This is a genomic window from Taibaiella koreensis (genome assembly GCF_003545715.1).
GTDB classification, from domain to species: domain Bacteria; phylum Bacteroidota; class Bacteroidia; order Chitinophagales; family Chitinophagaceae; genus Taibaiella; species Taibaiella koreensis.
The window spans coordinates 1,037,479-1,095,149 of record NZ_QVNU01000001.1 but is presented as its reverse complement, the minus strand read 5'-3'; the positions used below and the strand labels follow the sequence as shown (position 1 = coordinate 1,095,149).

The 57,671-nt window shown below is 50.6% G+C and carries 53 protein-coding genes (2 of these 53 only partly in view); 27 read left to right on the top strand and 26 right to left on the bottom strand.

Features of this window, described 5'->3' with window-relative positions:
• From DZK30_RS04850 to DZK30_RS04840, 3 genes are all read left to right on the top strand, one after another.
• Positions 1 to 989 carry the 3' portion of an oxidoreductase gene (locus tag DZK30_RS04850; protein ID WP_118972938.1) on the top strand. 73 nt of this gene lie to the left of the window's left edge, so only the last 989 of its 1,062 coding nucleotides appear in the window; its start codon lies beyond the left edge, outside the window; its stop codon occupies positions 987 to 989.
• Between the two features lie 308 nt (positions 990 to 1,297).
• Positions 1,298 to 2,116 carry an SDR family NAD(P)-dependent oxidoreductase gene (locus DZK30_RS04845; protein WP_118972937.1) on the top strand — a complete coding sequence of 273 codons (819 nt, stop codon included), beginning with the start codon at positions 1,298 to 1,300 and terminating at the stop codon, positions 2,114 to 2,116.
• Positions 2,117 to 2,337: 221 nt separating this feature from the next.
• Positions 2,338 to 3,144, top strand: a complete 807-nt coding sequence (locus tag DZK30_RS04840; RefSeq protein WP_118972936.1) for an isocitrate lyase/PEP mutase family protein — start codon at positions 2,338 to 2,340, stop codon at positions 3,142 to 3,144.
• Positions 3,145 to 3,276: 132 nt separating this feature from the next.
• Here the strand turns inward: DZK30_RS04840 and DZK30_RS04835 are convergent, their stop codons facing one another.
• From DZK30_RS04835 to DZK30_RS04815, 5 genes are read right to left on the bottom strand one after another with little or no spacing between them, the layout of a single operon-like run.
• Complete coding sequence (locus tag DZK30_RS04835) at positions 3,277 to 3,858, bottom strand: Crp/Fnr family transcriptional regulator (protein ID WP_118972935.1); 582 nt, start codon at positions 3,856 to 3,858, stop codon at positions 3,277 to 3,279.
• A 24-nt stretch (positions 3,859 to 3,882) separates the two neighbouring features.
• Entirely contained in the window at positions 3,883 to 4,548 is a 666-nt protein-coding gene (locus tag DZK30_RS04830) for a DNA-3-methyladenine glycosylase family protein (RefSeq protein ID WP_240432876.1), read from the bottom strand.
• Positions 4,549 to 4,570: 22 nt separating this feature from the next.
• Complete coding sequence (locus DZK30_RS04825) at positions 4,571 to 5,083, bottom strand: methylated-DNA--[protein]-cysteine S-methyltransferase (RefSeq protein WP_118972934.1); 513 nt, start codon at positions 5,081 to 5,083, stop codon at positions 4,571 to 4,573.
• A 50-nt stretch (positions 5,084 to 5,133) separates the two neighbouring features.
• Complete coding sequence (locus DZK30_RS04820; RefSeq protein ID WP_118972933.1) at positions 5,134 to 6,603, bottom strand: MFS transporter; 1,470 nt, start codon at positions 6,601 to 6,603, stop codon at positions 5,134 to 5,136.
• 1 nt (position 6,604) lies between these two features.
• Positions 6,605 to 7,171 (bottom strand): TetR/AcrR family transcriptional regulator, encoded by a 567-nt coding sequence (locus tag DZK30_RS04815; RefSeq protein WP_118972932.1) that lies wholly within the window; start codon positions 7,169 to 7,171, stop codon positions 6,605 to 6,607.
• A gap of 150 nt (positions 7,172 to 7,321) precedes the next feature.
• On the opposite strand from DZK30_RS04815, the gene DZK30_RS25650 reads away from it, so the two are divergent.
• Both DZK30_RS25650 and DZK30_RS04810 read left to right on the top strand, forming a co-directional pair.
• Entirely contained in the window at positions 7,322 to 7,657 is a 336-nt protein-coding gene (locus DZK30_RS25650; RefSeq protein WP_162902839.1) for a DUF6660 family protein, read from the top strand.
• Between the two features lie 215 nt (positions 7,658 to 7,872).
• Complete coding sequence (locus DZK30_RS04810) at positions 7,873 to 10,287, top strand: heavy metal translocating P-type ATPase (protein WP_240432857.1); 2,415 nt, start codon at positions 7,873 to 7,875, stop codon at positions 10,285 to 10,287.
• Positions 10,288 to 10,524: 237 nt separating this feature from the next.
• Here the strand turns inward: DZK30_RS04810 and DZK30_RS04805 are convergent, their stop codons facing one another.
• Entirely contained in the window at positions 10,525 to 11,163 is a 639-nt protein-coding gene (locus DZK30_RS04805; protein WP_118972931.1) for a MarR family winged helix-turn-helix transcriptional regulator, read from the bottom strand.
• Between the two features lie 120 nt (positions 11,164 to 11,283).
• Here DZK30_RS04805 and DZK30_RS04800 point away from each other — a divergent pair, with 120 nt between their 5' ends.
• The 6 genes from DZK30_RS04800 to DZK30_RS04775 all read left to right on the top strand — a co-directional run bounded on the left by DZK30_RS04800 (position 11,284) and on the right by DZK30_RS04775 (position 16,713).
• Positions 11,284 to 11,676: a DoxX family protein gene (locus DZK30_RS04800; RefSeq protein ID WP_118972930.1), complete on the top strand. Its 393-nt coding sequence runs from the start codon at positions 11,284 to 11,286 to the stop codon at positions 11,674 to 11,676.
• Positions 11,673 to 12,152, top strand: coding sequence for a DUF2214 family protein (locus DZK30_RS04795; protein ID WP_118972929.1), 480 nt, complete (start codon positions 11,673 to 11,675; stop codon positions 12,150 to 12,152). Before DZK30_RS04800 ends, DZK30_RS04795 begins: the two co-directional genes overlap by 4 nt.
• 9 nt (positions 12,153 to 12,161) lie before the next feature.
• The gene (locus DZK30_RS04790; RefSeq protein ID WP_118972928.1) at positions 12,162 to 12,512 is read left to right on the top strand and encodes a c-type cytochrome; all 351 of its coding nucleotides are present in this window, start codon (positions 12,162 to 12,164) and stop codon (positions 12,510 to 12,512) included.
• 190 nt (positions 12,513 to 12,702) lie between these two features.
• Positions 12,703 to 14,724: a PAS domain-containing sensor histidine kinase gene (locus tag DZK30_RS04785; protein WP_118972927.1), complete on the top strand. Its 2,022-nt coding sequence runs from the start codon at positions 12,703 to 12,705 to the stop codon at positions 14,722 to 14,724.
• Positions 14,725 to 14,823: 99 nt separating this feature from the next.
• The gene (locus DZK30_RS04780; RefSeq protein WP_118972926.1) at positions 14,824 to 15,726 is read left to right on the top strand and encodes a helix-turn-helix domain-containing protein; all 903 of its coding nucleotides are present in this window, start codon (positions 14,824 to 14,826) and stop codon (positions 15,724 to 15,726) included.
• A 42-nt stretch (positions 15,727 to 15,768) separates the two neighbouring features.
• Complete coding sequence (locus tag DZK30_RS04775) at positions 15,769 to 16,713, top strand: oxidoreductase (RefSeq protein WP_317125481.1); 945 nt, start codon at positions 15,769 to 15,771, stop codon at positions 16,711 to 16,713.
• A gap of 217 nt (positions 16,714 to 16,930) precedes the next feature.
• Here the strand turns inward: DZK30_RS04775 and DZK30_RS04770 are convergent, their stop codons facing one another.
• Positions 16,931 to 17,350, bottom strand: coding sequence for a hypothetical protein (locus DZK30_RS04770; RefSeq protein ID WP_118972924.1), 420 nt, complete (start codon positions 17,348 to 17,350; stop codon positions 16,931 to 16,933).
• Between the two features lie 230 nt (positions 17,351 to 17,580).
• On the opposite strand from DZK30_RS04770, the gene DZK30_RS04765 reads away from it, so the two are divergent.
• The 3 genes from DZK30_RS04765 (at position 17,581) to DZK30_RS04755 (ending at position 19,928) form a co-directional block, all read left to right on the top strand.
• A complete protein-coding gene (locus DZK30_RS04765) occupies positions 17,581 to 18,441 on the top strand; it encodes a helix-turn-helix domain-containing protein (protein ID WP_118972923.1) in 861 nt (286 codons plus the stop codon).
• Positions 18,442 to 18,643: 202 nt separating this feature from the next.
• Entirely contained in the window at positions 18,644 to 19,183 is a 540-nt protein-coding gene (locus DZK30_RS04760) for a carboxymuconolactone decarboxylase family protein (protein ID WP_118972922.1), read from the top strand.
• A 322-nt stretch (positions 19,184 to 19,505) separates the two neighbouring features.
• Positions 19,506 to 19,928: a nuclear transport factor 2 family protein gene (locus DZK30_RS04755; RefSeq protein ID WP_205529358.1), complete on the top strand. Its 423-nt coding sequence runs from the start codon at positions 19,506 to 19,508 to the stop codon at positions 19,926 to 19,928.
• 176 nt (positions 19,929 to 20,104) lie between these two features.
• Here DZK30_RS04755 and DZK30_RS04750 read toward each other — a convergent pair whose 3' ends face one another.
• The 8 genes from DZK30_RS04750 to DZK30_RS04715 form a co-directional block, all read right to left on the bottom strand.
• Entirely contained in the window at positions 20,105 to 21,232 is a 1,128-nt protein-coding gene (locus DZK30_RS04750; RefSeq protein WP_118972921.1) for a serine hydrolase domain-containing protein, read from the bottom strand.
• 233 nt (positions 21,233 to 21,465) lie between these two features.
• Positions 21,466 to 22,026, bottom strand: a complete 561-nt coding sequence (locus DZK30_RS04745) for a cysteine hydrolase family protein (RefSeq protein ID WP_240432855.1) — start codon at positions 22,024 to 22,026, stop codon at positions 21,466 to 21,468.
• 36 nt (positions 22,027 to 22,062) lie between these two features.
• Positions 22,063 to 23,349 carry an MFS transporter gene (locus tag DZK30_RS04740; RefSeq protein ID WP_118972920.1) on the bottom strand — a complete coding sequence of 429 codons (1,287 nt, stop codon included), beginning with the start codon at positions 23,347 to 23,349 and terminating at the stop codon, positions 22,063 to 22,065.
• Positions 23,350 to 23,431: 82 nt separating this feature from the next.
• The gene (locus DZK30_RS04735) at positions 23,432 to 24,049 is read right to left on the bottom strand and encodes a TetR/AcrR family transcriptional regulator (protein ID WP_118972919.1); all 618 of its coding nucleotides are present in this window, start codon (positions 24,047 to 24,049) and stop codon (positions 23,432 to 23,434) included.
• 216 nt (positions 24,050 to 24,265) lie between these two features.
• Positions 24,266 to 25,066: a siderophore-interacting protein gene (locus DZK30_RS04730; protein WP_118972918.1), complete on the bottom strand. Its 801-nt coding sequence runs from the start codon at positions 25,064 to 25,066 to the stop codon at positions 24,266 to 24,268.
• Positions 25,066 to 26,247, bottom strand: coding sequence for an MFS transporter (locus DZK30_RS04725; RefSeq protein ID WP_118972917.1), 1,182 nt, complete (start codon positions 26,245 to 26,247; stop codon positions 25,066 to 25,068). Before DZK30_RS04725 ends, DZK30_RS04730 begins: the two co-directional genes overlap by 1 nt.
• Before the next feature lie 189 nt (positions 26,248 to 26,436).
• On the bottom strand, positions 26,437 to 27,309 hold the full coding sequence (locus DZK30_RS04720; protein ID WP_118972916.1) for a helix-turn-helix domain-containing protein: 873 nt from the start codon (positions 27,307 to 27,309) through the stop codon (positions 26,437 to 26,439).
• A gap of 109 nt (positions 27,310 to 27,418) precedes the next feature.
• Positions 27,419 to 28,300: a class I SAM-dependent methyltransferase gene (locus DZK30_RS04715; protein ID WP_240432854.1), complete on the bottom strand. Its 882-nt coding sequence runs from the start codon at positions 28,298 to 28,300 to the stop codon at positions 27,419 to 27,421.
• A gap of 115 nt (positions 28,301 to 28,415) precedes the next feature.
• Here DZK30_RS04715 and DZK30_RS04710 point away from each other — a divergent pair, with 115 nt between their 5' ends.
• A complete protein-coding gene (locus DZK30_RS04710) occupies positions 28,416 to 28,757 on the top strand; it encodes a winged helix-turn-helix transcriptional regulator (protein WP_118973395.1) in 342 nt (113 codons plus the stop codon).
• Between the two features lie 46 nt (positions 28,758 to 28,803).
• On the opposite strand, the gene DZK30_RS04705 is transcribed toward DZK30_RS04710, so the two are convergent.
• The 4 genes from DZK30_RS04705 to DZK30_RS04690 form a co-directional block, all read right to left on the bottom strand.
• Positions 28,804 to 29,445, bottom strand: a complete 642-nt coding sequence (locus DZK30_RS04705) for a hypothetical protein (protein ID WP_118972915.1) — start codon at positions 29,443 to 29,445, stop codon at positions 28,804 to 28,806.
• A gap of 27 nt (positions 29,446 to 29,472) precedes the next feature.
• Positions 29,473 to 30,267: a serine hydrolase domain-containing protein gene (locus DZK30_RS04700; protein ID WP_118972914.1), complete on the bottom strand. Its 795-nt coding sequence runs from the start codon at positions 30,265 to 30,267 to the stop codon at positions 29,473 to 29,475.
• Between the two features lie 87 nt (positions 30,268 to 30,354).
• A complete protein-coding gene (locus DZK30_RS04695) occupies positions 30,355 to 31,005 on the bottom strand; it encodes a response regulator (protein WP_118972913.1) in 651 nt (216 codons plus the stop codon).
• A 295-nt stretch (positions 31,006 to 31,300) separates the two neighbouring features.
• Entirely contained in the window at positions 31,301 to 32,377 is a 1,077-nt protein-coding gene (locus tag DZK30_RS04690) for an Omp28-related outer membrane protein (RefSeq protein ID WP_118972912.1), read from the bottom strand.
• 981 nt (positions 32,378 to 33,358) lie between these two features.
• Here DZK30_RS04690 and DZK30_RS04680 point away from each other — a divergent pair.
• Complete coding sequence (locus DZK30_RS04680) at positions 33,359 to 34,945, top strand: Na+/H+ antiporter (RefSeq protein WP_118972910.1); 1,587 nt, start codon at positions 33,359 to 33,361, stop codon at positions 34,943 to 34,945.
• 161 nt (positions 34,946 to 35,106) lie between these two features.
• Here DZK30_RS04680 and DZK30_RS04675 read toward each other — a convergent pair whose 3' ends face one another.
• A complete protein-coding gene (locus DZK30_RS04675; protein WP_118972909.1) occupies positions 35,107 to 36,942 on the bottom strand; it encodes a T9SS type A sorting domain-containing protein in 1,836 nt (611 codons plus the stop codon).
• Positions 36,943 to 37,108: 166 nt separating this feature from the next.
• Between DZK30_RS04675 and DZK30_RS04670 the strand changes: the two genes are divergently transcribed.
• The 7 genes from DZK30_RS04670 (at position 37,109) to DZK30_RS04640 (ending at position 43,822) form a co-directional block, all read left to right on the top strand.
• Positions 37,109 to 37,702 (top strand): TetR/AcrR family transcriptional regulator, encoded by a 594-nt coding sequence (locus tag DZK30_RS04670; protein WP_118972908.1) that lies wholly within the window; start codon positions 37,109 to 37,111, stop codon positions 37,700 to 37,702.
• Positions 37,703 to 37,769: 67 nt separating this feature from the next.
• Entirely contained in the window at positions 37,770 to 39,038 is a 1,269-nt protein-coding gene (locus DZK30_RS04665; protein ID WP_118972907.1) for a TolC family protein, read from the top strand.
• A gap of 12 nt (positions 39,039 to 39,050) precedes the next feature.
• Positions 39,051 to 39,944: an HlyD family secretion protein gene (locus DZK30_RS04660; protein ID WP_118972906.1), complete on the top strand. Its 894-nt coding sequence runs from the start codon at positions 39,051 to 39,053 to the stop codon at positions 39,942 to 39,944.
• Between the two features lie 3 nt (positions 39,945 to 39,947).
• Entirely contained in the window at positions 39,948 to 40,862 is a 915-nt protein-coding gene (locus tag DZK30_RS04655) for an ABC transporter ATP-binding protein (RefSeq protein ID WP_118972905.1), read from the top strand.
• Positions 40,859 to 41,599, top strand: a complete 741-nt coding sequence (locus tag DZK30_RS04650; RefSeq protein WP_118972904.1) for an ABC transporter ATP-binding protein — start codon at positions 40,859 to 40,861, stop codon at positions 41,597 to 41,599. Before DZK30_RS04655 ends, DZK30_RS04650 begins: the two co-directional genes overlap by 4 nt.
• 1 nt (position 41,600) lies before the next feature.
• On the top strand, positions 41,601 to 42,710 hold the full coding sequence (locus tag DZK30_RS04645; protein WP_118972903.1) for an ABC transporter permease: 1,110 nt from the start codon (positions 41,601 to 41,603) through the stop codon (positions 42,708 to 42,710).
• Positions 42,707 to 43,822 (top strand): ABC transporter permease, encoded by a 1,116-nt coding sequence (locus DZK30_RS04640; RefSeq protein WP_118972902.1) that lies wholly within the window; start codon positions 42,707 to 42,709, stop codon positions 43,820 to 43,822. The genes DZK30_RS04645 and DZK30_RS04640 overlap by 4 nt, the downstream gene beginning before the upstream one ends.
• A gap of 58 nt (positions 43,823 to 43,880) precedes the next feature.
• Here DZK30_RS04640 and DZK30_RS04635 read toward each other — a convergent pair whose 3' ends face one another.
• The 4 genes from DZK30_RS04635 to DZK30_RS04620 all read right to left on the bottom strand — a co-directional run bounded on the left by DZK30_RS04635 (position 43,881) and on the right by DZK30_RS04620 (position 48,469).
• Positions 43,881 to 44,702 carry a helix-turn-helix domain-containing protein gene (locus DZK30_RS04635; RefSeq protein WP_118972901.1) on the bottom strand — a complete coding sequence of 274 codons (822 nt, stop codon included), beginning with the start codon at positions 44,700 to 44,702 and terminating at the stop codon, positions 43,881 to 43,883.
• 66 nt (positions 44,703 to 44,768) lie between these two features.
• Positions 44,769 to 45,662 (bottom strand): oxidoreductase, encoded by an 894-nt coding sequence (locus DZK30_RS04630; protein ID WP_118972900.1) that lies wholly within the window; start codon positions 45,660 to 45,662, stop codon positions 44,769 to 44,771.
• A gap of 213 nt (positions 45,663 to 45,875) precedes the next feature.
• Positions 45,876 to 46,526 carry a response regulator gene (locus DZK30_RS04625; protein WP_118972899.1) on the bottom strand — a complete coding sequence of 217 codons (651 nt, stop codon included), beginning with the start codon at positions 46,524 to 46,526 and terminating at the stop codon, positions 45,876 to 45,878.
• Between the two features lie 2 nt (positions 46,527 to 46,528).
• Positions 46,529 to 48,469 carry an ATP-binding protein gene (locus DZK30_RS04620; protein ID WP_118972898.1) on the bottom strand — a complete coding sequence of 647 codons (1,941 nt, stop codon included), beginning with the start codon at positions 48,467 to 48,469 and terminating at the stop codon, positions 46,529 to 46,531.
• 302 nt (positions 48,470 to 48,771) lie between these two features.
• On the opposite strand from DZK30_RS04620, the gene DZK30_RS04615 reads away from it, so the two are divergent.
• Both DZK30_RS04615 and DZK30_RS04610 read left to right on the top strand, forming a co-directional pair.
• Complete coding sequence (locus DZK30_RS04615) at positions 48,772 to 51,009, top strand: T9SS type B sorting domain-containing protein (RefSeq protein ID WP_118972897.1); 2,238 nt, start codon at positions 48,772 to 48,774, stop codon at positions 51,007 to 51,009.
• Positions 51,010 to 51,218: 209 nt separating this feature from the next.
• On the top strand, positions 51,219 to 53,837 hold the full coding sequence (locus tag DZK30_RS04610) for a PKD domain-containing protein (protein WP_118972896.1): 2,619 nt from the start codon (positions 51,219 to 51,221) through the stop codon (positions 53,835 to 53,837).
• Between the two features lie 22 nt (positions 53,838 to 53,859).
• On the opposite strand, the gene DZK30_RS04605 is transcribed toward DZK30_RS04610, so the two are convergent.
• Positions 53,860 to 55,272 (bottom strand): aminotransferase-like domain-containing protein, encoded by a 1,413-nt coding sequence (locus tag DZK30_RS04605; protein WP_118972895.1) that lies wholly within the window; start codon positions 55,270 to 55,272, stop codon positions 53,860 to 53,862.
• Between the two features lie 93 nt (positions 55,273 to 55,365).
• On the opposite strand from DZK30_RS04605, the gene DZK30_RS04600 reads away from it, so the two are divergent.
• A complete protein-coding gene (locus DZK30_RS04600) occupies positions 55,366 to 56,250 on the top strand; it encodes a DMT family transporter (protein ID WP_118972894.1) in 885 nt (294 codons plus the stop codon).
• Between the two features lie 35 nt (positions 56,251 to 56,285).
• On the opposite strand, the gene DZK30_RS04595 is transcribed toward DZK30_RS04600, so the two are convergent.
• Entirely contained in the window at positions 56,286 to 57,293 is a 1,008-nt protein-coding gene (locus DZK30_RS04595; RefSeq protein WP_118972893.1) for a PDDEXK nuclease domain-containing protein, read from the bottom strand.
• 258 nt (positions 57,294 to 57,551) lie between these two features.
• On the opposite strand from DZK30_RS04595, the gene DZK30_RS04590 reads away from it, so the two are divergent.
• A protein-coding gene (locus DZK30_RS04590) for a DUF5686 and carboxypeptidase-like regulatory domain-containing protein (RefSeq protein WP_118972892.1) crosses the window boundary here: on the top strand, positions 57,552 to 57,671 show its 5' end (the start). Its footprint extends 2,316 nt past the window's final position; 120 of the gene's 2,436 nt are visible here — the first part of the coding sequence; it begins with the start codon at positions 57,552 to 57,554; its stop codon lies beyond the right edge, outside the window.

Genomic DNA, 57,671 nt, shown 5'->3' with positions numbered 1-57,671 from the left:
CCATGACCCGGGCGAAGGCGCCTGACGGCGTACCTGGCGAAGCCAATGCTGCCTACTATGCCCGCAGAGCGGCAGCCGAAGTAGGCCTTATCTTAACAGAAGGCACTGTGATCGACCGGCCGGCTTCGAAAAACCTTAAGGATATCCCCAACTTTTACGGCGACGCGGCCCTGGCCGGATGGCAGCAGGTAGCCGACCGCGTGCATGCCCATGGCGGCCTCATCGCGCCGCAGCTATGGCATGTGGGCAATTCGCCCTCGGGCTGGGAACCGCCTGTTCCTTTCGAAAGTCCGGATAGCATGTCGACGGAAGACATTGAGCGGACCATTGCCGCTTTTGCCAGCGCCGCCGGCTCGGCAAAGGCGCTGGGCTTTGATGCTATTGAGCTGCATGGCGCGCATGGTTATCTTATCGATCAGTTCTTCTGGCAGGTCACCAATGGAAGGCACGACGGCTTTGGTGGCAAAACCATCGGGGAGCGAACAAAGTTTGCGGTGGAAGTATTAAAGGCCGTCCGTGCCGCTGTAGGACCCGACATGGTCGTGATCCTGCGTCTGTCGCAATGGAAAGGCGCCGACTTCAATGCCAAAACCGTTCATACGCCGGCAGAGCTGGAAGAATGGATCTTACCGTTGGTAGATGCAGGCGCCGATATCTTTCATGCCTCTCAACGCCGCTACTGGGAAAATGAATTTGAAGGCTCCGATCTCAACTTTGCCGGCTGGATCAAAAAGATAAGCGGGCAACCTACTATTACCGTAGGTTCCGTTGGCCTGAACACCGATTTCACAGCGCTGTTCAGAGAAGGCGCCGGAGCCGACAAGGCCGATATGGACGAACTGCTGCGCCGTTTTGAGCGGGGCGATTTTGACCTAGTGGCTGTAGGCCGACAGCTGCTGCAGGATCCCGAGTTTGTGCTGAAGATAAAGGACGATCGTCTTAGCGAGATCCGGTCTTTTGAATCGGCCAGCGCAGGGGTGCTTCATTAAGTATAACAACACTGCTGCCGTTACACAAGGCGCCTCCAGATTAAAGGAGGCGCCTTGTCTATTGTTTTAAACTGACCTGTAGCACACCCCAATCCGGAGCTATAAACAGTGATCAAGATGCAGGTAACTACTGCCGGAAATGTGACGCAGGTCACATAATTGAGGCTCCGCTCCGAATGTGACATAGGTCACACAATCACCTCGTGTTCCCGCATCATCTTTGTGTCGCAATAGCAACAAGGGCAAGTGAAAGAACCCCAAGACATTTCATTTTCCCGCTTATTCTTCAACGATAAAATCTAAAAACGATGTCAAAGACAATCTTCATTACCGGCGCTTCAAAAGGATTTGGTAAGATCTGGGCCGAGGCTTTTTTACAACGTGGCGATAACGTGATCGCTACCGCACGCAATCCCGAAAGCCTGAACGATCTGGTCAGTACCTATGGCGCCAATGTGCTCCCGCTTAAGCTTGATGTGACCGATCGCGATGCGGTGTTCGCGGCCGTAAAGGAAGGCAGGGATCATTTCGGAAGGATCGATGTACTGCTCAACAATGCCGGCTTCGGCTTGTTTGGCGCGGTTGAAGAAACGACGGAACAACAGGCCCGCGATCAGTTTGAAACAAACTTCTTTGGTTTGCTATGGGTAACACAGGCGATTATACCCGTTATGCGCGAGCAGCAAAGCGGGCACATCATTCAATTGTCTAGTGTGCTGGGCGTCGTAACTTTTCCCACGCTTGGCATCTATAATGCTTCAAAATTTGCAGTAGAGGGTCTTACCGAATCCCTGGTAGAGGAAGTGGCGCCTTTTGGCATCAAAGTATCCCTGCTGGAACCCAATGCTTTCTCAACCGACTGGGGCGGCGCTTCTGCCGTGCATACAGAACCCAGCCCGCTGTACGAAAAAGTAAAAGCGGATCTGTTCGCCAGCTTCGCACCTGATTTCTTTGGTGATCCAAAAGCGACAACCGATGCCGTGCTGCAGCTGGTCGATAGCGCACAGCCGCCTTTAAGGCTGTTCCTGGGTAAGATGAGCTATCCCTTTGTAAAACAGGTTTATGATTCCAGGTGGACGGAATGGGATGCCTGGAAGCAGGTTTCAGCAGCGGCACACGGTCTTTAATCCCACCCGGACAATGAGGGCGGGCGGCCCAGGTTAATGGACCAGACCGTCCGCCCCTTATTATTGAATTCTAAAAAAAAAGACTACGAGGATATAGGAAACAGGATGCAATTTGCTGCCGGCTAGCGGTTGCTGAGCTCGTCGAAGCACCCTCTTTGTCCTTTCGACAAGCTCAAGGACTGGCCTTATTTCCTATATCCGGATAGTCATAAAAAAATATCATGAACACGGAAGAACAATTCATCAGCCTGCACAAGCAGGCCAAACCCCTGATATTACCCAACGCATGGGATGCCGCAAGCGCAAAAATTATCGAAGACCTGGGCGCGCAGGCTATCGCCACAACAAGCGCAGGTGTGGCCTGGTCCCTGGGCTATCCCGACGGGCACAAGATGACGGCAGCTTTAAACACGCAGGTGGCACTGCATATCCTGCGCGTGATCAAGATCCCGCTCTCTGTTGACTTTGAGCATGGCTACAGTGACGAGCCGGCGGTGGTAGCCGAAAATATCAAGCCGCTGCTCGATGCCGGCATTGCCGGTATTAATATCGAAGATGGTACCGGCAGCCCTGATCTGCTGGCTAAAAAGATAGCGGCGATACGACAGGAAGCGGAGCGGCATGGTTCCAAATTGTTTATCAACGCAAGAACCGATGTGTATTTAGCAGCACTCGTAGCGTCCGCCGACCGTGTGGGAGAAACCATTAAACGTGCCAGACAATATGCCGCAGCCGGGGCCAGTGGTTTATTCGTTCCGGTTATCGTAAATGGTGAGGAGATCGCCCGTATCGCAGAAAATACCATCTTGCCTTTAAACGTGATGGCTATGCCTGGCCTGCCGAAAGCAGACAGGCTGGCGGACCTGGGGGTAAAAAGACTGAGCGCCGGCACCGGCGTATCTCAGATGGTATGGCACACTGCGGCAAGGGTAGCCGGGGCATTTCTGGCAGGAGGCGACTCCGCTGTTTTTGAGAGCGATGCTATGCCTATCGATAAGCTCCAGGGTTTATTTTCGACTAGCGTCTGATTCTTACACCCGAGTCAGGCCATTCTAAAAGGTTTCAAGTCTGTTGCATCGAGCGGTTCAAAATGCAATAGGCTTGAAACATAGTTTTTGTCGTCGCCTCATTCATCACAACTATTTTCAGTACAGTAAGTGTCAGGCATTTTTACGGTAGCTCAGCCGGCTTAGCGTTTCCCGCGACACACCCAGGTAAGCAGCGATCAGCTGTTTGGGTACTATATTATACAGTTCCGGATAAAGCTTCAGCAAGTCCTCATACCTGCCCTTCGCATCATTATTCATCATGGAGAGCAGCCGCTTGTGCGCGGCCACATAGCCTTTATTCGTTCGCAACCGGAAAAAACGTTCGATGGAATGCAGCTCATCGCAAAGTTTTTCCCGGTCGTCGCTGCTCAGGCTGAGCACCTCCGCATCCGTAATACAATCGACAGTAACCGTAGCCTTCACCTGGTAAATTAATGCATGATAATCGGATGCCCACCAGGTGGGCATAGCAAACTGAAGAATAAACATCTTCAGGTCGTCATTTGTATAGAATGACTTTAAGCATCCCTTAATGACAAAATACTCCGCATCAACCTTATCTCCCGGGGAAATGATCGCGTCCCCTTTCTTAAAAGAAAGGGGCTTAAAATGCGAGAAAACATAAGCAAATTGTTCATCGGTAAGCGCTATCGTTTTGCTCAGGTGCTGCTTCAATATTTCTTCCGCTTGCATAATTGGTGTTTTGGGTACAATTGGCTACGCTACAGGTGCTGTTTTCTTTCCCGCACAAGATAGATAATAATGCCAGAGCATCATACAGGCTACCGACCGGTAGGGCTTCCAGGCTTCGCTGATGCCCAGGATCTCCTCCCTGGTTGTGGCAACCGGCAATCCTTTCAACCGCTTTAGCGCATTTACAGCCGCCAGGTCGCCTACCGGGAAAATATCGGCCCGTTGCAGTACAAACATCAAGTATACATCAATAGTCCAGTTACCAATACCCTTCAAACCGATCAGTATTTTACGGATCGCCTCATCGGGCGTTTTTGCAAAAGCCTCAAGATTGATTTCCTCACTTTGTATCGCCTGCGCCAGTCCTCTGATATAGCCCATTTTTTGCCGGCTCACAAAACAATCCCGCATCTCCCCATCGCTGAGGAGCAGCACCGCTTCCGGACTAAGCCGTTTGGTTTTTTCCCTCAGCTTATTCAGGGCAGCCAGGGCCGAAGCCAGTGACACCTGCTGCTCCAGGATGATGTGTACCAGGGTTTCAAAGGTATTTTCCCTGGTCCACATCGGGGGATAACCATAAGTATCCAGGATCACTTTCAGATGATGATCGTATTTGGCCAGGCGATCGCATAGCTCATGATAGCTTTCACGATCAAAGGTTTCCGGTGCTATGACAGCAATTGCAGACACTATTTTCAAGATGGAATGTTTATTAAAAAAGCGTTGGCGCCCGATGTCCCGTCTCCAGCTCAAGCAAAATGGATTTGTTTTCCAGTCCTCCGGCGAAGCCGGTCAGCTTTCCCGAAGCGCCTACTACCCTATGACAGGGAACAATAATAGATATCGGATTTTTGTTGAGTGCTCCCCCAACCGCCCGCACAGCTTTTATGTCGCCGAGCAGACGTGCCAATGCACCATAGGTTTTTGTGGCGCCATAAGGTATACCGAGCAAGGCCTCCCAAACCCTGACCTGGAATGCCGTCCCTTCCCAATCCAGGGGAATATCGAAGACCGTTCTCTGTTTGCCAAAATATTCTTTCAGCTGCTGCTCTGTTTGCAGCAGCACAGGATCCTCGTCATTTCGTTCCGGGGCCGCCAGCTTTGTTCTGCTATAGTCTTCCCCTTCCCATAGCACCGCTACGAGGCCATCGGGAGAAGCGATAAGCCGGATAAGGCCTACCGGTGATGACATATCTTTATATACGAGCGATTGTTGCGCTTTCATTTATCCGCATTTTACTGCATACAGAAATAAAAAAACAAAGATACCTTAGATCAATCGGCAGGCATCAGCTCGTCCGCAGCTTTGACAGCCGGCGCCGGCTGATCGCCAGAAACCTTTGCATCCTGCGCTGGCAATGTATGTTGTGCCTTCCTGCCGGGAAGCAGGTACAACATGATCGCCACCAGCGCGGCACAAACCAGGAGGCCCATCACACCGGCATGATAGGCAGCCTGCCAGCCCTGCGCAGAGCGATAGAAGAATATACCGCCGATGATGCTGATACCTAAAGCGGAGGCCGTTTGCTGAAAAGTTGTATACACCCCGGCAGCTGCACCGGCATATTGAGCCGGTACATTTTTAAGCGCAATATTCAGCAGGGAAGGCAGCACCAGCCCGTTCCCAAGGCCCCATAGGCCCATCAGCCCGATAATTAAGCCTGCACCGACACCGGGTCTCCAAAGTACCACTTGCAGGTAAAATGCTGCCGCCAGGACTACGATACCCACCTGCAGCACCCGCTTCCCAAACCGCACGATCGTTCTGGAAGCCACCAGGGAGGATACCACAAATAAAATACCAGGCACCATGAAATACAAGCCGCAATCCAAAGCGGAAACGCCGAGACCGTTTTGAAGATAAACCGCGCTCAGCAACAGGTAAGCTGTGTGCAGCATGAAATGGAACAATACCGCCACCAGGCCGATATTGAAGTCTTTGATCTTAAATAGCCTTACATCTATTAATGGATTGCCACCGCTCGCAAGCTTCTTTTTCTGATTAAAGATGAAAAGGGAGAAAATACCGAATGACAGCGCGATCAGACCAATACTCCATAAGGGCCAGCCGGCCTCACGGCCTTCGATCAAAGGATAAATAAGGCAGAACAAGCCCAGGGTCAGGATCATTACTCCGGTATAATCAAACTTCGTGTTTTGATGCCTCGGCGTTTCTGTAACATACCTATGTGTCGCCCAAAGCGTGAGGATACCGATAGGCAGGTTGATAAAGAATATCAGCCGCCAGCCCTCGATAGCCCAATGCGTATCGGCCAGGTAACCGCCTAATACCTGACCGATCACCGCGGCCGACCCAAGCGTGATGCCATAAAGGCCAAATGCCTTCGCCCGCTCCTTCGTGTCGGTAAAAAGCACCTGTATAAAGGCTATAGTCTGTGGCATCATAAAGGATGCGCTCAGGCCCTGGAAAAACCGGGTTATGTTTAGCTGGAACGCGGACTGGGACAAGCCACACAGGCATGAAGCGATCGTAAAGGCCAGCATTCCCAGGAAAAATACCTTTTTCCGGCCAAAATGGTCACCGGCCCTGCCACCGGTTATGAGGAAAGCGGCATATCCCAGAAGATAGCCTGCAATCACCAGCTGGATCTCAGCATCGCTTGCCTGCACACCTTTTTTAATAGCCGGTATCGCCACGTTAATAATGAACACATCAATTACGGAAAGTAACGGTGCGGATAGCACGATCACCAGCTCCAGCCATTTGTTCCTGACTTCTTTCATTTTATATCAGCTTTTGAATGATTTTTTTTGCGGTTTGTATTTCAGCCGGACCTTTAAATACGGAAGCGGCAGCTATCGCACCTTCCAATGCGATGAATATCATTTCCGCCAATTCCCGGTCCGTTAATATCCTTTTATGGCCCGATGCAGCCACCAGTTTCTTTATAAGATCTTTGCTATGCCGCTTAGCCTGCTGTATCGCTGCCAGTACGCGGGAATCGCTCATACCCGCTTCATCGTTTGCCTTAATAAAGGGACAGCCGCCATATTGCCGGATCTCCTGGCGCTCAATATGATGGTCGAAAAGCGCCAATAATTTATCCTTCGGATCAGCTACCTTGTTCAAGGTAGCTTCCAGCCTGCTGAACCAGCGCTCATGGGTACGTTGCACATAGGCGACCAGTAGGTCAGCCTTGGTCTCAAAATGTTTGTAGAGAGACGCCTTCGCTATATCTGCTTCCTCTATTACCTGGTTAATGCCCGTATTACTATAACCCTGCAGGTAAAAAAGCCGTTCTGCCGTATCGAGTATTTTATCGACAACCACCTGCCCTCTTTGTTTCATCATGCAAAGATAGACAATAAATAGACAGATTTGTCTATTTATTGTCTATCTTTTTTTTGCAGCCCGCGCTTTCCCTATTCATGAAATCCTGTTAAGAACATTTTCAGACAGCATGCCAGTATTGTATCATTTTTAACCTATACATTTGTCAGCGTGAAACTCCTCTGTTCCATACTCGCGATATTGCTATTGGCATCTGGCTGCATTCCCTGCAGCGATGCCCGAAGGAGCTCGTTTCCTACCAGCGAGACTACTATTCTGACCACTGTTGAAAATACACGACCGGCTTCACGGGAACAGGGGCATGAAGATATGTGCGCCCCTTTTTGCCAGTGCTCCTGCTGCGCTACAGCCTGTGCACTACCCGGCCTTGCCTTGCCGCAGATGGTCACCGTTACAGAAATAGCCGATAGATTATTTGCTCCTTATTTGCAGCAAAAACCTGTAGGTATCGCCCTACCCATTTGGCAACCGCCACAGCTGGCATAATTATTTTTCTTCCTGGACCCATTACGTAGCGGCAAAGACGGGCTGGCGATATAAGAACAAACCTGTTACCGGGGCTTTACAATTTTGCTGAATACCCAATTTCTCGACGCGTTGCCAGCTTACCCGGTAAGCCAGGGTCGTAATTATACATTTTCTCCTGTATGTAAGATACAGGAGCACATGACAATCATTTAATCATGCTTAAGAAAGATCAGATGCAAAAACTAAAAATCAATCTCAACATATTGTTGCCGGAGATACCGGATGAGCGGGACGCCTGCGTTGCCCGGATCATCGCTACACTGAAAGGATACAAAGGCATCGACGAAGTACACCTGTCCCCCGCAACAGACAAGCAGGAAGCACAATTGTGCTTCCACTTCGACCCAGACGTCATTTCTCTGAAGCAGGTTGGAGAGATCGCAGTTAAAGAAGGAGCTGTTATCACCCACCGTTATAGCCACCTGCTGATGGAAGTAAACGGGATCAGGGAGATGAACCAGGCAGCTGTGCTGGAAAACGAGCTACGGGCGCTAAAGGGTGTCATGGATGTATCCGTATCCGCAGCGGGCAATATAAGAGTAGAGTTGAACACGGAGCAAACCAGCCAAACGGCAATCGAAAAGATTATTTCCGGATATGGATTAAAGACTCTTAGCTCCGGAGATAAAAACATCGCGGCACCCAAAAGCGATGGACATAACCATAAGCATGACGAAGCAGAAACGGACGCTGAACATGAGGGCCATACCCACGGAGCCGACGGAGCACGCGGGTTCCGGAAGTACGCACCGGTCGCCATCAGCCTGGTGATGCTGTTGGCAGGAATTGCCACAGACAATCTTCTCAAACCCGCATTTTTCACCGGCTGGGTAAGGCTGCTTTGGTATGCTGTCGCTTATCTGCCGGTGGGCCTTCCCGTTGCCTTGCAAGGTATAAAGCTATTTGTCAGGGGCGATGTATTCACCGAATTTGTGCTCATGACTATTGCGACCCTGGGTGCATTTTTTATCGGCGAGTATCCCGAAGGTGTAGCGGTAATGGTATTTTATACCGTAGGAGAGCTCTTCCAGGACGCTGCGGTCAACAAAGCGAAACGCAGCATTAAGGCGCTGCTTGATATCCGGCCGGCTATAGCCTTTGTCCGGAAAGGCGACCGGTTTGCAGAAGCGGATCCGAAAGAAGTAGCGATCGGCGATGTTATCCGGATAAAAGCAGGGGAAAAGGTACCCCTGGATGGCGAGATGCTCAGCGAAGGAAGCGCGTTCAATACGGCGGCCCTTACCGGCGAAAGCAGGCCATCGGAGATAAAGAAAGGCGAAGTAGTGCTTGCCGGCATGATCAACCAGGATAAGGCTGTGGAATTGAAAGTTACCAAATTGTATAACGACAGCTCCCTTGCCCGTATCCTCACGATGGTACAGGAAGCCACAACACGTAAGGCGACAACAGAACAGTTTATCCGCAAGTTCTCGCGTGTTTACACCCCGATCGTCGTGGTGTTGGCCGTCTGCATAGCACTACTGCCCTATTTCTTCGTCGATGACTATATTTTTAAGCAGTGGCTTTATCGTGCCCTGATATTCCTCGTCATATCCTGCCCCTGTGCTCTGGTTATTTCTATCCCGCTTGGTTATTTCGGTGGTATCGGAGCAGCCTCCAGGAACGGCATTCTATTTAAAGGATCAAATTTCCTCGACCTGATGACCAAAGTAAACACCGTGATCATGGATAAGACCGGTACGTTGACCGAGGGCGTATTTAAAGTCCGGGAAGTAAAAAGCTATACGCTGGGCGAAGCAGTGTGGCTGCCAATGGCTGCGGCGCTGGAAGCGGCATCCACCCATCCGGTAGCCCGGGCGGTGGTAAGCTATGCCGGAGAGACAGCAGGAGGCATCAAAGTAGCGGACCTGGAGGAGATCAGCGGTCACGGGATCAGGGGAACGATCGACGGCAAAACGGTCCTGGCCGGCAACCTGAAGCTGATGGATAAAATGAAGATCCCTGTTGATGATTCGATCCGCTCTATCGGGGATACCATTGTAGTTGTTGCCGTAGACCATAAGCTGGCCGGCTATGTAACGATCGCCGACCAGATAAAAGAGGACAGCAAAGAGGCCATCGATGCACTGCATGGCCGTAATATAAAAACAGTGATGCTATCCGGCGACAAACAAGCAGTCGTCGACAAGGTAGCCAGTGCGCTGGGTATCGACAATGCCTTTGGGGACCTGCTTCCGGAGGGAAAGGTAAAAAAGGTCGAAGAGATAAAAGCGGATACATCAAGGGTTATTGCCTTCGTGGGAGACGGCGTCAATGATGCGCCGGTGCTTGCATTGAGTGATGTGGGCATGGCAATGGGCGGTTTGGGTAGTGATGCTGCTATAGAAACAGCCGACGTTATTATTCAAACTGACCAGCCTTCCAAAATTACCAAGGCTATTCTGATTGGGGTAGCTACCAACCGGGTTGTGTGGCAGAATATCGTTTTTGCCTTTGTGGTAAAAGGCATAGTCCTGGTACTTGGGGCCGGTGGTCTGGCCACCATGTGGGAGGCGGTTTTTGCCGATGTCGGTGTGGCCTTGTTAGCTATTTTTAATGCCATGCGGATCCAGAAAATGAAATTCTGATGTGCGCCAGGCCTTACTTACTGTAGGAATGAAGCACCCTCTGATTCGCGCTACCGGTTTATCCGCTATAGATGAGCCGGTAGTATCATTTCAGACAAAGCCAGTTGCGGGGAGATCTTCCGGAGACAGTCATCTTTGATTTATTAAGTGATCCGGAATACAACAAAATGATGGTTCAAACGGGTTACCCTTTTTCGGATAGATGACGAGGTATGAAGCTTCATGCCTCATCATCTGTCATGTGCACGCCATTAGCTCCTTATAGATAGCATCGAAGTCCTGTCCTTTGTGTCGTTGCCATTGTTCCGACAGCTTTATTTCCACACCCTTTAGCAGCTGGATACAAAGCGCTTTATCTTCATCTGCGAGTGAATTCATCAGCATGGCAGCATTTTTTTCAATGCGCTCCTTGCTTTGTTTGGCAACCTTTTCGCCTTTGGCGGTGAGTTCGATCCTTTTGGAGCGTTTGTCTTCGCTATCGGCGTATTCCCTTATCAGTCCCCGCTTTTGCATGCGATTCAGCATGTCTGTCCCGCTGGACAATTCAAACAGGTTAGCATAGATCACTTCTGTTTTCCGGGGCGCCTTTTCCTGTTTAATCGTTTGCAGCATACCGAACTCTTCGATCTGGTTCAGGCCTGTCCCCTTCAGCGCAATATTTGCATACAGCATATTCAGCTTGCTTATTCTGCCTATGATCTTTAGCAAAAGTCCTTCTTTGATAAAAGGAACCACACCCCCGACTAATGTTCCTTCATGATGCTGCTCCTTATCCTGGTGCGCTAAAAAATACCGGCAGAAATCGGCCACGTTTCCCTTTGGGTATTTCTTCTCGAAATCGGCCCAATGATTCACCAGCAAGACAGTTTTATTCATACATTAAAATACTTCGGTTTCGTAGCAAATCTAGAAAATAAATTCCGGAAATATTGTTTTATTACCAAAACGTAGTACATTTGATAAATAAATTACGCTTTCGAAATAAATTTAACCACAATGGAACAAGCAATAAAGAAAAGGCCCGCCTACCTGGTCGCGAAGGGCTTCATCATCTTCTTCATGTTATTCAGCGCCTGGTTTTCCTACACGCATGCCGCTGACCTGAGAAAGCTCGGGTTTCCTGATTATTTCAGGATAGAGCTCGTCATTGCCAAAGTCATAGGCGCCATAGCCTTACTCCTCCCCATGACCCCGCTACGGGTAAAAGAATGGATATATGCCGGCTTTCTGATTGCTATGATCTCCGCATTAACCGCACATATCTGCAGCGGTGATCCCCTGTCCAAAATCCTCTTCGTTTCGGTTGACCTCGCATTAATACTACTATCCATGTGGTATGTTTCCAAAACAGATCTTTCCCAAAATAAATTATCAAACCAGAAGTTATGAGCACAGCATTTTATCATGCGGCATTGGTACTGCATATTATCGGAATTACCTTAATGGCCGGCGCATCATTTGTCGACTATATTACGTTCAACATGTTTTACAAAGCATATGCCACCGACAAGAATAAAGGCCTTGTACTGGGCGACTATCTTTATAAGCTTCAGCGGTTCCTGGGGATCGGAATGTTGCTGATCCTTGTGTCCGGCATTCTCATGATGATAAAGCTTCACGAAGTATGGGGAGCACAACTATGGTTTCGTATCAAAATGGGGCTGCTGCTGATTATTATTCTCAATGGCCTGGGCTTACGGCGCATGCTGGGAACAAGGCTGAGAAAAATGCTGGGAGATAATGCTACGGTAAATATACCTGCTACCAAATGGCAGGACATCAGGAAACGCTTCACAATAGTCCAGCTCATTCAGCTCTTACTATTTATACTCATTTTTACACTGAGTGTTTTTAAATTCAATTAATTTACCGGTATGAAAACGAATATCCTTATTTATGCCCTGTCAGCTATCGTGCTTTCCTCCTCATGCGGCAATAACGATCCTGATGCGGACAAGGAGGCTTCCGCTTCCTATCCGGCGCAGACCAATACAACAGGAAACAAAGGGAAAACTGGATTTAAACATAATTGTGCCACCTGCCACGGCAGTGATGGCACTGCCGGGATCGGCAATGCAGCCAACCTGAAAGTAAGCAGGATCGATAGCGTAAGCATCGTGTCGATCATCAGCAAGGGAAAAAATGCCATGCCGGCGTTCGGTTCCCAATTGACACAAGAGGAGGTTGCTGCCATTACAAGCTACATTATAACGCTACGGGAGTAAGCCGGACCAGTAGCTGCACCGGGAAGCAATAGCCTGTTTACAATCAGCAAGTTCCCCAAAAAAGCTCATGATGTGCCATCCCGGCTGATGCGGCGAACAGTCGCGCAGGCCCTCTCTACCACATCATCTTGTTGACACAAACACTCAGCTTATGCCTACTATTCGATAGCTTTACACTTTAACCAGTTTCATGCTTTCGGATCAGACCCTCTTACACATACTTACCCTGTCGCAGGATGCCACAGCCGTCTACGATAGTCCTGATCTGCATATCTGTTTTGTGAATCAGGCGATGCAGGCATTCTGGGGTAAGACGGGTGATATTACCGGCAAACCCCTGGTGATAGCCGTACCGGAGTTGGACGGCCAGCCGTTTATAGGCTTATTGGAGCGTGTTTGGACAACCGGCGAAACATACCGGGCTACAGACACACCGGCAATGTTGGTAATAGATGGTTTTCCGAAGGTATCGTATTTTGATTTTGAATACCGGGCAATACAAGATGATAGCGGACAAGTGATCGCTATCCTCCATACAGCAACTGACGTTAGCACCCGGTTAGCAGCATTGCAGCAGGTTGCTGAAAAGAAGCGACGCGAAGAGGGGCTCATAAGCGAATTGAAAAGGAGCAGTGAAGATATCCGGGAGACCAACGACTACCTGTCTGCAGTCAACCGGGAGCTCATTGCCTCCAATGCCCGTATTTCGCTATTGAATGAGCGATTGCAGGAATCCGACACGAATTTTAAGCGGCTCATCGCGCAGGCGCCTGTAGCTGCTATGGTGCTCCTGGGCGAAGACCTGGCAATCGAGCTGGCCAACCAACCGATGCTGGATATTTTAAACCGGGATGAAACAGCCATTGGCCGGCCTATCCTGGAAAGTATGCCGGAACTAAAAGGGGAACCGGCAGTAGAACTTATTTTTGAAACATTCCGGACCGGGAAAGCTTTCGATGGCAACGAAGTGCCTGTCCGTATGAAGCGCAACGGTCTCCTTGAGACACGCTACTTCAATTTCAGCTACCGGCCATTGCGCGATAGCGGCCGTATTATCGGCGTTATGGATCTGGCTATAGAAGTAACCGGCCAGGTACGCGCACGCAAACACCTGGAGGCGATCATTTCCGAAAAAACCACGCTAGAGCAGAACTTACGCGCCAATGAGCAGCGCTTGCAGCGAATACTGGATACCATGGCAGAGGGCGTCATTATTACCGATGCACAGGGCGGGCTCACCTACGTCAACCCCATGGCCCAAAAGATCATGGGCGTCGACGAAACAGAGCTGCTACAGCGGAAGTACGATGATAACAGGTGGCAAAATGAACGTACAGACGGCACGCCACTAGCCATGGAGGACCACCCGGTATACATCGCACTCCGTACACGACTGTCATTATACGACCAGGAGATCGCCATTGTCCGGCAAGGGTGGGAGAAGCTGTATATCTCGGTCAATGCAGCGCCACTCGAAGACAACCACCAACAGGTAACCGGCTGCATCGTTACCTTTACAGATGTCACCAACCGGATCAAGTTGCTACAGCAGAAAGACGACTTTATCAGCATAGCAAGCCATGAGCTCAAAACCCCGGTGACGACCCTGAAAGTGTCGCTACAGTTGCTGGCCCGTATGACGTCGGGAGACCCTGATAACGCTACGACGAAACTGATTGGCCAGGCCAATCGCAGTGCGGAAAAATTAAGCGCCCTGGTAAGCGGGCTGCTGAACAGCAACCGCCTCAGCCAGGGCCGGTTCCCGCTAAACAAGACGCATTTCAACATTACAGACCTGATCAACGAATGTTGCCAGCACGTACGCATAACGACAGGTCGCGTGATTGACCTAAAGGAGACAGCTCCGGCCGAAGTGTATGCCGATGAGCAATTGATCGAGCAGGTAATTGTAAACCTCATCAACAATGCTGTTAAATATGCGCCCGAGGCCGGGCAGATATCCGTCAGCGTTTGCCCGGAAAATGATAGTGTCCGCGTTTCGGTAACCGATTTTGGCCCCGGCATCCCCGCTGAAAAGTTGCCGTATATTTTCGAACGCTATTACCGCGCCGGCCAAAACAATGGTCTCATCCCAGGGTTGGGGCTGGGATTGTATATCTGCGAAGAGATCATTCATAAGCACGGCGGCCACATTGGTGTCGAGAGCGAATGGGGCAAAGGCGCAACTTTTTGGTTCAGCCTACCCTCTTAAACATTCTACCGGTAGTGCTTCCGAGCGAGCCGGACGTACTACCCTTTCTCTATACCGGGCGGCACTTATCATTATTTGATTTTTGTATCTTTGAAAAAGATGAAAGTTATCGCGCTGAACGCTTTTTACAAGACCCTGAACCAGGATCCGGCGCCCGCCTCTTATGAAGCCGGCCATTTTAATCTTTTCAGGATCGAAGACATGGACCTGCCTGAGCACAAAAAGGTCACTTACAGCCGTCGCGACTTCTTTAAAATAAGCCTCGTTAGGGGACACAGCAAAATTCATTATGCAGACCAGAGCATAGAAGTCAGAGATAGCGCCCTGGTATTTACCAACCCGATGGTCCCCTACCACTGGGAACGGATCAGCAAGAAGCAACGCGGCTATGTATGCATCTTCACCGAGGCCTTTTTCAACCGGTTCGGGGCTATCCGGGATTATCCTGTATTTCAATCGGCCGATACGGCTGTAATTCCGTTGTCTGCGACAGACCTGCCCCGGTTCGAAGATCTGTTTTCGAAAATGTTCCGGGAGCTGCAGGGCAATTATACCTACAAATACGAGCTACTGCGCCATATGGTCATGGAGGTTGTACACGAGGCCCAGAAGATGCAGCCGGCAACAGGGAACGCAGTAGCAGGATCCAATGCATCGGAAAGGATCACAGGCCTGTTTGCAGAATTACTGGAACGCCAGTTCCCGGTAGAATTAAGCAGCCAGGTGATCCGGCTGCACACGCCCTCGGCATTTGCACAGCAATTGAATGTCCATGTCAACCACCTCAATAAAGCCCTTAAAGAGATCACCGGGAAAACCACCACCCTGTTGATTAAAGAGCGGGTATGGCAGGAAGCGAAGGTCCTATTGAAAAGCACAAGCTGGACCATCAGCGAAATTGCCTGGTGCCTGGGCTTTGAGGAGCCTAATCATTTTTCCGCCTTCTTCAAAAGCCTGGCCGGCATCACACCTAATAAATTCAGGCAGTTGGGTACGGATTGATTTTTATCCTTTTTGCTTTCATTTTGGTATCCGGAGTACTTGATGTTTGATGAACTTTGCAGTATCAAACGATTAAACATTATGTGGACAGCAAAAGAAAATATGACAGATCAAACCGGCAAAACGGCGATCGTAACCGGTGCGAATGCCGGCATCGGCTACGAAACAGCCCTGGCCCTGTATAAAGCAGGAGCGCATGTAGTATTGGCCTGCAGAAGTATGGATAAGGCGGAAAAGGCCCTTGAAAGCATGCAAGGCCAGCGCGGCGCAGGCTCCCTGGAAACGGCGTTGCTGGACCTCGCCAGCCTGAAGGCCGTACAACAATTTGCGGAAGCCTTTCTACAGCGGCACAGCCGGGTCGACCTGCTCATTAACAATGCCGGTGTCATGATCCCTCCCGCTTCAAAAACGGAAGATGGATTTGAGCTGCAGTTCGGCGTCAACTTTATCGGCCATTTTGCGCTCACCGGCCATCTGTATCCCTTACTCAAAGCCACGCCGGGCGCCCGCATCGTAACGGTGAGCAGCATGGCCTACCTGCGCGGAACCATTGATTTCAGCAACCTGAAGTCGGAGCTATCTTACGATCCTATGCGGGAATATTGCCAGAGCAAGCTGGCCGATATCCTGTTTTCTGTAGCGCTTCAGCGAAGGATCACTGCCGCAGGCGACGGGATAATTTCCGTAGCCGCACAGCCGGGCGCCAACAAAACAGAATTATCACGCCATATGAGCACAACTGAATACGAAGCGGCTGTGGACCGGATTGGCGCCTTGATGGAGCCCTGGCAGGGAGCCCTGCCCTCGCTATATGCCGCGGTTTCGGATGAAGCGACCGGCGGGAATTTATATGGCCCCGACCAGGATGGCGGCTACAGGGGGTTCCCGGCCCGGGTAGCCATTACGCCCAACGGTTTGGATGAGGCTGTAGCCGATAGGCTCTGGGCCTATGCCGCATCAGCGACGGGCCTCCATTATCCGGGGTAAATATTTGCTGAGCAGGCCTCGTTGGTTCAGGCGCGCGATCAAAATGATTGTCTTGCTGCGGACTAATGGCAACCATCGGCATAAAGCATTTGTACTGTGGCATCGCTCTCCAGAATTGCGATCAAAATTTTTGTCAGGCCGAGCGGAGTCGAAGCCTGGCAAAAATTTCTATAAAAATTACTGCCTCTTAAATAATTTTCCACGCCGGCTGAACCATTTACAGCAGCCCTTTTTCCTGCATGAGTGCTTCCTGGCCACGCTCACTGATATACATAATGATCTTAGGTACTTCGTCCAATAAGTGAACGAAGTACGTTATATTGAATTGGATCAGCTCTTCACCCGTCTTTTCAAATTGTGCGCCCCAGGTTATCGTAGCGCCTTTATATTGATCGCTGATAGGAAATTCATTAAAGGCCACAATTTGCATACCTTTCAACCCGGACCGTTCATTTCCCTCCCGTAACTGATCCAGCCACCGGGCAAAATGTTCATCATTATGAAAAGCAGCGCTGCCTTCGGGTCCCGCTACGATAAAGCTATCTGCATAAAAACCGGCCAGCGGCTGCACATCATCGGAGCAGCTGACTACGCCGTATTGCTCAAAAAATTCCTTGAGCTCCGTTATATTTTTCATATCAATCGGTTTAGTGCCTGATAAAAAGATGCTTTTGTCCGGCTGATGCAGCAGAACAGGAGCATTTCCAACAGAACAACCCCGGCGTCCGCTAAAAGTTGCTTAGCGGAATGGTAATTTTCAGGAGACGGAAAATCCCAACAATCTATCGGAGCATGCGCGGTAGGTATCTATAAAGTTCCTATTTTGCTGCAACAGTTCATTTGCCTTTAGCACACAACATCCGACCTATGAATGAAACCGTTACCGGATCAGCGATATCTTTATTCGGACTCAAACAAACAGATACGGCCGCTTTGAGCACACCGGCCCGGTTCTCCGAATACACCATGTTGTTCCTACCCGAAGGAGAAGGCATCTATCATGCCGATTTCGGAACCTTTTCTTTCAAGGGACCGGTTGTCTTGTTCTCGACGCCTTTGCAGGTCATTTATATAGAGCAGTGCAAACCGGCGCCGGTAACCATGCTGCAATTCCATGGCGATTTTTACTGCATCGAATATCATCGTACCGAAGTAGCTTGTAATGGATTGCTCTTTAATAATATTTACATACAGCCCTGTATCACACTAAGCGACAGAGAGGTGGAGGTATTCACCCATTTGCTAAAGGACATTAATGAAGAGACAAGGCAGGACCCGCCCTCCGATATTGTACTACGGGCATACCTGCAGCTCTTCCTCGCAAAAGCCAGCAATATAAAAGTTAAATTGATGGAGGGCAACAGTGGGGCAAAGGAAAAAGACGATTCAATGGAACGTTTCCGGCAATTGCTGGACCAGCATTACCTTACCCTGCATAAGCCCAGCGATTATGCGCAACTGCTGGCTATGTCGCCCAATAATTTTTCCAAACGTTGCAGCCGTTATTTCAGCAAGACACCCTCCCAGCTGATACAGGAGCGATTGGTATTGGAAGCCAAAAAGCAGCTTCATTTAACACGGAAGAGCATCAAAGAAATTGCGTTCGCTTTGCAATTCGAGGATGAGTTCTATTTCAGCCGCTTTTTCAAGAAGGTAACCGGTGTTGCTCCCCAAACCTTCCGTGACAAGACCGGTATCTCTATCGTGGCAGATTTGTCCAGGCAATAGCCTGTCCCGTCCATGTTCCACAGTGACCGGCCGACGTAATTTTGACCTGTCAAAACAAATTACGTCATGCATACATCCCATCCTCAAATGATGTCTCCGATCCGGGCAAGGCCTTTCTCTATAGGCTTACCTTCCGGCCTGGACTGATCGCACCCTGGCAGAACCGGCAAACAATAAATTCATCTCAAAACATAAACTAAAAATGAAAACAATAACAGTACCTGCTCCCGGGCAGGTGAGCGCAGATGCGCAGCTTCTGCTCGACCAGATCCAAAAGCGGTTGGGAAAAGTCCCGAACCTGTATGCCACCATGGGCTACTCGGCAAATGCATTGAAGGGCTTCCTTGATCTTGAAGCCAACCTGAATAAGGGTGTATTCTCTGCAAAGGAACGGGAAGCCATCGCCCTGGTGGTTTCCGAAGTCAACGGTTGTAACTATTGCCTGGCGGCACATACGCTGTTGGCCATCAAACATGGCTTTACCAGGGAAGATACCCTGGCTATAAGAGCAGCCCGGGTAAATGATCCTAAATTACAGGCGATACTACAGCTGGCCCGCTCAATAGCTGAGCAAAAAGGCAAAGCCAACGAAGAAACGCTGGAAGCCTTCTTTGCTGCCGGCTACCAGGAAGCAGCGCTCATGGACCTCACAGGTCTGGTGACAGCCAGGATATTCACCAATTATGTATATGCCCTAACCGGTATTCCGGTTGACTTTCCCGCTGCCGAACCTTTACCATAAAGGGGATAATTAAATCAATGTCGTTTAGCTAAGAAATGAGGTACCCCTGGAAGTCCAATTTCGCCCGGGGGTATAGCAGGTTATATCCGTTATCAGCTATCGGCTTATTACCTTTTAAAAGGAAAGCACCACCTCAGGAAACATTTCCTGCTACTGTCTTAGCGATCTTTGCGTGCATCTTGGCGACCTTCGCGGTTCACCACATGGCTTCGTCATTTCGACAAGTGCTCAACTAAACGACATTGGATATTTAAATACAAACCTGGCAGACAAAGCTGACCAAAGCCTGCCTGCTTTACGATAGTTCAAACACAATAAAAAGATGCAAGAACAACAAGATAGGCTCGTTACCGATGAGCAGAAGGAGTATATCGCCAACGCTTTTCTCAGCGCTTTAAAAAATAATGATTGGGAAAGTATGCGCTCCCTGCTCGTACCGGAAGCGACCTGGACTTTGCCTGGTTCAAGTCTGCTGTCGGGCCCTGCCCGGGGAGCAGATGCAATTATTGACCGGGCGCAGGCCTTGAAGAAATTTGGCGTCCGGTTTCAACTGAAGCATATCCTGTACGGCCTGCATGGCTTTACGCTATCGCTTCACAATACAGCAAGCAGGGACGACCTTATCCTGGATGAGCAGGTGGCTATAGTATGCCAGGTAAGTAAAGGAAAGATCAGCGATATAGCTACTTATCTTTCCGATGTGGCGGGTATTGAACAATTCTTTGTCGCCGGCATCATCGATTAAATATTAGTGACTATCCGGATATAGGAAACAAAGCCGGTCCTTGAGCTCGTCGAAAGGACAAAGATGATGCTTCGACAAGCTCAGCAGCCGTTAATTGGAGGCGAATTGGATCCTGTTTCCTATATCCGGATAGTCAGATAAATATTTTCACCAGGAGTAGCCGGCGATAAGCTACATTAAGGCCGGCTACTCTTCTCTTCATCAAGTGCCCTGATGATCTCCTGGCTGATCTTAAGCGCTACGGGCCGGTGCATGGCCTCAAGCGCAGCAACGGCAATGGTGGCGTTCAACTCAGGTATAAAGATCACGTCCGTCCCCAGTCCGCCGCCATGATTATACCCCATTAATCCTGAATATTTGATCTTCCGGATACCCAGACAATAATTGATCTGCAGATCCGGCGGTACATCCGTATACATTGTCGCCAGCACCTTATCACTGTGAATGACCTTACCGTTAAACAAGTATTGGAAGAACAAAGCCATATCTTTCAGCGTTGCCTTCATGCCACCGCCGCCATACAGGTCCCAGGATGGGTCAAGATCGTAAGTATCCCAGCCGAATTCGTCCCAATACTGATGCGCTGCCGGTACAATGCCTTTGGGCGCCTTTTCCAGCTTGGCAAACCAGGTATGGTCGAGCTGCAGTTGCCTATAGTCCAGCAAGGTACGGATAGAGGTGTAAAACGGCTTCCCGGTGAAATGCTCTATGACCTCGGTTAGCAAAACATAATTGATGTCGGCATATTTAAAAGCCTGCCCCGGGCCCGAAAGCGGCCTTCCCAGGCCGGCTGCTCTGGCGATCTGCTCATCGCGGCTCCATTCATGCTTCTTATGGGTTCCTATAAACTTAAAATAACCCTCATCCACATAATCCCTGATGCCGGAAGTATGCGACAGCAAATGTTTCAACGTGATACTGTCGGTACGATAACCTGCAGCCATAAGCGTCTTATTCGTTCCGGGCTTAAGTAGCGGCCCTACAGGCTGATCGATTTGAAGCTTTCCCTGCTCTTCGAGACGGAGTATGGTCGCAGCAACATAAGGTTTGGTATTGCTGGCGATCAATACCGGCTCATCCGGCGACACCTTTTGTTTTGTCTTTCTATTACTATAACCTGTCGCATAGCTCCAGGACAGCTTCTGTCCCGGCGACTCCACATGTACGATAAACCCGACGGCTTCCGGGTTTTGAGCATAAACAGAGTCTACGATGTGTTGCATGCGATGCGCTATCGTTTGCGCTTGCACGCCGTAAGCAAAAGCGAGAAACAGGAGTGCGCCACAGTATTTTTTCATCATCATTTCTTTATTGCAGGTAAACAGGAGGGACAGGAGGCAAAGGTACGGCTTATCACAGCATAGGTTCCGCCGGTGGCATTGCCACTTCTACCGCCATCTGCGGGACTGCGAATGTAGTCCCGCCCGGTTGATAGGATAGCAAGATACCATTTGGCCAAAAACAATGCGCCCGGCAGGTCCTGTCAGATAAAAGGCCACCAGGCGCATTCCATTTCAGGAAGGTAAAGCCGGCGTGATCATACCCATTCCTCCAGCCGCATCACTTCTGCCTGGCGGGGAAACACCTTTTCCATGAGTACCCGGTGCACTTCTTCATCCATATCGGCGCAGCAGTCCTCTATGACAGTAAGCCTGAAATCCTTATCTGAAGCCTCACGCAGGGTAGACAATACGACGCCGCTTGTAGCGATCCCAGTAAGGACCAGATGCCCTACCCCTTGTGCGCGCAGCACTACTTCAAGGTCGCTACCCGTAAAGGCACTTACACGGCGCTTGGTCACTACGATATCGCTTTGCTGCGGCGCTACCTCAGCATGGATCTGCAGCCATTGTGCAGCTTGCTCCTCCGTCCATGGTCCCCTGCTGCTGATGGCAGAAAAGCTTTTGTTACTGGCACTGATTTCCGGCGTTCCGGCGCGGAAACCAACCACCACATAAATAACGGGCATATTGTTGCTACGGGCCTGGGTAATGGCCCTGGCCACCTTGTCTACCAAACCCGTGGCGTCGGGGAGCATGCCCAGTATGGACGATTGCATGTCCATGACCAGAAGGGCCGCTTTTGTTGTTTGTTCCACTCGATTTTATTTTTGAGAATGAATAAATGCGACTATCTAAACGGCTTCCTGCGCCTTTGCGACATCTTTTTCTACCGGCAGACCTTGCGACACCGTATATTGTTGCTTTTGCTTTTGCTTTTTTAATATCGCGGAAAAAACAAGGGCTATGATGACGCCCGTAATGCCCTGGCAGAGCAAGGTTGTCTGTGCCCCTATCCTTTGGGATACAGCTCCTACGATCAGACTTCCCAGGGGCAACATCCCGAATATCGCCGTCAGCAGGATAGCGATGGCCCGGCCCCTCATCTCTGGCGCCGACTCCGATTGAATGATGATATTACAAATGGTAAACTGCGCTACACTACCCAGCCCGGTGACCGCAGCAAACAGCATAGCCAGCGGGAAATAGCTCGTCTGGGAAAAGAAGATCAATCCGGCACTGAGAATGATCGTGCTGAGCAGCAGCGCCGGCCTCAGCGAAGTGCTCTTCTTTAAAGACGCCAGCAAAATGGTCCCTACTACGGCACCCGCACCAATAAAGGCCGATATATAGCCAAAGGTGGTAGCATCGCCATGGAAGATCATCTTAGCAAATACCGGCACCAGCGTATCGTAAGGTAATACCAGCAGGCCGGTAAGCGACAGCATCACGATGACGAGTCCAAGGGAAGCCTCACGCCTGAGGTAAACAAAACCCTCGGCAAGCTCAGTTAAAACTTTTTTCTTTGGGCGTTGCAGCGCTGCTTTGGAAGCCTTCATAAAGGCTATGGAGACCATGACCGCGCCAAAGCTGGCAGCATTGATGAGAAAACAAATACCGGCGCCGAATCGCTCCAGGATGATACCTGATAATGCGGGGCCGAGCAGTTTGGCCAGGCTGGCCATTGCAGCGCTGAGCGATAAGGCGCTGGGCAGATCGGCAGGTTCAGTGACCACTTCATTGATCATGGACTGCCGGGCGGGAACGTCGTAAGCGTTGATGATGCCTAGTATGACACTGAGCAGGAGTATCTCCCATACTACATAATGATTCAGCATCACCAATAACGCCAGGAGACCGGCCTGGATCATGGAGGTGATCTGCGTGATCTGCACAATCCGGTAACGATTGTAGCGGTCTGCGGCAATGCCGCCGAAAACGGAAAACAGGAAAGAAGGGAACTGCTCAGCAAATATGGTGAGCCCCAGCATAAAAGCGGAGTGGGTAAGGCTATAGATGACCCAGACGACTGCCGTTCGCTGCATCCAGGTACCAAACTGGGAGACCGACCGGCCCACAAAGTAAAGGGTATAATTGGTACTTCTGAATGCTCTGAAGGTACTGACGTTGGTAAGATTCATTTTAGCCTATGTTACTTTTATATTACGTTTTGACATTTTTTGAGAAAATGTCAAAACGAAGACAAAAAAAATGCATTCTGTCTTAGTCCTCTTTTTTCAGCCATTGCATGGTCATACCGGTAAGTGTATCCACAGCCGGCTCCAACCGGGCAAAGCTGCTCTCCTGCTGCAGCTCGCGACGGATACCGCGAATACCGCCAAGAAGGACAAAGATCAATGTTTCCAGCTCTTTGGGTTTCAACGTACGAATCTCTTTGCTTTTGGCGCCACCAGCCAGCACGGCTTTCAGCATTGTTGCCTCAGCTGCCATCAGACGCTTGTGCACCTGGCTCATGTACTGCGCATGCCGCGACATTTCATCAAAGTCCATTCCGGCTTCTATAGCCGAGAAAAAAGCCTTCCTGTCCTCCGATGTCTTGACCTTGGTCAGGCAAAAAGCCCGGAGCTTATCCGCTACCGTAGCTGCCTTGCTCACAGCCACTTCGATCTCGTTAATGACATCGCGGATAAGGGTATCCATTACCGCCTCAAATATTTCGTCCCTGTTCTTATAGTAGTAGTAAAGCGAGCTCCGGCTCTTGCCGATCGCCTTGGATACGTCGTCCATGGTAACCTTCTTCAGGCCGTGCTTGCGGTAGAGATGCAGCGCCGCCTGGAGTATTTGTTCGGGGAGAATATCTTCTTGAAGGACCAATGGCATATCAGATAACTGGAATAATTGTGCAAAGATAAATATCTTTTCAAAACTGACAAAAAAATGAATTCTGTCAACATGTTAGCTTTTGGTTATTTTTCCTGAAGGCAACGCACCGTTTTACGAGCATCACCGGCAGTTACTGAACGCGGAAGGGTTGCCGGTGGCAAGCAAACCGTACTTATAATGCATCCTGACCGGCACCGGCCGGCAGTCCGTCGATCAACCGCCCCGCTCTTCCCTGCGCTGTAGCGCCGACTGATCTTCCGATTCCCCGCGCCGCCAGTACGAAGTAACTGAACAGGCTTCGGGTGGCCAGGCCAGCTCCTCTTTAAAATATCGCCTCAGCTCCTTAGCCGTATCATACTCAGCGGCTACGAAGGCGAAACATTTCCCATCTGGCAATGCTGCCGCTTTAACAATAGTAGCGAGCCTGCTTCCTCGCTCAGGATAAGCATTATGTACCCAATCGACATGCAAATGCGCTTCCGTGCGCAGGTCCATTTCATCATCCTTTCCAGACACCTCGATAATGGCCCTGGCTGGAATACCGGCCGGCAGCTGCTCCAACATAACACCGATCACCGGTATTGCTGTGCTGTCACCCACAAACAGGTATCCCGCTGCTTCGGGAAATAAAGGCTTACTATGCGTCTTCATACCAACGCCTAAGACGCTCCCGGCAACCGCCCGCTGCGCCCAGGAGGAAGCGGGGCCGTTATCGCCATGAGCGACAAAATCGATCCAGAGCTCTTTCCCGTCGTAATCAATCCGTCTCGTGGTATAGGTTCTTCTTACAGAAAGCGTCTCCACACCAAGACTCGCTTCATCAGGGAAAAGGATCTGATCTGTACCCGGCGCAGGGATGAATATCTTGTTGTGTGCGCCGGTCCTGGCATCCCGGAACAGCGCTACCTGCTCTTCCGTCATGGCCAATACAATGCGGATGTAATGTGGCGTCAGGAATATTTTTTCTTTAACGGTGAATACGGCACGCACAGTGCTTTTAATGATTTTTTCCATTATTTCTTATTTCTGTTCCACAATAACGCTACGATTGCGAGCATGCAGCTAACCGCACCAAAGAGGTATACCGCTTGTTCCCGGTACCAACCGGCAATGATACCGGCTGCAGGACCGGCAAGGCCCAGGGAAAGATCGAAAAAGGCGGCGTAGGCGCCCAGTGCAGTTCCCCGCATCTGCGGGCTCACCTTTTTAATGGCCAGCACACCCAATGCCGGGAAAATAAGCGAGAACCCGATGCCGGTAACGCCGCAGCCAACAACGACCATAGCCGGCGATGATGAGCATGCAATCAACAGTTGTCCTAAGATCTCTACCGACAGCGACACGAGGGCTACGCGGTAGCCGCCGAAGCGGTCAGGAAAGGATGCACAAAATACTCTCGTTAACACATAACAGGCCCCGAATGCCATGAATGCCATAGACGGTTCTCCCCAAAGCCTTTGGGCAAACAATAAAGCGATAAAAGAAGAGATGCAGGCAAAGCCAACGGAGGCAAAAGCCAGACCCAGCCCCTGACCGGCGATCAAATGGATCACTTTATAGAATGGCGTTCTGACATGCCCCTCGGTCACGGCCAATGCCGGCAGCCTGAGCGTAGCCAGCCAGCTCACAACCGACAACAAAATGATCCCTGCAAAGACGTATCCGGCGCCAAAAACATTTTCCAGCCCTATCGCTACCGGCGCGCCTATGGCAATACCGGCATACATAGCAATGCCGTTCCAGGTCATTACTTTACCGGATCTCTGCAGCCCCACCAGGCCGATACCCCAGGCCAGTGCGCCTGTCACAGCTAAGCTCTCCGATACGCCGTGAACTATACGCGCCAGCAGGAGCAAGGCAAAGGCAAGCGCAGGATTACCGGTCGCTCCTGTAGCGGCGACATAAATACCCCCTGCCAACAGGATCAGCCCGATACCCGTCCGGTTGCTGGCTTTAGCGCCCCTGGTATCGGTAAGCTTACCGGCATAAGCCCTTGTCAGCAGCGTCGCCAGCGATTGCAGGCCAATAACGATGCCTACGAACAGGCTGTCCTGTTTCAGATCGTTCTTAATAAAGCCGGGAAGCAGGCCGAGCGTCATACCCATAGTCAGGTACACGGCAAAAACAGCGGTAATAATAGGCGCAACGATTCCGGCAAAGCTCCTTTCAACGGGAGCCTGAATAGCAGTATCCATGATCTGACTTGTTTTCTTGATTGATATACGTGCACGCGATACAACGATGAGCCGCGATCAGGAAGGACTTTTAGGTTAAGAAGAAGGAGCATGACTCCGGAGATCATTTCCCTTACTTACTGTAAATCCTCCTTTTTATGAGCGCAAAATTAGGATGGCATCCCGCGATGAAGAATAGCTATATCATGGCTATGATGGGACAAATAATGGTTTTGTTTTCCGGAAGGCCAAAGCCGTCATACCGGTTTGCTTCCTGAAGAAGCGGGAGAAGTAAGCATGGTCTTCATAACCCAATTCATAAGCGATCTGCCGTACATCGAGAGCAGTATAGTACAATAGGCGTTTGGCTTCCAGCAACAGTGCCTGGCTGATCCAGTAGCTTGCCGGGAATCCGGTGACTGCTTTCGTCACCTCGTTGAGATAAAGCGGTGTAATATTGAGCAAAGCGGCGTAGGCCTTCACTTGTTTCAACTCCTTATACTGTGCGCCAACCAATTGCTTGAAGCGGGCAACAGTATCATACTTCGGGCTTTCTATCAGATCGCCCGAACGCTGCAGTTGCGCCAGGCCAGACACCACAAGCCCGGACAGGGTATCCAGGAGCGAGCCGATCAGGCTTGCCTGAACCGGTGACGACACCATGCTCAAAACATGCTGCAGCAAAGGAATTAACGTAAATACCGGATCATCTTTTTCGACCGGAATAACCTGGCTGATATGCAAATAAGTATCCAGAACATTTCTGAGCGATGGGGAAATAAATGCCGTACCGGCAAACACGAACCATCCTTCGGCCTTGTTGAAATCGAGATAGCGATGCACCTGCCCCGGAGCGATAAAGCTTATGGAGGGCCCCTCCAGCCTAACCTCCCTGAAGTCTATTTCCCACAGGAAGGAGCCGGATCGCTGCAGCACAAACATATAATGATCGTCCCTGTGCGGCGTCAATGCCATACTATTCAGGCTATCGATGGGCTGCACGTCGGCGCCCACAGACCTCAATTCATCCTGGTGCACTTCGATCGCAGGTTTTCTCTTTATCTTGTCCATTATAATGATCATGCCATGCTGATATTACCCTTAAGCCTGATTCAGGGTAAGCCATTACAGATCTGAACAGCAAAGGTCGGGAAAAGCAACGCGATTTTCCTGCACGCCATTCAATGGGTTATCATACTTCTTTACGGCAGACGACCTGCAGGAAAATAAAAGAGGCGGTCCCGGTTCCGGGATGGACCTGCTCTTCGATCTCAAAGCAATCCTTAATTCCGTAAGCGCCGAATTCCAGCTGCGCTGAATCCTTATCATAGAAGAATATCTGTCCGCCGTCCTTGTTGATTTCGAAGGTATCCTTTGCCAACGGCTTACCTTTACCATAGTTCGGCGATTTTTTGGAGACCACCGAAAAGATCATCCAACCACCGAGTAGCAGCTGACGGTAGCAATCGGCGATCAACTTCCTCCTCTGTTCCATATTCAACAGGTAAACCAGGCCATAGCAAAATATAGCCTGGTACAAATGCTGGTCGAAAGGCATATCGGTAACGGAGCCCTGAAAAATATTTAGTTCCGTCCCATAGTGTTTCCGGGCGATATCGATGGCCTCCTGCGCAATCTCGATACCGGTTACGCTGATCCCGTCATCCAGGAAAACCCTGGCATTCCGCCCATAGCCGATGCCCGGTATCAGCACCTCCTTTACACCCTCCGCCAGGAGCAGGTCTTTGGCCAGGATAGCCGACCGGCTGGGCTCGAAGCCCCACATGGTCTGATGCCCCTTAAAGGCTTTGCTCCAGAAACTGCGCATGTCCTCTGCAGAATTGCTCCTGCTCTTATCCGGTTCTGCCGGCAACATTTCTGAGGAGACACCGAGCGTTTCCAGCAGAATAGTAATCGCACCGGGGTCTGCGGAAACGTGTTCGATCCGTAGCAGCAACTCTCCTCCGTTGTGATCTATAACGACTGTGGCGCCCGGCAGCTGCTGCTGCAGGATATTAATGACCATCTCTGTGTGGTCTTGCTCCGGGATGGTTATTCTGAAAACAACGCTCATATATACAGCTGTGGATTATATCCAGCACAAAAATACTTATCTTAACTTTCCAAATGATAGCACTTCCCTTTTGGAAAGTAACCATCAGATTGAAAGTAAAGACAAAAACAAAATCATGTTGCCGGGAGAAAAAGATTGTTCCAAAGCAATGCTATCCATCAAGGATGCCTTGGAAGCCCTGGAAGGGCGGTGGAAGCTGCTGATCCTGTATGCGCTTTGTAGCGGCCCGATGCGTTTCAGCGAGATCGCCAGGGCGGTACCCGGCATTACCGATAAGACACTAACCAAGGAGCTGAAAGCGTTGCAGGCCGGTAAGCTGATCCGCAGAACCGTTTACGACACTTCGCCCCCTGCAGTCGAATACACCATTACGGCACATGGAAAATCGCTGAGGAATTTGCTGCACGAGCTGTGGCGTTGGGGATTGGCCCACAGAAAGGAGGTGATAGGGAAGTAGCGAACATGCTGCGGCTTACCGGAAGCAACACATTGCGGGTTACTTTCTAATCCAGCTTGCGCATGCTACCTTGCGCCGTGCCACAGTACTGGAAATACTGCAGTCCCTTAACCTTGCCTTCGGCATCCTTGTCAAAAAAAAGACGGAAGTGTTCGGGCTTTTCTTTAATGAGGAAAGAGCCGTCGCGCAGCGCATACAGGGTCAGATGGCTCCTGCTCCCGGGAGGCTGCAGAAAAAGTCCTTTGGCATCTTTACCAATAGCAGCCTGCGTGCTGGCATCTTTAGTATAGTTACCCACAAACTGGTCGTAGGCTGCGCCACTGGTCGGTTTCAGGTATTCCGTTCTCATAGCAGACCAGCCGTAGGCATCTGCAATACTATGAACGACATCCTGCGCCAGCCATATGCCGTTATCCGAATTACTGAGCACGATAGCGCCCTGCCCGTCGAGGGTACCGAAAAGCAAGCCGGTATAGCCCGCATTATTACCCGAATCCCAGAAAGCGGCTACGTCTTTATAGCCCTTCAGATGGACACCCAAGCCAGTAGCATTGATCCGGGGACGCAGCATTTCATGGATAAGGCTGCTGTCGGCTATGGTTGAAGAAAGACCTTTGTATTCCTGCTGCAACTCGAGGACCAGCAGGGCCAGATCGGTGGCTGTAGTCCAGAACCCGGCGGCTGCCATCTCGGGGTACACCTGGTATTTGCGTTTCTAATCGACCTTACCCTCCTCATCATGCCCCCTGGCGATGGCTTGGTGCAGGTCTTCATCGGGATAGTAGCTGTAAGTACTATGCTGCATCTTCAGGGGTTTGAAGATGAGACTATCGACATACCGGGGAAAGGACTGCCCGCTGGCATCTTCGATCAGCTTCTGAACAATAAGGAAACCGCCGCCGGAATACTTCTCTTCCGTTCCCGGTTCGTGTTTTACTATCAGCTTCTTTTTCGTGTTGGCAGGTGTCTTGCTGTCCAGCATTTGTCCCATATCGGGCAGCATGCTATGGGGCGTGTAGCCTTCGAAGCCATATTCATCGTCCAGCCCGGCGGTGTGGGATAATAAATGCCTCAAGGTGACCTTTTCTTCTTTTCCGCCGCTGGTCGGTATCTTCCAGCCGGTCAGGCTTCTGTTGACAGGCTGATCCAGGCTGAGTGCTCCTGTTTTCACCAGATGAAGCGCAGCCAGCGCCGTCACGACCTTACCGATAGATGCACATTGAAATAGTGTAGCGGTATCGACAGCGATGCCGGGCGCAGATGCATCGGCAACGCCATACCCCTTTGCCCAGGCCAACCTGCCCTGGTCAATAACAGCGATGCTGAGCCCATTGACCTTCTGTGCCAACATACGTTGATGAATAGTGAATGCCGGGAGGATCGTGCCCTCAGCAGGCAGGGCTTCGCTATGTAAAGATTGCTCTGTTTTCAATTGTAGCGGGTCGGGAGCTGCTTGCGCAAAAGTAGCCGCCGGCAGGCAGCAGCATAAGAGCCGGAAAAGAGGGCGCATGACGGATGGTTTTGCTTTTCGACACAATATAGGGTAATCCAACTAATCCTTTAAATGGTGTAGCCAATGACGCCGGCTGCTTCGATTTTATAATGCGGCGCCATCGGGACGGAGTCCCTGCTGATAGGCCAGCCGGTTGAGCCCCATTACCGATTGTATGTCCAGCTTACGGAAGATGCGGCCCTTTAATGTGCTGGCCGTAGAAGGACTTATTGCCAGGGCATTGGCGATCTCCAGCACGCCTTTTCCTTCCAGCAGCAACAAGGCGATCTCGCGCTCCCGGTTGGAAAGCGCTTCAAAGGATTGGAGCTCTTCCTGGTTGGCGTCGAGGATCCGTGGCTTTGCCTGAGGGACCGGGTACTGGTATCTCCTGTCTTCGTACACCGAGGAGATCACGTCGAGGAAGACTGTGTCGGGTAGGCTCTTGTTCAGATAAGCGCTGGCCCCAGCCTGGAGACAACGGCCGGCAAAATCCTGCTCGGCGCCCATACTGATCACTATGATCCTGAGCTCCGGCTGCAGGTCAAGTGCCTGCCCCACCAGGCTAATGCCTTTCTGATCAGGCATCATCAGATCAGACAGCAACAGCATATATTCTTTCTCCTGCAGGCGGTCCAGCACCTCCTGCCCCGATTGTGCAAAATCGATGCAACAAGGTAGCGGTATGGCTTCACGTGTCAGCAATTCCAATCCCAGGCGGACGGCAGAATGATCGTCGGCAATAAGTATATCAGGCATAGAGGCAGTAAAACGACCAGGTTACGATATAGGATAGAAGGCTTACAGGGTAAGCAAAGATAAGCCGCCCCGCCAACATATCGCATGCAGGCGAATATGTAGCCATAGTGCTACAGGTAAATGCAGTACCCGTCTACAGGAAAGCGTTGGATGAGCGCATGCCGGCCTAAGGCCGAGCTACAAAAAGGTTGCGGTCGCCAGATAAGTAAATTTTGGCGCCGCTAATATGCAAAGATCCCCGTCTTTTCAGGCGGGGATCTTTTTTGACATCGACCTTTACGGCCGGTCGGTCCAATTATTTCTCTATAGAAAGGCGTTGTACCATACGACCATCTTTACCGCTGATCTCTACATTGTAAAGACCGGAAACCATGCCGTTGAGTGGCAGCTTAAAGCTGTTCTCACCTTTCACCAGCATATTGTTCTCATGTGTATAGACAGTACGACCCAGCATATCGGTAATGCGGATGGCAAACTGCTGTGGAACAGTAGCTGTGATTGACAATACAGCAGTTTGTGATGCCGGATTGGGATAGATCGAGGCTTGCGCTACACCTTCCAGCTCGTTGATACCGGTGCTGGTAGGTGTTTTCGCCTTTTCGGCATTGATGATCTCATATTTTCCGCTGTTCATCTTAAACAGTACGACATAAGCTTCAAGCTTTGTTTTGTTCCATCCTGTGGTGATGTCCACTTTGAATGTTTTTGAAAATTCGGCATTGGCTGCAATAGCGCCTGTTCCGATCTTTTCACCCCAGGGTGTGCTGGCCAGTGCGGTACCGGTGGTAGCCATGGCACCCCTCAGTACATGCGGATGTTTGGTGGGATTGCTGGGTGCGCTGGTCTGGTCGGCCTCAACATCGTTTTCTGTAAGCAGCACTGTCATATAATAATCCCCGGTGGCTGCCGCCCAGAATTTGGCTTTCGCAGCTACGGTGATGGTATTGCCGGTAACAGTAATATTGGCTGCTGCACTGGCCACCGCTGCGGTGCCGTTAGCTGTGGTCACTGTACCCATGATCCGGGTTACATCTCCACTGTTGTTGCCGGTAACGCCATCATTTAAGGAAGCCTTATTGATGATAAAGGTAGGCACGCCGGTAATGCTAAAGTTGGAAGCCAGGGCATTACCACCCACGGCATTGATGGAACTGGGATCGCTCGACGTTTTCACACCAATCAGGTAGCCTTTGTCGCTGGAGGCCAGCTGTGTGTTCAGCTGGTCGCCTACAGCCACACCATAAGCGCCACAGGGAGGGCACCAGGTCTCACTGAAATCCAGGATAACGGCACGGGTCTTTTGCTGGGGTGTTTGGGCATAAAGGCCGAAGGCAAGGCCGCAAGCAATGGCACTAAGTAATGGTTTTTTCATACAAATTGCATTTGGGGTGTTAACGAAATGGTTCAGAAAATGAAATTAAATTTAATTCTTACTTTACAAGAACGTATTAAAATTAACAACGATTAACACTAATTAACGATAAATCTCCCATTTCAGGACAACAAACTACACATAAGTGTAGTCTCTCCTTTGTTTAAGGAACAATAGCCTACTAGCTGCAATCAAACAACAGCCCGGAGCTTCCAAAGAAATAGAAACCGGGCCAGCCCCATGCAATAAGGTTAAATGCAGGCATGTCCCATTTCATAATATATTCAGCTGCGCTGCCCCCCTTTTGCTTGTTGTGGGCCATCAAAACGCGTCTGATCAGGATCGCCGCGATTAGCACAAAAATGATGATATAGTTCGCGATTATCGTCGATTGACTAAAGGTATTGTAAGGCAGCCGGGGTAAATAAGCGGAGTTGTAAAAGCTACAGGCAACCAATGTGAGCATCAATACAAAAGCGGGGGATATTTGTACCCCGGCATTGCCGATCCAGAATACGAATCAGCTCAACAGAACCTGAAGCACCAGTGGCAAAAAGAATGCCCCTATATAGACCCCAGCTTGTACGCTACTTCTATTGCTATATGGAACCGGTTAAACCCAGCGCCATTTCGCAAATGGGTTTTATAGCGGTATTCAATGTTTCGCCGTACATTATCAAAGACCATTGCCGTATCGCTCGACCAACTGCCAAAAGGCATTTGCCTGGTTAAAATAACCATTGGAAGTACTACGAAAAACAGCAAACTTGTAATTGCAGGACAAGGCCCGCTACATTTGGCCCTAGGATTTTCCACTCCTGCATAGGAGTCGCCAGGTCATCGCTACACTCAACCAGGCGCCGCGCTGACGCAAAACAAAGACCATGGACCTGGAATATCCTTCTTGCCTCCAAAAGATAACTACGTAGTGAAAGATAAAATACATTACTTTAGTTATAATAAATCCTAAATTCATTTTGCATGCATAGCATATTGCCCTTTCTGATAGCGATGGTCCTGATCGTTGTATTGCTGGGAATGCTGGCCAACAGGCTTAAGGTCGCCTATCCCATATTGCTGGTACTGGCGGGCCTTATCATTAGCCTGGTTCCAGGGTTGCCTCCGATCAAGGTGAATCCCGATCTTATCTTTTTCATCCTGTTGCCACCGCTACTTTTTGAAGCTTCCTGGTCAGTCTCCTTTAAAGAGATGAAGAAGTGGTGGCGTATGATCAGTAGCTTCGCTTTTCTTGTGGTACTGTTCACAGCATTTTCCGTAGCCATCGTTACCAATTACTTTATTCCCGGCTTTACGCTGGCGCTAGGGTTCCTGCTGGGCGGCATTGTGTCGCCTCCCGATGCTGTGAGTATCGGCGCGATCACAAAATTTGTCAAAATACCCCGCTCCACCTCTGCTGTCCTAGAAGGAGAAAGCTTGCTCAACGACGCCTCTTCACTTATCATATTTCGCTTTGCCCTCATCACCGTAGGCACAGGCCAATTCATATGGCACCAGGCTGCGCTCAGCTTTGTATGGATGGTGATCGGCGGCGTGGGCACCGGCCTGGCGCTCGCATGGCTCTTTGTACAGGGACACCGGCGGCTGCCTACCGATGCGCCCTCCGATATCGCCCTTACGCTTATAGAACCGTATATCCTGTATTGGGTCGCAGAGCAGCTGCATAGCTCGGGCGTGCTGGCGGTGGTGAGCGGTGGGCTGTTTATGGCCCACAGGCGACTGTTCTTCCTCAGCAGCACCAGCAGAATAAGGGGCTATAGCGTGTGGGAAAGCTTTACGTTCCTGCTGAACGGCGTCGTATTCCTGATCATAGGCCTCGATCTTCCCGAGATCGTGGATGGTTTGCGGTCCAAAGGCATTCCCCTGCGCACCGCTATCGGTTATAGTCTCCTTGTGACAGCCGTTCTCATCGTCGCAAGGATCATCAGCTCCTATGTTGCCTTGATCGCAACGCTCATCTTCAGGCCAAACGTAGCGCCCAGACCTATTTCCAGGTTGGGACGCTTCACCATGCCGCTACTGCTGGGTTGGACGGGTATGCGCGGCGTGGTATCGCTTGCGGCCGCCCTATCGATACCGGTGAGCCTTTCCGATGGCACAGCTTTCCCCTACCGTAATCTTATCCTGTTCATCACCTTTGTTGTTATCTTGCTCACCCTGGTGGTTCAGGGGCTTACCCTCCCCTATCTTTTAAACCGGGCACAGGTGCTCCGGGGACTACAGGGGGAACCGCCCGAAGCGGCAAAGCAAAAATTGGTCCGCGACCTACGCCTGCATACTTATGCCTTCCTTAAAGAACGATACGATAATGAGCTGCACGATCATGCCGGTATGCGGCAATTGCTGCAGCATTGGGAGGATAAGATGAAAGCGGCTGATGAAGATTGGATGAACCATAAAACGAAAATCATCTTTTTGGAGATGCTGGAATGCCAGCGCCAATATATTGCCGAGCTTAACAATGACCCGAACGTGGATGAGGATCTGGTCCGCGAGCAGCTATTCCTGATCGACCTGGAAGAAGAACGCATCCGCATGGCCCTAAAATAACCGCGGTTACCTCCGGGGCAACCAGAAAGGAAGGAGATAAAAAGAAGCGCGGTTACGCCAAAGGCACCAAAGAAAAAGCACAGGAGAACCTGTGCTAGGGTACTATTGAATATGAAGAAAAGGTGAACCGGCAAGGGGGAAGGATACAGCTGGCGACCGGCTTATTTCCGGAGCATAATTTTCTTGCTGCACTCCTGCTGGCCATCACTTATTTTCAGCAGGTAGATACCATTGGGATAGCCCGAAAGATCGATATGGTAGGCCCCCTGGCGTACACGGCTAAGGGAATAATTATTAATCCTTTTGCCGCTGATGTCATAAAGGCCCATTTGTATATCGGAGGGCTCGGCCAGGTTGACCTGAATATTGATACGTCCGTTGCTACTGGGATTCGGAAAAACGGTAACCGATTGCGCGAGCTTATTTTCTTCGCCGGCAATACCAGTAGGCGGATTGGAACTCAGTGGTGTGCAATCTGACTTTACAATATTGACAACATTAACATTGCTGTTAGCAGGATCGAGCCAGGGCTTAAGCTTGCTGGTAGTTGCCGTTCCGTCTACTGTATAATCCCATACATTAGAAAACTTGCTGTAGAGCACGATCTTGGCGGTGCTGGAGTCATTTGTGTTCTTCGCGGTACGGATACAGGTAACGGGAACACCCTGTAGGGGCGCGGCCACGCTGGCCACACCAATCACGCGGCCATCGCCATTAAACAAAGCGCTGCCGGAGCTTCCCTGCGCGGCATAGCCGGAGTCGAGCTGCAAGGCCCAATGGGAATCGGGAGATCCTACTGAATAGCTTTGAATGGCGCTACCTGCCGACACCTTTTTCACATCACCGGCCGGGTGATGGAATCCGATAAATTTCTTGGGGCTGGTGGCCGTGAGCGCGGTATTGGGCGACTTATCCCAACCAGCCAGGTTCACATTCCAGGAAGCAGGGATCTTATTCTGCCCGGTAAACTCGAGGAGAATAAAATCGCCTTTGATCTGCTGCGCATTAGGCTGACCGCCGGATAAAGGCACGATAGACCTGGAAACAAACTTGGCGCCGGTAATGCTTTGCTGTGTATTAGTGATGGTTCCAGCCGGCGGATTGCAGGTGCTATGCTGATAGTTGAACCTGAAAATATATTGTGCAAAAGTAGCGTCGGTCTTGCCGTTAGTAAATTCGCAGTGGCTGGCGATCAGCAGGTATTGCTTACAGCTGCCAGGCGCGTTATTGGCCGTGTTCACCATTGTAGAAGAGCAGGTACCCGTGCCTACACTCATAACGCATATGGTGTGCAGGGCAGCATCCCTTTGCGGCACATAGCCATTGCCCAGGGGGCAGACGGCATTGATGTTACAAACAGAGGAATTTCCCGCCAACTGACTATCGAACTGGTCGATAGTCTCCAGGTTGGCTGCAAAGGGCATCAGGTACTCAACACCCCTGAAATAAACGGCTGCACGGTTGATGTGTAGTTTGATCTCTGAAAGATCGACACCGGGTTCAATATTCAGTTCTATGTTAACCGTGCCGCCTTGTACAGGCTCATTGGCAAACATCCCCGTTTCGCTATTATTGGATTCGGTAAAGGCGCCCAGGATCTGTTTGTTATTGCTATTGGTCAGGAATAATTGCGTTCCTTTTGGCAAGGAAAAATTATCATAATAGAGACCAATAGCCTTGGCGCCCGCGATGCTCAAGGTCGTCCGCCATACCCGCGTACCATCTTCCGTTGTATATAAGATACCGGAATTGGGGAAGCCCAGGTCGGTAGGTGTGAACAAGGACACCAGGAAGGGTCTTGAAAACGAGGACGGGTCCGCATTCCATTTGCTTAATTGCGCATCCCAGTCGGGCAGCTCTGCCTGTGTTACTGGGATCTTATGCGCGATGGCCTCAGCCGATCGGATACTCAGTGGAATTCCTCCTTTCCCGAGCTGCGCCACAGATTGAACAGACAACCCGGCGAGCAGGAACAGGCTTAGCGTTAATTTTCTCATCTCTTAATATTTTACGCCAAAGCTCCAACAACCAATTAACTTATGTGGTTAAGTACAGTAAAATAGTGTGAATTAATGTTAATTAAAAAAAAGCATTTCATGCATTAATTTTAACCATTTGATTTAATCATTTGTTTAAATCAAATGAACAATATACTTTTGCCCTATGAAAGCAAAAAGTGCTTCAACAGAAGAAAAGATCAAGGAAGCGGCCCGGGTTGTGTTTACCAAGAAAGGTTACGCCGCTACCAAAACCCGTGATATAGCAGAAGAAGCCGGCCTCAACCTGGCCTTGCTGAATTATTATTTTCGTAGTAAAGAGAAGCTTTTCGAGATCGTGATGATAGAGAATCTTCAAAAGCTTTTTGCCTTTCTGGCGCCAACGCTTAACGATACCAGCCTGTCGCTGGATAAAAAAATCGTCACGATTTCTGCCAACTATATTGATATGCTTTTTCAAAACCCGGACCTGCCTCTATTTGTGCTGAGCGAGATCAGAACAAGGCCCGAACGTTTTGCCGGGATCATAAAACTAGACACTTACGTGCTGCAGTCCCATTTCATGCAGCAAATACGGGAAAAGAAAAAGAAGATCAACCCCGTACAATTCCTGATCTCCCTTATGGGTATGCTTATCTTTCCCTTCCTTACAAGGCCGGTATTCCAGACCAGCAGTGCCTTTGACGAAGCCTCTTTCACACAGCTGATCAAGGAAAGAAAAAAGCTGATACCCCAATGGCTTAAAAGCATGCTGGAATAGCATGTCATTTTTTTTGACCAGAATTTAATCAAATGATTAAATCATTTTTTTAATCCACCTGCTTAATATGAAAAGGATATTCTGTTTTGTTTCGGTCATTCTTTCCGGTATCGTGTACTGTAAAGGGCAACCGGGAAACCTGACCTTGCCGGAATGCTACCAGCTGGCGGAGGAGCATTATCCGCTAATCAGGAGATACGAGCTGATCAAACGGTCGCGGGATTACACCCTGGATAATCTGCAGAAGGGCTACCTGCCGCAAGTTTCCGCATATGCCCAGGCAAGCTATCAATCGGCTGTAACAGAGATACCGGTTCAATTGCCGGGTGTCGCGCTGCCCTCGATGAGCAAAGACCAGTACAAAGCCTATGCTCAAATAGATCAGCTCCTGTACGATGGCGGTAATATAAAGCTGCAAAAAGAGCGCTCCGAAACGGATGCCGCTACTACGGGGCAACAGCTGACCGCTGATCTCTACCAGCTGAGGGACCGTATCAACCAGCTCTTCTTCGGAATATTGCTGACTGATGAACAATTAAAGCAGAACGCGCTGCTGATCGTCGATCTACAGCTCGGATTAAAGAAAGTACAGGCCGCAGTGGACAATGGCACAGCCTTCCGTAGCAACGCCGACCTGATCAGCGCCGAGGTATTGACTGCCGGACAACAGGCCACTACACTGCAGACCACACGAAAGGCTTATACCGACATGCTCAGCCAATTCATCAACAGACCGGTTAACGAAAGCACAATACTGACAATACCTCCGGTGCCTGCGACTGATAACAATATTAAACGCCCGGAGCTGGCCACATGGGACACCAGGCTGAAAGGCCTCGATGTGCAGAACAGGCTGCTGACAAGCAGCACACTGCCCAAAATAGGGTTGTTCCTGCAGGGAGGCTTCGGACGTCCGGGACTGAATATGCTGAACAATTCCTTCGAAGGCTATTACATCGGCGGCCTTCGCCTGTCTTGGTCCCCTTCCTCCTTTTACACACTAAAAAAGAAGCGTGCAGCGATCGATGTCAGCCGGCAGGAGATCGCAGTCCAAAAGGAGACCTTCCTCTTTAATACCAGCCTTACCGTTAAGCAGCAAGACCAGGAAATGGATAAATACCAGCAGCTGCTCGCCAGCGACGATGCTATCGTAGACCTGCGCAGCCGCATAAAGACAGCAGCGATGGCCCAGCTGGAGCAGGGTGTGATCACGGGTAATGATTTCCTGAAAGAGGTACATGACGAAGACAGGGCACGGCAAAACAAGCTCCTGCATGCGCTACAATTGCTCATGACCCAATATAACCGGCAAACAACAACGGGCAACCAGCCTTAAAACGACAATACGATGAGAACAAAACTGTATGTCATCACACTAATGGCTATGGCTGGCACAGCCTGCCATAACAAGGAAAGCGTCTATGACGCTTCCGGCACATTTGAAGCCGTCGAAACGATCGTGTCCTCAGAAGCCGCAGGCACTATCAGGGAGCTGAATATAGAAGAGGGCCAGACTTTGAAGGCGGGACAGGCCATTGGCTATATCGACAGCATTCAGCTTGATTTAAAGAAGAAGCAGCTACAGGCACAGATTGGAACCGTACGTAGCGGCAAACCTGACATCAACGCACAGACAGCCGCTTTACAGGAACAGCTGCGCCAGGCCGAACGGGAACAGCAGCGCACAGCCAACCTGGTAAAAGCCGACGCAGCAACCCGGAAACAGCTGGACGATGCCACAGCCCAGGTTGCGGTTGTCAAAAAACAGATCGCAGCGCTGCAATCCTCCCTGAAGATCACTTCCGGGAACCTGGAAGAACAGGTGGTACCGCTTGAAGTGCAGATCAGGCAGATCGACGATCAATTGCGTAAATGCCGCCTGGTAAATCCGGCAAACGGGACTGTGCTCACCAAGTACGCCGAGACGAATGAGGTAACGGCTCCCGGCAAGCCCATTTATAAGATTGCAGCGCTCAATACCATATTGCTCAGGGCCTATATTACCGGCGACCAGCTATCCCAGGTAAAAACAGGTCAGAAAGTAAAGGTGCTCGCTGACGACACCAGGGATACTTATAAAACTTACGAGGGCACGATCACCTGGATCAGCGACAAAGCCGAATTCACACCCAAAACAATCCAGACAAAAGAGGAAAGGGCCAATCTTGTCTATGCCATTAAGGTAAGCGTAAACAACGACGGCTACCTGAAGATCGGCATGTACGCTGACATTAAATTTTAAGCCATGGAGGCGGTAAGAACAACTCATCTTAAAAAGACCTATCACGGCAAAACAGCCGTAGACGAGGTATCGCTCACGATAGAACAGGGCGAATTGTTCGGACTTATCGGTCCTGACGGCGCGGGGAAGACCAGCATTTTCAGAATGCTGACCACTCTTTTGTTGCCAGACGGTGGCGCCGCTGCTGTAGACGGGTTGGATGTGGTGAAAGATTATCGACAGATAAGAAAAAGGGTAGGCTATATGCCGGGAAAATTCTCTCTATACCCCGATCTGAGCGTAGAAGAGAACCTGAATTTCTTCGCCACCGTATTCAACACTACTGTTGCAGCAAACTATACGCTGATCAAAGATATATACGTCCAGCTCGAGCCCTTTAAAAAACGCCGTGCAGGCAAACTATCGGGTGGCATGAAGCAAAAGCTGGCCCTGTGCTGTGCGCTCATTCACAAGCCTACGGTCCTCTTTCTTGACGAGCCGACTACTGGTGTGGACCCGGTTTCGCGCAAAGAATTCTGGGAAATGCTGCAACAGCTCAAAGCGCAACACATCACGATACTGGTCTCCACACCCTATATGGACGAAGCCAGTCTTTGCGACAAGGTTGCATTGATCCAGCAAGGCAAAATACTTTCGGTAGATACGCCCGCGGCCATTGTCGCTTCGTATCCGCAACCGCTTTATGCGGCGCGTGCCAACGAAATGCACCAGTTGCTCAAAGCGCTGCAGCAGTCTGCCGATGTAAGGTCAAGCTACGGCTTTGGCGAGTTCGCCCATGTCAGCTTTAAGGATACGGATATAGACATAGCATCGTTTGAGACAATACTGGCAAAGAAAGGACTCACCGACATAGAGATACGGCCCACACCGGTAACCATAGAAGATTGCTTTATTGAACGCTTAAATAGCCAGGCATGAAAGAAGCCGTGATAACAACCGATAAGCTTACGAAGCGTTTTGGTGATTTTGTCGCTACCAACGAGATCAGCTTCGAAGTAAGCCGAGGCGAGATATTCGGCTTTCTGGGCGCTAACGGCGCCGGGAAAACAACGGCTATGCGCATGCTCTGCGGCCTTTCCACGCCATCCTCAGGCAATGCCAGTATTGCCGGCTTCGATGTGTACAGACAAACAGAGCAGATCAAAAAGAACATCGGCTATATGAGCCAGAAGTTTTCTCTATACGAAGACCTTACCGTGCTGGAGAATATCCGCTTTTTTGGTGGCATCTATGGCTTATCACGCCCCCGGATCAGGGAAAAAGGGGAGAAACTGATAAAGGACCTGGGCCTCGAGCAGGAAGCGAAAAAACTGGTGGGCGCTCTGCCTTTGGGCTGGAAACAAAAGCTGTCCTTTTCCGTCGCCATCCTGCACGACCCGCAGATCGTATTCCTTGATGAGCCTACAGGCGGCGTAGATCCGGTAACGCGGCGGCAATTCTGGAACATGATCTACGAGGCCGCCGATCGTGGCGTTACCATCTTCGTCACGACCCATTATATGGATGAGGCTGAGTATTGTAACCGGATATCGATCATGGTCGACGGACGGGTAAAGGCATTGGATACGCCCCGTAACCTCAAAGAGCACTTCGGCGCAGCCACCATGGATGAAGTCTTTTACGCGCTGGCACGAGGCGCTAAACGTAGCGAATAATATGAAACAGCTCCTCACTTTTGTACGAAAAGAATTTGCACATGTACTACGCGACCGGAAAACCCTCCTCATTCTTTTCGGTATGCCCGTGGCCCAGATACTCATCTTTGGATTTGCCCTTACCAATGAGGTGAAGAACGCCCGGATCATGATCATGGATCAGGCCAAAGACCAGGCATCCCGGCAGATCATCGATAAGATCGAAGCCAGCAGGTACTTTGAAGTGAATCAATACATCCATCATCGGGATGAACTGGAAAAAGGGTTCAAACAAGGAGATGTAAGGCTTGCAGTCATTTTCCCCCAAGGATTTGACCATGCACTGCAGCACCTGCACCAGGCTCAGATAGAAGTGATCGCCGATGCCTCCGATCCCAATTATGCTACTACGCTCTCCAGCTATATTTCTTCGATCATACAGGACTATCAATCGGAGCAGGTTGCGGCTGCCGGCCACTTACCCTACCAGATCGTACCGCAGATAAGATTTTTATACAACCCGCAGCTGAAGGGAGCGCCCAATTTCGTACCGGGCGTCATGGCCCTGGTACTGATGCTCGTCTGCGTGATGATGACAGCCGTCTCCATCGTAAAAGAAAAGGAAACAGGAACGATGGAGATCCTGCTGGTATCGCCCTTTAGCCCGCTCATGGTCATCGTTTCCAAAGCGATACCCTACCTGCTGCTATCGCTGATTAATGTGACCACCATACTCTTGCTGAGTGTATTTGTGCTGGATCTCCCGGTGCAGGGCAACCTTATCCTGTTGTTTGCCGAGAGCACTCTGTTTATCATCACCTGTCTTACGCTGGGTATCTTCATTTCTGTAAAGACAAGCTCCCAACAGGTGGCCATGCTGATCTCACTGATGGGCATGATGCTGCCTACGATCTTATTCAGCGGCTTTATGTTCCCCATAGAGAATATGCCCTGGCCTCTGCAGCTCATCAGCAATGTGGTGCCCTCCAAGTGGTACTACATCATTGTAAAGGCTATCATGATCAAAGGGCTGGGATTTGCCGCCATATGGAAGGAGACCCTGATCCTGGCCGGGATTACCCTGGCATTACTGGTCATTAGCTTAAAGAGCTTCAAAATACGGCTATCATGAGAACGATCCTTTTTTTGCTGGAAAAAGAATTCAGGCAGATCTTCCGCAACCGGTCTATTATGCTCTTGGTTCTGGTAATGCCGGTCATACAGCTTTTGCTGCTACCACTGGCGGCCAATTATGAAGTCAGGAATGTGAACATCGCCATTATCGACAATGATCATTCTTCCTATTCCCGAAAACTAATTACAGGGATCACAGCATCGGGCTATTTCCGGCTCACGGGTTACCTGTTCTCCTATAAGGGAGCGATGTCGCTCATTGAAAAGGACCAGGCAGACCTGCTCTTGGAAATACCACGGGGATTTGAGCGCAACCTGGTACGGGAAGGCCGGCAGCAGTTGTTCGTGGCTGTTAATGCCATTAACGGCACCAAGGCCAACCTGGGCGGCGTATACCTGGGCACCGTGATCAAAGCAGCCAACGACGATATACGCCTGGACCTGGCGCCTCAGCAAGCGGGTGCGCCACCGGCCATCGATACCGTTACCGCCAACTGGTACAACCCCCTGCTGAATTACCGGGTGTATATGGTTCCGGGTATCCTGGCCATATTGGTTACGATGATCGGCGGCTTTTTGACCGCACTCAACATCGTAAAGGAAAAAGAAGCCGGCACAATTGAGCAGATCAATGTAACGCCGATCAAAAAGCACCACTTTATATTAGGCAAGCTGATTCCTTTCTGGGTATTGGGCAATGTCGTATTCACATTGGGTCTTATTGTATCCCGCCTTATATATGGCATCGTGCCGCAGGGCAGCATCCTGCTGCTTTACGGATTCATCTGGATCTACCTGCTGGCCGTGCTGGGCTTCGGCCTCCTGGTATCCACTTTCTGCGACACGCAGCAGCAAGCTATGTTCATCATGTTCTTCTTCATTATGATTTTCGTGTTGATGGGAGGCCTCTTTACCTCTACCGACAGCATGCCGGAATGGGCGCAGGTTGCCAGCCGCTTTAATCCCGTCACGTATCTCATCGAAGTGATGCGCATGGTCATTTTGAAAGGCAGCGGTCTTAAGGATATTGCCGGAAGGATGGGCGTGCTCACGCTATTTGCCATTGTCCTGAACGGTCTTGCGATTTTCAATTACCGGAAGACCAGCTAAAACCCGCTCCATATATTACACCGGCGATAGGGCAAAACTTACAGCACGTGTAAAATGCCTATCCATTTTGCCCCGTGTTCCGTTGAAACCATCCCGGCGGATGGCCGAATTGCTTTTTAAATGCAAAAGAAAAATGAGAGAGGTCTTCAAAGCCCAGGTCGAGATAGATATCGGATGCCGATCTTCCCTTCTGCCCGATAAGGTAATGTGCCTCCTGCAACCGCCTTTGCAGCAACCAGCGACGGAGAGAGGTATGAAACAGGTACTCAAAATCCCGTTTGAAGGTAGCCAGGCTTCTGCCGGTAAGATAAGCAAAGCGATCCAGCTTCACATTGAAGTGGAAGTGCTTGTTCATAAAGGCTTCCAGATCTATTTTATGCGGTGCGGCAAAATCAAACAGGACATGTCTCAAATCGGGACAGGCTTGCAGCAGCAGTAATATACCTTCCCTGATCTTGACATCGACCAACTGCTGGTTATGAAGATCGGCTTCCTGGTAATTCAATAAAGCATTCCGGTAGTCTCGGAGCAAATGATCCATTTCAACAGGTATCACCGGCTCAGCACTTATATGGTGCTCTGCAGACAGGCCATAGCTCATACCGAAAGCGCGGAGCGCGTCCTGAGTCAGGTAAAGCGAAAGCGACCGGAACATACCCCCGGGTGGCGGATATTTAACAAACTTCAACAGCTGATTCCTCCGGACAAAAATCAGGGAGCCTTCCCCGGAAGTGAACTGCCGGCTGCCATCATCCAGGACCAAAGTACCGGAGAGCTGGAAGCTCAACACATGCTCCGGCACAAATTGCTCTCCTTCCCTGCTCTGAGTATAGTAGCAGGAATAAGCGATCCTGTTCCGGTTATCTTTTTGCGGTTCCATTTCCCGGAGATTATCGTTCAAGAGATAACAAAGCTAATAAGGTAAGGCGAGTATTGCCCGCCCTGGTTACAATTTAATTCCTCTCTTTTCCAGGTAAGCCCTGCCCTCTTCCGACTCAAAAAATTTGAAGGCATCTTCGTGATCGGTGGAAACGCTTACCGGAAGCCATTTTTCCAGCTCTTCCCTCCTGATCTCATCAGCCTTTTTTACGATACCTATTGCTTCGCTGCCCAGGATGAGGTGCACCGGCGGCTCAGGGTGTGCGGCCAGGTCGATCAGCGCTTTTGCCGCTTTCACAGGATCGCCAACGGGAATGAACTTTCCTGAGGTCAGGAATTCCTTCATGCCACCAATGATCTGCTCATATCCTTCCACATCAGGGGCAAAGGTCATCGAAGCACCGGCCCAATCGGTGCGGAATCCCCCGGGTTCTACTGAGGTAACATGAATACCCAGGTGCGCGACTTCTTTATGTAATGCTTCGGAAAAACCAGTCAGTCCGAACTTAGCAGCCTGGTACATAGTAAGTCCGGCATTACCCACCCTGCCACCGACAGAGCTGATCTGTAAAATGCGGCCGGACCGTTGCCTGCGCATATGGGGCAATACTGCACGGGTGATTGCAATGGGTGCACAGAGATTCACCTCCAGCTGGCTGCGCACCTGCTCTTCGGTAAAGCCTTCAGCAGCGCCGGTAATGCCGAAGCCGGCATTGTTCACCAGCACATCGATACGCCCGAATTGGCGGATCGCTTCTGCAACCACCTGCTCCACCCGCGCCGGATCGCTTACATCCAGGGCCAGCGGCAGCACCCGGCCGGCGTATTGCTCCACCAGATCTGCCAGCTGCTCCGGCTGGCGGGCAGTAGCAACCACGCTCTCGCCATGAGCCAGCACGGCTTCGGTAAGACTTCTGCCCAATCCCCTTGCGCTACCGGTAATCAACCAAACTTTTTCCATTATGATCATTTTTGTTTCAGCAAAGGTCGGTCACGTTCAGGAGAACAAATTTGTTGTATAGCTCAATGTTCATTGCTGGAAAGCTCATACCCTTATAACGGAAAGCTTATTGCGATAGTTAGGCAGGATCAGGAAAGAGACCGAAGCTACCTGATGTGCCGTCTCAACTGGTGTAAGATCAATATGATCGTCTGTAGCAGAAACAGTTTGCCTTTATTTGATCAGCCCGATCTGGATCGCGACTTTAATCAACCCTGCCGTATTCTTTACATCCAGTTTCTGGATCAGGTTATTGCGATGATTTTCGGCTGTATAATAGCTGATAAACAGTTTGCTGGCGATCTCACGGGTAGTATATTCCGCTGCAATCAGCGTCAGCACCTCTTTCTCCCGTTGCGTCAGTTCCGGAATGACCATCTGGTTTTTGGGATGCTCCTTAAATTTCAGGAAATTCTGGAACAGTTGTTCTTTAAGCTTAGGCTCTATATACTGCCCTCCATCGAATACAATTTCTATAGCATCGATTAAGGTATGGGATGGCGCGCCCTTCAGAAGATACCCGCTACAGCCACGACGCAGCATACTGCTGACCATAGAAGGCATATCCAGGCTGGTAAGCACTAGTATCCTGGTTTCCGGGCATAACTCCCGTATCGCCGGGACCAGTTCTTTGCCTGATATATCCGGCAACAATATATCGAGCAAAAGCACGTCGGGAGGCGTACTTTTCAATCCCTCCAGCAGCCCGGCAGCACTGGTATACGTACCACCCACCACAATCTGGTTATAAGGCCTCAGTATAGCAACAAGACCACTGATGATGAGGGGATGGTCGTCGACAATAGCAATATTTATGATACGCATAGCTATAATTTTAGTTCAATATTGATCGAAGTGCCATTAGGTATACGCTGATGGATATCGATGCTACCCTGCAGCGCCTTCACCCGCATACGGATACTTTTAAGTCCCATCTTATCGCCCGGCAGTTCATTTTCGTAACTGATCCCTCTTCCGTCGTCCTCCACGGTAAGGCTTAGCAAATGTGCTCTGTAATTGATCTGGATTAGTATATTGTCCGCCCTCGCATGCTTCATTACGTTCTGGACCAGCTCCTGGACCATACGGTAAATGCTGATCGCGATCTCGGGACTCAACTGCGCGAGATCGCCATAATATTGAAAATTGATCCTGAGCCGGGTCATCATCGCCACGTTATTGCAGAAATACTGGATGGCCGGTTCCAGGCCATCGTGCAACAATATATCCGGCATCAGGTTGTGCGCCGTTTGCCTGATCTTCATGCCCGTATTATCGATCTGGCGGAGCACCTCTTCGTAGTCTTCGGTATCAGCAATACCAGGATGATTCTGGGATAAGGCATCCAGTCCCATTTTGACAATAGACAGTTCGACCATGATATCATCGTGCAGTTGCCGGCCTATACGGCTTTTCTCCCGTTCCTCCCCGTCGATCACCGCTTTCAGCTGTCCGATGCGTTGTTTCTGCTTCACCGTTTTTGCTCTCTGCTGTTGCAGCCGGTGCTTCTGGTACATGACGACCAGCAGCACCAAGGCACTGGACAGTGCGCCAATGATCCAGATATCCTTTTTCCGCAACGCTTTTTTATTCAATACCAGCTGCAACTGCTTTTGCTGCAGCTCGTTGTTCTTTTGTGCCAGCTGGTAGCGTCCTTTCAGCTCTTCCATCCAGCGGGTGCTACTGATCCTGTCGAGGCTATCCTTGAGCAATGCCCAGGCCTTATGGTAGCGGTAAGCTTTTTTATAATCGTGCAGGGAGTCATAAATTTCAGAAAGATTACTGTAGATACTCAGCACTTCCTGCCCCGCCATTCCCTTTCCGGTAGCAAACTGTAGCCCTGCTTCCATATGGTAAGCCGCGTCCTGATATCGCTTTAGCAAAGTATAGGCTGCGCCAAGACCTTCTAAGCTATTGATACGATTGGCAGGACTACCGCCCTCGTAAGCGGATGCCCTTTTAAAATAAACGATCGCCTGCCCAGGCTGCTGCCGCTTAAAGTAAACGATCCCATACAGGCAATCGATCTGCTGCTGAAGCGCAGCGGACCTCAGGGGCAACAATTTTTCGATCTCCTTGATGTAACAGAGCGCCGAATCCGGCTGATCTTTTTCGACAAAGAGACCGGACAGGGTAAGGTAAGTGTTGGTGAGATCGCCGGCAAAGCTATCCTTCACGACGATATCTCTTGCCTGCCGTAAATAGGGGATTGCCTGATCGTATTGCCCCATGCCATAATAATTGATCCCCATATTGCTGTACAGCCGGAAGAGATAATCTTTATCTTTCCAACCCAGACGCCTGGCCATGGCCAGACCGCTGTAGTAATAGCCCGCAGCGCTATCGAGAATACCAAGATTGCAGAAAGCGCTGCCGATATCGTTATACCATAGCAGCAATATCTCCTTCCGTGCACGCAGGCAAAATGGATAGGCTTTACGGAAATAAGCGAGGCCCTTTCCGGGACTAGCCTTCTGATCTACATAAACGGCTCCTGTGCCCAACAGCGCAGCGGCAATCCCATCGGCGTAACCCAGCAGTGAGCTGTTCCGGAAGGCTGCTGTAAACATACCGAGCGCTGTGTCGGGATACTGCGCCCGTAAACGGTTGCCATTACGGATCAACGTGTCGATCTGGGCAATACTCTTCCCGGAATGAATGTTTCCGATCTCCAGGCAATCCATTACCGATAGCGGCTGTGCCCTTACAGCCCTTTGCATCAGGAAGAAACAACCCGACAGTACAATAAACAGGACGCAACGCTTCATTTTCCCCGCATTAATCCGGCATACAACATGCGGACAATGCTAAGTTATCCATTATTCCCCAACGGAGCGACATGCACTGACCCGCAGCACTAGCTGTTTTCCACTATTTTCATTTAATATAACGGTTTCCAGCCCCTGCGCATGACCTATTCGCATGTGTCTACATAATGCATGCCCAGCTCCTGCTACCCGGTATTAGGCCTACCGGAAAACAGGTAGAAAGGCAACCAACATTACCATACCAGCCACCATAGCCGGCACCGGCAACCGCTTTCTTTTTTAACCGATTAAGACAACTACCCATGCGCAGCACACTATTACAGCTCCTTATTATCGTATGCATTTTGTTCTTACCCTCCCGCGCCGGGGCACAATCTTATTATAACCAAAAGCCGGAATTCCTGAAGGCAAACAGCATGTGGGCTTTGCTTGCCGGCGTAGATGGCGGTAGCGTCGGGCTCAACTTCAATACCGTACCAGCCACTACACTCCTGCTGGATACCATTGGCCCTGCAGGACAAGAAGGGCTAGCCTCGGTAGCCGACCCCGTGACCGGCGCTTTATTGTTCTATTCGAATGGCGCCACATGCTGGAATGCAGACAATGAGGTCATGCTCAACGGCGACATGCTTATGGGAAATTATGGTCCCCCGTCAAACATGAATCAGGATCCGCTAAGCAGTACTACCCAGGGTGTGTGCATTGTGCCCTTTATCAACGAGCCCGGTAAGTATTACTTGTTCTCGCTCGACGGCCCCACCAACTGGCAGATCGGTCCGCAACCCAACGCGCCCTTTCTCTACTACTCGGTAGTCGATATGTCGCTGGACGGCGGTTTGGGTGGCATTGTCCCCGGGCAAAAGAACATTCCGCTCGGCAACAACATTCCCCTCAGCGAAAGCATGATCGCCATACCCGGGGACAATTGCGACATTTGGCTGGTCGTGCATGACTATATTAATCCTATATTTAAGGCCTACCACATCACACAGGCCGGCGTCGATCCCACACCGGTAGTTTCTACGGCCGGCACACAGATACAGGGTACTGGCGGCATGGGCGCCTATATGACCGGCAGCATGGCCGTAAGCCCCGACCGGCGAACAATAGGCATCACCAGCTGCGCCTTCCTTTTCGGCGCTACACCCGGCGCTACCGGCGCTTTGCTCTGCCGCTTTGATCCCGCTACAGGAAGTGCAGGAACTTCGGTACAGGTGAACCAAACCGCTATGATGTCTTATTCGCTGGCCTTTTCGCCCGACAACACCAAGCTATACCTGGCCATACTTGCCGATAGCAACAGTACCATCTATACCTCACACGCCGGGGTATTACAATATGAGATCAGCATTTTCGATTCAGCAGCCATTGCAGCTTCCCAGGTAAGCGTAGGCGAGGTATCCTCCTTCCTTCCAGGCTGTTTCAAATCTTACGATGGCAAAATATATCTGAACTCTTTTCTGGGTCCCGACCTGTATGTGATCAACCAACCCAATCTGCCGGGTATGGCCTGTAATTATCAGCCGTACCTGAGCAACAATCCTGGCAATTACGTTACCGGTGGTCCCTCGCTGCCCAACGAAGTGGTGTACGCTTTTCCGCCGGACACTGCCCGGCACAGCAAGGACACGACAATATGTCTCCGTAACAATATCGTCGATCATGCTACCCTGCCGGCTATTCCGGGCTATAGCGCCTATCTCTGGGATGATGGCAGTTCGGGCTCAACACGTGGTATAACGGACACTGGCGTGTACTGGGTATTGTGCAAAGACGATTGCCATTCCCTCATCGATACAATAAAGGTGAAAGCCGGCAGCAATGTATCGCTTTCCCTGGGCGCGGATACCCTGCTGTGCAACGGTGGAACGCTGACGCTGAATGCCACAGTTCCGGGTGGTAGCTACCTGTGGCAGGATGGCAGCATAAAGGCCACCTATAAGGTTACCGACAGCGGAAAGTATTGGGTAAGAGCAAAGGCCGGCGATTGCATTGTTGCCGATACGATCGTCATCAATGCCATAGACCTGCGCCAGCACCTTGGGGCTGATATTCCGCTGTGTAAAGGTGAAGCCATACCAACAGACCTGCACTTGCAGGCCAACGCACCCTCAGGCGCTATAGTGCTATGGAATACGGGAAGCAATATTGCGGTTCAACCCGTACAGGACACCGGCATTTATTGGGTGACGGTAAGGGATCAGGTTTGCTCCGGGACCGATACGGTAAAGGTGACCGAAGTCATCTGTGCCTGCAAGGTTGGTATGCCCAATGCCGTTTCACCAAACGGCGACGGCCGGAATGATCGCTTCCAGCCTGTAATTGAGCAGGGTTGTGCCGTGGGAAGCTATGCTTTCCATATCTACAACCGCTATGGGGCAAGGATATACAGCAGCGCCAATCCTGCAGCCGGCTGGGATGGCAATTATCCTAACGGGCAGCCCGCCGATGCGGGCACCTATATGTACGAACTCAGCTTTGCCGGCGGCACGCAACAGATCAAATATTACCACAAAGGCGATCTGGTACTGATCCGCTAAAAAAATCTGACTATCCGGCTATCGGAAACGAAACCGCTCCTTGAGCTTGCCGAACTTTTCTCACCGAAGGTAAAGGACGAAGATGATGCTCTGACAAGCTCAGCAACCGTTGATGGGAAGCAAATTGTATCCCTGTTTCCTATATCCCGATAGTCACTAAAAATAAAATACCGGCAAACACCACTGATCAATATAAATAATCCAACAAAATGACCCGATACTTTCGCCTTGTTCTTTTACCGGTATTTCTTCTTCATGTTTGTACTGCCATAGCGCAACAGGAAAATGTATGGGTCTTTGGAGAAAATGCAGGGGTCAATTTCAATAGCGTACCACCTGCGGCATTCAGCAGCACCATCAGCAGCCAGGAAGCCTGTGCCAGCGTATGCGACGCGGCAGGCCAGCTACTTTTTTATTCCGATGGCTATATCGTGTGGGACCGCAGCCATAATGTGATGCTCAATGGCGCTGCATTGATCACCGATATCCCCGTACCATCTTACGGGCCTACTACAAGTACAGCGCAGGGAGCGCTTATTGTTCCGGCGCCCGATCACCCCAACCTGTATTATATTTTTTCGCTGACCTCAGTAGAGCTGGGGGCCCGCCGCGGCCGGCTCTATTACAGCCTGGTAGACATGACGCTTAACGGTGGTATGGGTGCCGTTATCGCAACACAAAAAGGGATATTACTGGATTCGCTCAATACCGAACACCTGACCGGCACAGTAGGCGACCGCTGTAATGTATGGGTCCTCACCTTGTCGATCACGGGACCCAATGCGGAAAAGATCAAGGCATTCGAGGTTACAGCCGCAGGCGTTGATCCTGTCCCGGTAACATCCAGCTTCTCTGTTCCGTTTACTTTAGGCAATTGCGCCGGTCAAATGGATATTGCCCCCAACCGGAAGCAGCTGGCCTTTTCACGGTCCGTACCGCTTTCGGCTATCGGAGGGGCCGTAGAGCTGTTCACTTTTAATCCGGTAACGGGCGTCGTATCGAACAGGCAAATGCTGGACAGCATCGGCGGCTACGCAGCCTGCTTCTCGCCGGGCGGCACCAAGCTCTATACTACCAATTCCAGCAGCACGACGGGCATTACGCAGTACGACCTCACAGCCGGAAGCCTGCCCGCTATCATCGGTTCGAGGGTAGCTGTGGCTCCTCCCGCTACAGGCATCATCAAACGGGGCCCTAGCGGTAAGGTTTACTTCTCTGGTGGCACGGCGCTCAGCGCTTTTGCCCATCCGGATCTTCCGGGCAGTGCCAGCTTGTACGAGCCCGGCATTATTCCGCTACTCTCCGGCACATCTTTTGTATTCGGATTACCCAATGTTGTCCCGGTATTTCACCGGGATAGTCTATACAATGCTATGTCTGTCAAAACAGCTTGCTTCAGCACCGGGCAGTTGCTGATGGCAGCCGACACTGCAGGCTGGGATTACCTGTGGAGCAATAACGCGCATGGCCCTGCCACTACAGTGACTTTGCCGGGCACCTATTGGGTAAGTTATCATATCCCGCCCTGCACGTACCGGGTCGATACTTTCCAGGTAAGCTTCAAAGGACAACGCCCGGACCTTTTTGCCCTCGGCGGCTGCCGGAACGACAGCAACGCAATGGCCTGGGCCATGCCCGCCTATGGCGATACGACTACCTATAGCTACACCTGGCGCAACAGCAACGACCAGGTGCTGCGTGGTCCTTTGCTCACCAATCATGGCGATAGCCTGCTCCACCTGACGCCGGGAGCCTATAAGCTAAATGTGGCCGTAGACAGCGATTGCGCCGTAACGCTGATGATCAACGTTCCGCAACCCTCTTTCTACAGGACTTCCTTCAGGGCATCCGATACAGTGATTTGCATGGGACAAACTGTGTCTTTCGAAAGCACATCACAGGGCCCTATGTCAGGCTACAGCTGGTCCTTCGGAGACGGCGGCAGCGCCGCCTTAGCAAATCCCCAGCATCTGTACCCTGATCCCGGAACCTATGAAGTACAGCTGGTCGCTCATACCGGCTATCCCTGTTATGATACGGCACGACTAACGATAACTGTAGACTCGTTGCTGCAGCCTGCTTTCTTTACCGACAGGGACAGCATTTGCACCGGGCAATCTATTGGATTCTTTCCCGACACTTCGACTACCTTAAGCACGTTGGACTGGCAATTCGGAGATGATGTTACGATAGCCGGGGCACCAGCAGGCCCGGTATCCCATGCTTATGACCGGGACGGCATCATGCCTGTACAGCTGACCAGTCATTTCCGCGCCTGTCCCGAAACTTCTTTTACACATACGGTCCATGTGTATCCATTACCCTATATTCAGCTGGCTGCGGATACGACGCTTTGCCTGAATGGCGCGCCGGTATTACTTCAAAATCTCCGGTCTTTACCAACCGGGAGCTATCGTTACCTGTGGAGCACTGGCGACACCACCGCCTTGCTTACCGGCGTACATCCCGGCGTCTATAGCCTGACTATAAGTGCAGATCCATTGGGCTGCAGCACTACAGAGACGATCACCATCCATAAAGATTGCTATATCGATATCCCCAATGCCTTTACGCCTAACGGCGATGGCGTAAACGACCATTTCTTTCCAAGACAATTATTATCGCGCAAGGTTACGCGCTTCCGGATGCAGGTATTTAACCGTTGGGGCCAGGTAATATTCGAAACTGCCAGAACGGAAGGAAGGGGATGGGATGGGCGGTTTAACAGCAAGGATCAGCCTCAGGGTGTGTATGTCTATCTTATTGAAGTCCTGATCGATGACCGGCAGGAGGAGCGCTACCAGGGCAATGTAACGCTGATCCGGTAAAAATTATGAGGACATCAACTGCTCAGAGCAGCTTAGCCATCCTTCCCAGTTGTTTCAGCTTCGATTCAAGCTCAACAGTCCAGGGCAGACCTGTGCAAAGACGCATACAATTCTGGTATTGATCCTGCAACGTGAACATACGCCCGGGAGCAATGCTGATCTGTTTCTTCAGGGCAAGCTCGTACAGGATCGTGGTGTCTGCTTGCTTGCCCAGCTCGACCCATAGCGCCAGCCCGCCCTGCGGTCGGCTGGTCTTTGTTCCTTCGGGAAAGTGTGCCGCAATAGTACGCATATAATGCTGGCAATTGTCCTGCAAAGTGCGCCGTAACAGGCGAAGATGCTGTTCATAACGGCCGGTCTGCAGGAAGTTGCCAACCGCTTCCTGCGTAACGGAAGGCGAGGTAATTGCGTGCACCAACTTCAGCTTCAATACCTGCGCCTTATACCTGCCAGGCGCGATCCACCCCACCCGGTATCCCGGCGCCAGTGTTTTGGATATGGAGCCACACCATATCACGTCTCCTTCCGTATCGAACGATTTGCAGCATTTAGGTCGTCGCGTCCCGTAATAAAGGTCGCCGTATACATCGTCCTCGATCAGCGGGATATTATGAGCAGCCAAAAGGGAAACAACTTCCCTTTTGTGTTCATCGGGCATACAGCTGCCCAGCGGCGTATTAAAGTTCGGGATCAGCAGGCACACCTTTATTTTGGGGATAGCCTTTTTCAAAGCCTCGATCTCGATACCGGTGGTGGGATGCGTAGGCAGCTCCAGCACTTTCAATCCCTGGCTCAATGCCAGCTGCAAAATTCCCGGGTAGCAGGGACTTTCTATGGCAATAGTATCGCCCGGTTTTGTCAGCGCCATCAGGGCAAGCGACAATGCATCCATACCGCCATTGGTGGTGATAAGGTCGTCATCGACCAGGCGTCCGCCCCAGGTTAGTGAGCGAATAGCAACCATTTTCCGCAATTGGGCGCTGCCTTGTAAAGGGGCATAGCCGGTACCTCCGTCTTTAAGCCCGCGTGCGGCTTGCGCGACTTCTCTTTCAAGTCTTGGCCAGGGCAGCAGGCTGCCGGAAGGAGCGCCGATGGATAAAAGCGTCAGTTTATCGTTACCCATGTTGGCATAGACCTTACTGATCAACTCTTCCGGCTCCCGGTCCTTGGCTATGGGAGAAGGCTTGCTGACACCCGGCAGCGGCAGCCTGTAATAAGGCAGACTGCTGACATAATAGCCCGATTGCGGTCGGGAGTCGATAAGCGACTGCGCCTCAAGCTCGACAAATACCCTCTTGGCTGTATTCATGCTAATACCATGTTCCTGGCAAAGCGCCCTTACCGAGGGCAAGCGATCGCCGGCCTTAAATACACCATTCCTGATCTGGTGTGCCATCCGGCCCGCGATTTCATTATAAAGAAAATCCCTGTTCATAGATCAAATATAACTGTATCCATCTAAAATAAAAAACTGAGACTGTATCCATAGCATAAAGGCTGCTACTTTTACTTCTGTAAAACAAGCTTTATGCAAACCTCTCTTTCTCATAAGCCCGCGGCAGCAAGCGGCTGGATCAATGGATTTATCGGTGTACTTATCTTCAGCGGCTCCCTGCCCGCCACAAGAGTGGCCGGACTCGAGCTCCACCCCCTTTTTGTAACAGCAACCCGCGCGACAATCGCCGCCTTACTTGCGCTTTGCCTTTTGCTGCTTTCAAAAGAAAAGCAGCCATCACCCAAGCAGCTTTTCCCGCTGGTAATAGTAGCTGCTGGTGTTGTGCTGGGCTTTCCCTTGCTCTCAGCATTAGCATTACAATACATTACTTCGGCCCATTCTATTGTGTTCCTGGGTATGCTGCCCCTTACCACGGCCATTTTTGGCGTACTGCGGGGTGGCGAACGGCCGCATCCTGCTTTCTGGATATTCTCAATAATGGGTAGTCTGCTGGTCATAGGCTATGCGGTTACACAAGGTTTGTCAGCATCGCCTATTGGCGATCTGCTCATGCTGTTGGCGATCATCTTATGCGGACTAGGCTATGCAGAAGGCGCAAAGCTTTCCAGGGAGCTGGGCGGATGGCAGGTGATATCCTGGGCCCTGGTGCTGTCACTACCCGTTATGGTACCTTTAATGTTCCTGCGGTTACCGGCATCCTTCGCGGCGGTAAGCCCCGCCGCCTGGACAGGCCTGGCCTACGTTTCGGTATTCAGCATGTTTATCGGGTTTGTATTCTGGTACCGTGGATTGGCGCAAGGCGGCATCGCCGCTGTAGGGCAACTGCAGCTGTTACAGCCCTTCTTCGGGCTGGCCGTAGCCGCAGGATTATTGCACGAGGAAGTCAGTCCCGGCATGCTAGGCATTACCGTATGTGTTATTCTTTGTGTTGCCTGCTCCAGGCGATTTGCGCGTTAACCTGAGCGGGGGCGATTCTATCTTCAAGACGGCCGCTACGGTTTATCTTCCGCCAGCTTCTCTATTTCCTTTTCCACTTCGGTGAGCAGCTGCTGCTCGGTAGGCAGGTATAGCTGGTATTGGCTGGCATAGATACTGGTATTGCTTTCCGGCAGGGAAAACTTCACCACGGCATTATTCTTATCGGCGCACAGCAGGATACCGATGGTCGGGTTTTCTTCAGGAAGCTTTTCTATACGGTCATAGTAATTGACATACATCTGCAGCTGCCCCAGGTCCTGGTGACTAAGCTTATGGGTCTTTATTTCCAGGACAACGAAGCAGCGGAGCAGGCGATTGTACAAAACAAGATCAGCGAAAAATTCATCGCCTTCGAGATGAATACGTTTTTGCCGGGCCACAAAAGAAAAGCCGTTTCCCATTTCAAGCAGAAATTCCTGCAGGTGCGTCAGGATAGCGCCCTCCATATCCTTTTCGTAGTATGCCGCTTCCCGTTTCAATCCCAGGAACTCGAGCACCATAGGGTCCTTGATAATAGCCCTGGCATCTGAAAGCGGTTTTTCCTTACGGGCGACAGCCAGTACCTCTGTTACATTGTTGCTGATCAGCAGGCGCTCAAAAAGCTGGCTGTTCACTTGTCGCTCCAGCTGCCTGGCCGTCCAGTTGTTCTTTTCTGCTTCTGCAATATAAAATGACCTTTTATCCTGATTATCAATAGCTATCAGTAACTTATAATGCGTCCAGCTGAATTGCGTCCGCAGTGCGGACGTAATTGGAAACATTCTAAAAAACTGACGATAACGCTCCAGCTGTCTTATCGAAAACCCGTTGCCAAACTGAGGCTGTAACTGTTCAGACAGCGATCGTATAAGATATTCGCCATAGCCGGCACGATCTTTACCCTGCTGTTCTTCTTCGAAAATCACTTTACCGATTTCCCAGTACATCACTACCCGGTGTGTGTCGACCGACCGGATCGCTTTATCTCTGGCACTAGCAATGATCTTCTGTATCTGGAATATGATCTGTGTATTCAGCTGCATCAATAAATATGTATTTGTACGTTATTATAATGTAAACCCGTTCCGGGAATTCCCATTTATTCTAGAAATTTCTCAACTACACAACGACAAAACGGAGCGGGAAAGGCTATTATATCAGCAACACAAGAACCATGCCAATCATATAAACAAAGACTTCACTATATCCAAAAGCCATAATTATTTTTCCATCGGGCAACCCCGGCGTCTACACCGGCATTTATAGAAGAATAAAAGCGTTCACCTTTAAAACTCCTTTTAGTGTACCCTACCCTGGCCAAACTGAAAAAGATCACGACCTCCCTTTATGTTACTGTATTACTCTGCTCCGGATTTGTTGCACAGGCGCAAAGAACTATTTCCGGAATAGTAACTGATGCG

Coding starts and splice junctions, on each gene's coding strand:
- DZK30_RS04845 (WP_118972937.1), top strand. CDS start 1,298: ATGTCAAAGACAATCTTCATTACCGGCGCTTCAAAAGGATTTGGTAAG.
- DZK30_RS04840 (WP_118972936.1), top strand. CDS start 2,338: ATGAACACGGAAGAACAATTCATCAGCCTGCACAAGCAGGCCAAACCC.
- DZK30_RS04835 (WP_118972935.1), bottom strand. CDS start 3,858: ATGCAAGCGGAAGAAATATTGAAGCAGCACCTGAGCAAAACGATAGCG.
- DZK30_RS04825 (WP_118972934.1), bottom strand. CDS start 5,083: ATGAAAGCGCAACAATCGCTCGTATATAAAGATATGTCATCACCGGTA.
- DZK30_RS04820 (WP_118972933.1), bottom strand. CDS start 6,603: ATGAAAGAAGTCAGGAACAAATGGCTGGAGCTGGTGATCGTGCTATCC.
- DZK30_RS04815 (WP_118972932.1), bottom strand. CDS start 7,171: ATGATGAAACAAAGAGGGCAGGTGGTTGTCGATAAAATACTCGATACG.
- DZK30_RS04810 (WP_240432857.1), top strand. CDS start 7,873: ATGCAAAAACTAAAAATCAATCTCAACATATTGTTGCCGGAGATACCG.
- DZK30_RS04805 (WP_118972931.1), bottom strand. CDS start 11,163: ATGAATAAAACTGTCTTGCTGGTGAATCATTGGGCCGATTTCGAGAAG.
- DZK30_RS04800 (WP_118972930.1), top strand. CDS start 11,284: ATGGAACAAGCAATAAAGAAAAGGCCCGCCTACCTGGTCGCGAAGGGC.
- DZK30_RS04795 (WP_118972929.1), top strand. CDS start 11,673: ATGAGCACAGCATTTTATCATGCGGCATTGGTACTGCATATTATCGGA.
- DZK30_RS04790 (WP_118972928.1), top strand. CDS start 12,162: ATGAAAACGAATATCCTTATTTATGCCCTGTCAGCTATCGTGCTTTCC.
- DZK30_RS04785 (WP_118972927.1), top strand. CDS start 12,703: ATGCTTTCGGATCAGACCCTCTTACACATACTTACCCTGTCGCAGGAT.
- DZK30_RS04780 (WP_118972926.1), top strand. CDS start 14,824: ATGAAAGTTATCGCGCTGAACGCTTTTTACAAGACCCTGAACCAGGAT.
- DZK30_RS04775 (WP_317125481.1), top strand. CDS start 15,769: ATGTTTGATGAACTTTGCAGTATCAAACGATTAAACATTATGTGGACA.
- DZK30_RS04770 (WP_118972924.1), bottom strand. CDS start 17,350: ATGAAAAATATAACGGAGCTCAAGGAATTTTTTGAGCAATACGGCGTA.
- DZK30_RS04765 (WP_118972923.1), top strand. CDS start 17,581: ATGAATGAAACCGTTACCGGATCAGCGATATCTTTATTCGGACTCAAA.
- DZK30_RS04760 (WP_118972922.1), top strand. CDS start 18,644: ATGAAAACAATAACAGTACCTGCTCCCGGGCAGGTGAGCGCAGATGCG.
- DZK30_RS04755 (WP_205529358.1), top strand. CDS start 19,506: ATGCAAGAACAACAAGATAGGCTCGTTACCGATGAGCAGAAGGAGTAT.
- DZK30_RS04750 (WP_118972921.1), bottom strand. CDS start 21,232: ATGATGATGAAAAAATACTGTGGCGCACTCCTGTTTCTCGCTTTTGCT.
- DZK30_RS04740 (WP_118972920.1), bottom strand. CDS start 23,349: ATGAATCTTACCAACGTCAGTACCTTCAGAGCATTCAGAAGTACCAAT.
- DZK30_RS04735 (WP_118972919.1), bottom strand. CDS start 24,049: ATGCCATTGGTCCTTCAAGAAGATATTCTCCCCGAACAAATACTCCAG.
- DZK30_RS04730 (WP_118972918.1), bottom strand. CDS start 25,066: ATGGAAAAAATCATTAAAAGCACTGTGCGTGCCGTATTCACCGTTAAA.
- DZK30_RS04725 (WP_118972917.1), bottom strand. CDS start 26,247: ATGGATACTGCTATTCAGGCTCCCGTTGAAAGGAGCTTTGCCGGAATC.
- DZK30_RS04720 (WP_118972916.1), bottom strand. CDS start 27,309: ATGATCATTATAATGGACAAGATAAAGAGAAAACCTGCGATCGAAGTG.
- DZK30_RS04715 (WP_240432854.1), bottom strand. CDS start 28,300: ATGAGCGTTGTTTTCAGAATAACCATCCCGGAGCAAGACCACACAGAG.
- DZK30_RS04710 (WP_118973395.1), top strand. CDS start 28,416: ATGTTGCCGGGAGAAAAAGATTGTTCCAAAGCAATGCTATCCATCAAG.
- DZK30_RS04705 (WP_118972915.1), bottom strand. CDS start 29,445: ATGGCAGCCGCCGGGTTCTGGACTACAGCCACCGATCTGGCCCTGCTG.
- DZK30_RS04700 (WP_118972914.1), bottom strand. CDS start 30,267: ATGCGCCCTCTTTTCCGGCTCTTATGCTGCTGCCTGCCGGCGGCTACT.
- DZK30_RS04695 (WP_118972913.1), bottom strand. CDS start 31,005: ATGCCTGATATACTTATTGCCGACGATCATTCTGCCGTCCGCCTGGGA.
- DZK30_RS04690 (WP_118972912.1), bottom strand. CDS start 32,377: ATGAAAAAACCATTACTTAGTGCCATTGCTTGCGGCCTTGCCTTCGGC.
- DZK30_RS04680 (WP_118972910.1), top strand. CDS start 33,359: ATGCATAGCATATTGCCCTTTCTGATAGCGATGGTCCTGATCGTTGTA.
- DZK30_RS04675 (WP_118972909.1), bottom strand. CDS start 36,942: ATGAGAAAATTAACGCTAAGCCTGTTCCTGCTCGCCGGGTTGTCTGTT.
- DZK30_RS04670 (WP_118972908.1), top strand. CDS start 37,109: ATGAAAGCAAAAAGTGCTTCAACAGAAGAAAAGATCAAGGAAGCGGCC.
- DZK30_RS04665 (WP_118972907.1), top strand. CDS start 37,770: ATGAAAAGGATATTCTGTTTTGTTTCGGTCATTCTTTCCGGTATCGTG.
- DZK30_RS04660 (WP_118972906.1), top strand. CDS start 39,051: ATGAGAACAAAACTGTATGTCATCACACTAATGGCTATGGCTGGCACA.
- DZK30_RS04655 (WP_118972905.1), top strand. CDS start 39,948: ATGGAGGCGGTAAGAACAACTCATCTTAAAAAGACCTATCACGGCAAA.
- DZK30_RS04650 (WP_118972904.1), top strand. CDS start 40,859: ATGAAAGAAGCCGTGATAACAACCGATAAGCTTACGAAGCGTTTTGGT.
- DZK30_RS04645 (WP_118972903.1), top strand. CDS start 41,601: ATGAAACAGCTCCTCACTTTTGTACGAAAAGAATTTGCACATGTACTA.
- DZK30_RS04640 (WP_118972902.1), top strand. CDS start 42,707: ATGAGAACGATCCTTTTTTTGCTGGAAAAAGAATTCAGGCAGATCTTC.
- DZK30_RS04635 (WP_118972901.1), bottom strand. CDS start 44,702: ATGGAACCGCAAAAAGATAACCGGAACAGGATCGCTTATTCCTGCTAC.
- DZK30_RS04630 (WP_118972900.1), bottom strand. CDS start 45,662: ATGGAAAAAGTTTGGTTGATTACCGGTAGCGCAAGGGGATTGGGCAGA.
- DZK30_RS04625 (WP_118972899.1), bottom strand. CDS start 46,526: ATGCGTATCATAAATATTGCTATTGTCGACGACCATCCCCTCATCATC.
- DZK30_RS04620 (WP_118972898.1), bottom strand. CDS start 48,469: ATGAAGCGTTGCGTCCTGTTTATTGTACTGTCGGGTTGTTTCTTCCTG.
- DZK30_RS04615 (WP_118972897.1), top strand. CDS start 48,772: ATGCGCAGCACACTATTACAGCTCCTTATTATCGTATGCATTTTGTTC.
- DZK30_RS04610 (WP_118972896.1), top strand. CDS start 51,219: ATGACCCGATACTTTCGCCTTGTTCTTTTACCGGTATTTCTTCTTCAT.
- DZK30_RS04605 (WP_118972895.1), bottom strand. CDS start 55,272: ATGAACAGGGATTTTCTTTATAATGAAATCGCGGGCCGGATGGCACAC.
- DZK30_RS04600 (WP_118972894.1), top strand. CDS start 55,366: ATGCAAACCTCTCTTTCTCATAAGCCCGCGGCAGCAAGCGGCTGGATC.
- DZK30_RS04595 (WP_118972893.1), bottom strand. CDS start 57,293: ATGCAGCTGAATACACAGATCATATTCCAGATACAGAAGATCATTGCT.